Origin of the sequence: Iodidimonas muriae, assembly GCF_014647255.1 — a bacterium.
In the GTDB taxonomy this organism is placed as follows: Bacteria; Pseudomonadota; Alphaproteobacteria; order Sphingomonadales; family Rhodothalassiaceae; genus Iodidimonas; species Iodidimonas muriae.
Genome location: NZ_BMOV01000005.1, coordinates 170,807 through 226,766 on the forward strand (window position 1 = coordinate 170,807; position 55,960 = coordinate 226,766).

Below are 55,960 nucleotides of genomic sequence, written 5' to 3' on the forward strand. Positions count from 1 at the left end.
TAAAGGAGAGCCATGACTGGCTGTTGTCCCAAGGGCTTATCCGCCGTTGAAAAGGCTTTCAGCGCCCCTTTGAGCAAGGAAATATTAAAGTTAATGCCTTAGGAATTGGGGCATATCCTTTGATAATGCCTTGTGGGGACCGCGGAGTCTTATGACCGAATATTACAATGATGACTCTCTTGCTTCTTCCCGAGAGGGAGGGGCAGATGCGGGGCAGGCCCCTTCGGTGGGGTTGGGCCGTGTGCGCGCCGTCAACGCATCGAAGGTGGAAATCCTTTTGGAGCAGGGGGTGGACCCATCGGCACTTGGCAATATCGGCGGATTGTTAAAGATCGCCATTGCGCCGGGATGTTGGGTGTTCGGATCCATTCACGGCATTGATGAGAGTGCCCAAGGCGTTGTGTTGCATGTGGATTTCGTCGGGGAAACCACGCGGGATGGCGGTCCCATCAATCGAGGCGTTTCCAGCTATCCGTTGCCGGGGGATCATGTCTATCCCCTTGATAATGACGAGATGGACTTGCTGTTTGCCCCCAGTGAAGGGCTTTCCGTGCGTATCGGCACCGTTTATCCCGGTGATGTTCCCGCTGTGATCCATCCCGATAATCTGCTGTCCAAACATTTCGCTGTTCTGGGCAGCACAGGGACGGGGAAGTCCAGCGCACTGGCCTTGATGATCCACCGCATTGTGGAGCAGCTTCCCCAGGCGCATATTTTGATTCTTGATCCCCATAATGAATATGCCGCCGCCTTTAGCGATATTGGGGTGCATTATGATCCTACCACGCTGTCCTTGCCTTATTGGCTGATGAATTTTGAAGAACATATCGAAGTGTTCATTGGCCAGCGCGAAGCCAGCCGCGAAGTGGAAGTGGATATTTTGAAGCGATCCTTGTTGGCGGCGCGCAAGAAAAGCGCCCGGCATGCCACATCGCGGATCACGGTGGATACGCCCGTTCCTTACAAGATGACGGATCTGTTAAGCGATCTGGATACCCAGATGGGGCGGTTGGAAAAGCCCGAAACGCTGCTGCCGTTTTTGCGATTGAAGCATAAGATCGAAGAATTGCGGAGCGATGAACGCTTTGGCTTCATGTTTTCCGGCATGCTGATCAACGACACCTTCCCCGATATCGTGGCGCGGCTTTTGCGGATGCCGTCCGATGGGCGGCCGGTTTCGACGCTGGACCTTTCGGGTGTGCCGTCGGATATCGTTGATGTGGTGGTGTCGTTATTGTGCCGCATGGTGTTCGATTTCGCTCTTTGGTCGCGCAAAGGGGCCAGCGCGCGCCCCTTGCTTCTGGTGTGTGAAGAGGCCCATCGCTATGTGCCGCGCACCCAAAAACCGCGCTTCGATTCCGCCCGCCGCGTGATCGAACGGATCGCCAAGGAAGGCCGGAAATACGGGGTGTCTTTGGGGCTGGTGTCGCAAAGGCCATCGGATGTATCGGAATCGGTTTTGTCCCAATGCGGTACCATCCTTTCCATGCGCATGAACAATGAACGGGATGCGGCTTTTGTCGCCAGCGCCATGCCTGAAGGCAGCGAAACGTTCCTGAATTCCATTTCATCGCTGCGCAATCGGGAATGTATTTTATGTGGTGAAGGGGTGGCGGTGCCCATGCGGGTCCGGCTGGATTATTTGGCCGATAATCTGCGCCCCTCCAGCGCCGATCCGGCTTTTTCGGAAAACTGGGCGGATGGCAGTGAAGATGTGTCGTTCGTGCGGACCGTGATCGAACGCTGGCGCAGCGGCGGGGCACGTTAAGGCTATGTGGCCCACACGGCGCGGTCAGAATACCCATTATGAACTGCATGGCCAGACCGGTTCACGCTGGACGGTATTGGAAGTTTTCGACGATCAGAAGGAAGCGGCAGCCGAAGCCGAAAAAGTATTTCGCAGCGGCAATTATCGGGCTGTCCGTGTGCTGCGGGAACGGTTTGATCGGGACAGCAGCGAGTTCAATTCGTTGGAAGTTCTGTTCTTCGGCCGCAAGTCGAAACCATCGAAATATGATGATGATGAACTCGCGGTGTTTTGCCGAAAGCCTGCCGATCTTTACAGCGCCGAAAGCAGGCGGGTAATTGCCCGGCTTTTGGCGCCTGTTTTGGAAAGCTGGCACAGCACACCGGTCGAGCTGCTTCATGATCCCGATCTTTATAATCGGCTGCAAGGGGCCGGGTCCAATTTGCTTAGCGCGGTTCAACGGCTGGCCATTGCCCAGGTGCGCCAAACCGGAGAGTCGGTAACAGAACGGATGCGCGGCAATTTCGCCTTGATCGATAAAGCCGCCACCGAATTGCGACAGGTGCATGCCAATGGCCTTCCGGTGATTGGCAATCTGCGCTTTGTGGATGTGATCGAAACCCTTGCAGAGGCTAAAAACAGATCCTTCCTGCTGGCCTGTGCCTTGGCGGTGGATTTGCGCCAATATCCGGATGGTGTGGCCAAGGTGGAGCGATTGATCAGCTTGATCCGTCTGGATCATCCGCAGTGGGTTTTGAAAAGTCTGGATTTGTTTTTATCGGAACAACTGACCCATCGTCGCCTGTTGCGTCATTTGATACCCGATGAAGATCTTGTGACACTGCTGGAGCATGTGGCAGCACTTAGCCGCGGCATGTTGGGCGATGCGGCTTCGTCTACGGCTGTGTCTATGCTGGATGCGTTTTTGCGGGCCCGATTGTTACCGGCCACGCGCCATATGCTGGTTGGTCATATTCGCCATGAATTAACGGTGAGCCAGCGCCTGACCGGAGATGATTTGCAAAAAGAATTTGCGGCTCTGGCCCGTTTGGGAAGCGGTATTGGCGATCTTTTGGATGTGGATCTGCCCGACAGGCCATTGGTCGATCTTCTGGAAGGACGGATGCGGCGGTTGTTGAACCCGCAAACCCTTGGGGAATATATCGTCGAGGGGCGTAATCCGGCCGATAAATTGCAGCGCTTGATCGCTTTGGAACAGTATTGTCTGGGAGATGCCAATCGGCGTTTGATTGCCAATTATATGTCGCCCTTGATCCATGACGGGGCCAATGAAGCCTTTTGGCTGGAGCCTTTGGGGGCGGGCTATGCAGGCCGCATGAAACTCTTGGTCCGATTGCAAAAACGCCTGCTCGCTTCGAATATGCAAGCCTTGCACAAATCAAAGCTGACAGGGCAGTTGGATAGCCTTTGTGTGCGGTTGATGGCCGATAGCGGGGTTTTGAAAAGGGTGGCGCACTCTCAGGGGGCACCCTTTGACAAGGCCTGTCGGCTTTTGCGGATGATCGTTGACGGTCATTTCACCGAAGGGGAGGCGCATCAATTGGCTGAAGCTGATATCCGCCGCTATATGGCCGATCCGGATTTTCTTGCGCCCATTCTTTCAAAGCCAAAAGGCCCGCAGCGCGACGAGGCCATTGGGCGCTTGAAAACCTTGCTTTCTGAAGCCGGATTGGCCGCGGCTGATGCCTTTTGACGGCCTTTTGGTGCGTGCGCACCCTTGTTTTCCCGTTCATCTGTGGCCACAATACGGGCACCCTTTTGTATTGAGAGTTCAATGAAACCCAGACGAGCTGGCAGCGATTTCGGATTTCCCCGTTGGGGTGGCTATGGCCGCGATACCGATGCAGTGCATGTGCGCATGTGCGATTTTCACGACTGTAATGAGGCGGGGGAGCATCCGGCTCCGAAATCGCCACATAATAACGAGCGTTGGTATTTTTGCGAACGCCATGCCGCCGATTATAACCGGAACTGGAATTTCTTTGCGGGAATGAATGAAGAGGCGGTGCGCGATTTCATGCGCAAGGAAGCCGAGGCAGAAGCCGCCACAGGATTTCGTCAAAGCAATGCGTTTAGCTGGGGCGGCGCCACCGATGCCGATGGCCTGACCCGCGCGGAACGCGATGCTTATGATGCGCTTGATCTGGAGCCAACGGCCAGCGGGGCAGAGATCAAGGCGCGATTTCGAAGCCTTGCCAAGCAATATCACCCTGATCGAAACCCCGGCGATAAAGAAGCTGCGCGCCTGTTTCATGGGGTGCGCACCGCTTATGATGTGCTGAAGGCGAAGGCGGGGTGATATAATTGTCCTCTGACAAGATAAGTACTTTCTATTGTTTTTTAAAAACACTTTTGTCCTTATCTTTCAGAAGGCGACTATGTTATTTGCCGCCTCCCTTCGTTTTGTTCATGAGTGGCGCCTTGAGCGCTACGGCTATTATGGGTCAATCCGGCTATGAATTCTGGCAAGAGCCGGATTTCTGACGCCGCTCAGATACGTGCAGCAAATGTCCTTATCGTCGGAACGGACGCTTAGTGTCGATTGAATTGGCCTGTTTCTGGCAAGGCTGTCTAGATAAATCTGGAAATCAGTTCTTTCATGATTTCAGAGGTGCCGCCGTAAATGCGCTGAACACGGGCATCCACATAATGTTGGGCGATATCATATTCCATCATATAGCCATAGCCGCCATGAAGCTGGACGCATTGATCCACCACGCGGCCTTGCATTTCCGATAGCCATAGCTTTGCCATAGCCCCGCCTTGCGCATCCAGCTTGCCTTCCAGATGCCGTCTTGTGCATTGGTCCACAAAGGCCCAGCCCACTTCAATTTCGGTTTTCATCTCTGCCAGTTTGAAGCGGGTGTTTTGAAAGCTGGCGATAGGACGGCCAAAGGCTTTGCGGCCTTTTACATAGTCCACCGTTATATCGAAGGCATGTTGGGCGGCGGCTGCAGCGGCAACGGCAATGACGAGCCGTTCTTGCGGCAATTCCTGCATCAGATAGACAAAGCCCATGCCTTCGTCGCCAATGCAGTTTGTAATGGGCACCCGCACAGAGTCGAAGAACAGTTCCGACGTGTCGGCGGCTTTCTGGCCCATTTTTTCCAGATTGCGGCCGCGTGAGACTCCTTCCCTATCCGCCTCCACAAGAATGAGGCTGGTGCCTTTTGCGCCTGCATCCGGATCTGTTTTCGCCACAACAATGATGATGTCGGCGTGTTGTCCGTTGGAAATGAAAGTCTTTTGGCCATTGATCACATAATGATTGCCGTCGCGTTTGGCGGTGGTCTTGATGCCTTGTAGATCGGACCCGGTGCCCGGCTCTGTCATGGCGATGGCAGCCACTGCTTCACCACTTGCCATTTTGGGCAGCCAGGTTTTTTTCATCTCCTCGGACCCATAGTGCAACAGATAAGAGGCGCAGATATCGGAATGAACTGAGAAGCCTGCCGCGGTGCCGCCATAGCCCAGCTCTTCATCGACGATGGCGTTAAAGCGGAAATCGCCGCCCGCACCGCCATATTCTTCCGGGATCGAGGGGCACAAAAGGCCTGCCTCGCCTGCCTTGGTCCAGAATTCGCGCGGGATGATACCGTCTTTGCGCCATTGTTCTTTATGGGGGTGCATGTGGCGGGCGAAGAAGGTTCGCACGCTGTCGCGGAACATGTCATGATCGGAGTCATAAATCTCGCGGTGTTTGAGCATGGCATTATCCTCCCAAAAGCGCTCTTCTTCCGTCCACTGTTTGCGGTGGGGCACGGGATGTCAACGCGGGCCGCGCCATGCCCCACCGGCATCGGCGGGGTGAGCCGGGCAGACAATCGGTTATGGGCGCGATTAATGCGAAAGCGAGCGCATCAGGGCGATGGCCGGTGCCACCATATCCACCTTTAGCGATGCCTTGATACTGCCGCTGGCGGTGATCGGGGCGAGCATGATGGTATCGGCTTCGCGGGTGGGAAATAATTTGCCGAAATGGCGGCGGCCCGTTTCGTCCTTCACAAGGCAGTCGCAGCCTGCTGCCCTGTGCAGGGTTTCTTGTGTCAGCTGTTCACAGACCACCACATCGCCGCTGCGATATTGCCCCATATTTTCTAAAAAGCGCACGGCAACGGGGTTTTTCATGGTGGGGCGCAGGGGCAAAAGCCCTTCTTCCTGATCGAGAACCGAGCCGGAGGCGGTAACCGCGCCATCGATCAAAATATCGCCCGCATGGGGAAAGGCGAACAGGTCTGCCGGTTCCACATCCAAGGCATCGGCGATTTTATCAATCCAATCAATCGTAAGCGTGCGCACGCCGGTTTCCAGCCGTCCGATGGTTTGGGCCGTGGTTCCATTGGGTTTGACCCGGTCGGCCACATCTTGAAGCGTCAGCCCCTTGGACTTGCGGATCTCTCTCAGGCGCGCATGAAGCATGGCGAACTCCGGTTGATTTTTTCAGTCTTTCCTTGGCCATTTATAACCCAGTACGAGAATTTGGCAAACGATATTTACCGGAACGGCACATTATGATATAACCAGATTGGAACATTTTGGAGAAAGCGTTTATGGCAGAATTACGAAAAGCATCGACGGGATCGAAGCAACGTGATGGGGCTTTGGACCTGAACTTGTCAGGTTTCAGCTTGGCGGTTCTGAAAGGCATTTGTGAGCACTCTTCGGTGCGATTTTTGTCCGATGGCAGTCTTTTGCTTGAGCGCCGTCCGGTGCCGTTGGCTGTGGTGGCGCGGTTGCTGCGACTGGATTTTATTGAAAAGGTGGAAGGGGGCGTGAAGGCCACAGAGGCGGGACGTAGTTTTGTCCGCCGCCATATGTCTTCTAAGTTGCATGCAGGGTCTGGCGTGTCTTCCGCGGCGCAGGCTGGACCAAGGGGTAAAGCAAAGGGAAGGCGTCAAGGGGGTGATGAAGATCTTGGCATTGATCCTTATCGTTCCCAGCATATGCAGCTTGCGACCGATGACAGGATTTTGCCTGATGGCACCCGCGGGCGGGTGCGGGTGAACGGGGCGGAATCGCCTTTGGGGTGGTTGGTGCGCCGGCGGGGGCGGGATGGCCGCCCTATGCTTTCTCAATGCCAATTTGATGCGGGGGAGCGGTTGCGAGAGGATTTCGAGCGCGCCTCCATGGGGGCGCGGATTACTTCTAGGCTTGATGCGGTGCCCGCATCGCGGCAGCGAAAAGGCCCCGCTGATGGGCAATTTGTCAGTGATATGCAGCTTGATGCCCGGCGGCGTGTAAGGGCTGCAATGGAGGCTGTGGGGAGCGGGCTTTCGGATGTGCTGATCCGGGTCTGTTGTCATTTGGAAGGATTGGAAGAGGCGGAGAAAGTGTTGGGGTGGCCTGCCAGATCCGGAAAGTTGGTGCTTGGGATCGCGCTGGATCGCTTGGCGGCTCATTATGGCATGGAGAATCGTGATATGAAGGGAGCGGATGGCTGCAAAAAATAGCCAAAATGTTCCAATTTGGTTATTTTTGATTGACAATCGTCACGCTCTCTGATAGGGTCTTCTTCATGCTCAACATTTGGGCGAACCAAACGGCTGCCGACCATCGGCGGCCGTTTTTTTGTGACTTTCAAATGGGAAGGCAAAGATGGCGGCAAAGGGTCTTTCGACACGCAGGCGACGGGTTTTTCTCGATGCGTTACGTGCAAGCGCCAATGTCAGTGCCTCGGCCCGCGCGGCCGGTCTTTCCCGAAGCGAGATATACCGGTTGCGCGCCAAAAATGCGGAGTTCCGTGAGGACTGGGATCATGCCTTGGAAGAGGCGCTGGATGATCTGGAATGTGAATTGCGCCGCCGCGCGGTGGAAGGTGTTGAAAAGCCGGTGTTTTATGCGGGAAAGCCCTGCGGTTCCGTAGTGAACTATTCCGATAGCTTGGGCATGTTTCTTCTGAAAAGCCGTCGTCCGCATGTTTTTGCCTCTGATAGCAAGGCCGCATCGCCGGACGGGTCTGACGAGCCGGGCGAAACGGCCCATGGGCGATTGGAATCTTTGTTGGCGCGGCTTGGGACGGGAGATGAAGGCGAGCAGGCATCCGACGATGGAACCGTGAATGAGGGGGCGAAAGAGTGAGTGCTGCGCCGAGCATGAAAAGCCGGGCCGAACGCACTGTTGGTCATTTAAGCTCTCAGTCCGTGGCGCGGTGGGTTGCGGGTTTGAGCCATGAAGAGGCGCAGGCGTTGATCTATGATTGGTCGTTCTGGGCGCGCCCCAATCAGCTTGCCCCGCCAGGCGATTGGTTTTGTTGGCTGGTTTTGGCTGGGCGCGGCTTTGGAAAAACCCGGATGGGCGCGGAATGGGTGCGCTTGCTGGTGGAAGGCCCCACGCCCTTGACCGCAGGCTCTGGCGCACCGGCGCGCCTGGCGCTGGTGGGGGATAGTTTTGCGGATATTCGGGATGTGATGGTGGATGGGGAAAGTGGCATTTTAGCCTGCAGCCCGCCAAGCCATAGGCCGGTATTCGAGCCATCGCGGCGCAGGCTGGTTTGGCCCAATGGGGCAGTGGCTTATCTTTATTCCGCCAATGACCCCGATCAGTTGCGCGGCCCGCAGCATCATGCGGCCTGGGCCGATGAAATTGCCAAATGGCATGAAGGTGAGCGGGCGTGGTCCAATCTTGTGCTGGGCTTGCGTTTGGGGGCCAATCCGCGCGTTGTGGCCACAACCACGCCGCGTCCTGTCGGTTGGCTGAAGCGATTGATGGCAGAGCCGTCCACCGTGACAGTGAGTGGATCGACGCTGGACAATAAGGCGCATTTGGCGCCGCAATTCCTGAAAGAAGTGGAGCGGCTCTATTCGGGAACCCGCTTGGGGGCGCAAGAGCTGGACGGGCGGCTGATCGATGAAATTGCAGGCGCTTTATGGACCAGAGATCTGATCGAAGCCTCCCGCGTACAAAAAGCACCGGGTCTTCATCGCATTGTTGTCGCGGTGGACCCACCCGCCAGCCATGGAGAAAATGCCGATGCGTGCGGCATCGTGGTGGCGGGGATTGATGACGCCGGGATCGTGTATCTTCTGGATGATGCCAGTTGTCAGGGGTTGCGGCCTTATAAATGGGCGGCACGGGTGGCCGAGCGCTATGCAGCCTTTGACGCTGACCGGGTATTGGGCGAGGCCAATAATGGCGGCGATATGGTGGAGGCGGTGTTGCGCCAGGCCGCCCCGGATTTGAGCTATCGCGCGGTAAGGGCCAGCCGGGGGAAAATCGCCCGCGCAGAGCCGGTGGCCGCCCTTTATGAGCGGGGATTGGTACGGCATGTGGGGCGGTTCGATGCGTTGGAGGATGAAATGTGCAGCTATACGGGCAGCACCGGCCAGCACAGCCCGGACCGGCTGGATGCCATGGTCTGGGCGGTGACGGAATTGGCGCTGGGCCGTCCGTCTTCACCGCATTTGCGCCGTTTATAAAAAGACGTGGCGTTGGGGCTTAGCTGTTGCTGTCGGTGTTTACTTTATTGAATTCGCGGATGGCTTCATTCATCTGGCGCTGCACCTCGACCCGGCGTTCATGCACTTTGTTGAGGTCTTCTTCCCAGCGGGTGCGTTGTTCTTCGGACATCCACTGAAACACCTCGACGCTGCGGCGATCCTTGCAGGTAAGCCATGTATCCACAGCACCACTATATGCTTTTACGGCATTCACACCGGCCAGCATGGACTCGCGGGTGGCTTTGCTCGCTTGGGGAATGGCCGGTTCGTTCAGGGGAGGATCCCCGCAATCCGGTGCGGCAAAGGCCGTGCCGGACAGCAGAAAGGCGGCGACCAGTGTCAGGGATGCGGCGCTGAGCCGGTTTTTGCGGGGCGTGTTCATGACTTCGTCTCTCACTCTCTTGGATGGGCGACACTAACCAAGGACCGCAGCCTTGCCAAGGGCGGTCGTCAACAAACGGGAATCTCATGTCATTTATCAGCAGAATGCGGCACAGGCTGGGCGGTGAGCAAAAGGAAAGCGCCGTTTCCGGCCTGGGCTATGCGAAGGGGCGGTATCCGGGGGCAGCGCTTTTGTCTATGGGGAGCGCCAATTGGAGCGCTCGCAGCTATCAGGCTTTGGTGCAAAATGGCTTTCGCGACAATGTGGTGGCCAATCGTGCGGTGCGGTTGGTGGCGGAATGTGCGGCCTCTGTGCCGATCCATGTGATGCGCGCCGATCATCGTGTGGCTGCGCATCCTTTGCTTGATGTGCTGGCTTCTCCCAATCCCATGCAGGATGGTGCCAGCTTTTTAGAGCAGGTTTATGCCTGGTTGTTGCTGGCGGGCAATGCCTATATCGAGCGCGTGGAGGCTTCTTCGGGGCGTGTGGCAGAGCTTTATGCCTTGCGCCCGGAACGGATGACGGTGGTTCCCGGTGCGCGTGGGTGGCCCGAAGCCTATGACTATCGGTTGGGTGGCCATGTGCATCGCTTCAAGGTGCATCAGCCCAGTGGCCGTTCGCCTATCCTGCATCTGAAGAATTTTCATCCCGCGGATGATCATTATGGCCTGTCGGCGCTGGAGGCGGCGGCAAAGTCTATGGATGTGCACAATGCGGCATCAAGCTGGAACAAGGCTCTTTTGGACAATGCGGCGCGGCCTTCGGGGGCTTTGGTGTTTGAGCCGGGGGACGGTGTTCCGGGCAATTTGACAGACGAGCAGGTGAGCCGTCTCAAGTCCGAGATGGAGGCGCAGTTCCAAGGGGCCGCCAATGCCGGCCGGCCTCTTTTGCTGGAAGGCGGCTTGAAATGGCAGCAGATGGCCTTTTCGCCGGCGGATATGGATTTCATCAACACCAAGAATGTGGCGGCCCGCGAGATTGCGCTGGCCTTCGGGGTGCCGCCGATGCTGCTGGGCATTCCCGGCGACAATACCTATGCCAATTATCAGGAAGCCAATCGGGCCTTGTGGCGGTTGACCCTGCTGCCTTTGGTGGATCGGGTGTTGTTGGGCCTATCGCGCTTTTTGTCGAAAGAAGGGGATGCGGTGCGGCTGGTGGCGGACCGCGATGCGCTGCCTGCTTTGGCCGTTGAACGTGAAGCCCTGTGGGCGCGTGTGGGGGCGGCGGCCTTCCTGACCGTGAATGAGCAGCGCGCGGCGGTGGGTCTGGAGCCGGTTGCGGGAGGCGATGCGCTGTCGGTGGACCGGGGGGAGGATCCGCGCCCTTTTGATTTTGGCGGCCAGGCCAGCATTGGTCGCCAGATGAAGGGACAGGCGGTGGTTGCAACCCGTGCGGCGCGCTTTGCGGATCTGAAGCGGGATTTTGAGGCGGCGAAGGCGGACGGCAAGCCCCACAAAATCTGGCGCACCCGCAAGGATGGCGATGTGCGTTCCAGCCATGCGGCGATGGACGGTGTCGAGGTGGGCATCGATGCGCGTTTTGATGTGCATGGCGAGCAGTTGTTGCTGCCATCGGACCCCGCTGGCTCCTTCGAGCAGACGGCAAATTGCCGCTGCTTTGTGGACTATGTGGACGAGGGGGAGGGCGAAGTGGGGGAGGTTTCCCGTGTTGATGGTCGGCTTGCGGAATTTCAGGGTGATCGGAAATTTATTGAAGCCAGGGAAGGCGGTTTGCGCGCCGATGGCAACATTCCCATTGATAAAAATGGCGAGCCTATCGACCAGAGCGGCGTGACTATCGGTGCAGGTGTGGATTTGGGGCAGCAAACTCGCGCCGGCCTTGCGGCCTTGGGGGTGGATGAGCAGATATTAGAGCGTTTGACGCCTTATCTTGGCAAAAGACGGGAGGTGGCCCAGCGCGTGCTGCGAGAGCAGCCCTTGTATTTATCCGTGGAAGAAGCGCGCGATCTGACAAATAAGGTGCATGATGGTATTTTCGTGAGATTGGTGGCGGCTTATGATCGGGAAAGCACACAGCGCTTCTTCGATCTGGCGTCCGAGGCTCAGACGGTGATTGCCAGCGTATCCTTGCAATATGGTCCAAATTTTGGACCAAAGGGAAATAACAAGGCGCCAAAATTCTGGGGGTTTGTCACCCAAGGGGACTGGCAAAGCGCGCTGGAGGAATTGCGCGATTTTGGGGACGGGTTCGGGCCTCGTCGTAATAAAGAAGCTCAAAAACTGCTTGAGGCATTTCCCAATCTCAACGATCCCGGCAAACTCCCGGACCGTAAAAAACCATGAGCGCCGCTAAGGTGCCATGATCGTTCAAGGCTGAGAGTCCGGCGTGCCCGCTAATAGGATGATTTCAGGGTCACTTGTCTTTCTGAGCTCGTCCGATGTGTCGGACAGGCCATAGCTCTCTTTCTGCCAGTTATTATAGTCGGTCGTGACCATCTCATACCATGCGATCAGATGATCGGCGGCTTCCTGAAAGCGGTCATCTCTTTTTCTGGTCAGGATCGTCAGCATCGGGTCGTCTGTGTAACTACGGGAAACATCGAAATGAAGCACCCCGATAGCGACGATCTCACCATCGGTGGTGAGGACGACCGCGCCCTTCTCATCGCAGGAGTGTGGGCGGCAGGCGGAAAAGCGGACGAGATTATCTGAGAAATAGACCGGCTCATCGGGAGGTCCACCAAGGACGGTATTGACTTGCCCCAACATGGTTCCGTTTTCATAGAGCCACCCTGCGGGCCGGTCTCCGATGAATGCCTCCCTCGCTTCACGGAAGGCTGGATCCCACATGAGTCGATTGGTGTTGCGGCATTCCGAGAGTGTGTGGATTGTGCAATCCCCGGCTCGACCCGTTGCCGGGATGAACGACAAGATACAGGCGGTAAGGAGCAGGGGAAGCGCGTGCCGTGTCATTTTGACTTTGGCTCCAATTCCGACTGGATGAATTAGTGACAGGAGATATGGCCGGTAAGAATACAACCTGCGCGCAATGGCGTCCATAGTTTCATCTATCTATAGAATGCTACTGGACAATGCGGCGAGGCTATCCCCGCGCTCGCGCGGGAGCGCGAAGCTCTGTGGGCGCGGGTGGGAGCGGCTGCTTTCCTGATCGTGCCGTAATCCGGCACGATGCTGTTCCTGATTGTCACCGGAAAGCTTTTACCGCCAGCCGCAACGGATGTGGGCGATCGCCCAAAAGAGTGCGCGGACCTGTGGGGTGCCGCCGATGCTTTTGGGCATTCCCGGCGGCGATGCCTCTGTCGATTATCAGGAATTCAATCGGGCTTTGTGGTTGAGGGAGGGTCGAGCTGATTCAGAAAGAAAATTTGGATATTGATGAAGATTTTTTGGACCAAAGGGAGGGGTTTTTACGTCAAGCCTATATATTGGACGAGGGCGGTAAAACGATTGATGACAGCGGTGTGACGGTTGGAGGCGGCCTTGCGGTGGCGCGGAATTTTAACCGTCATAGCCGTTATCTTCGCTTTCAGGATTTGCCACCTGCAGCACAGACGGTCATCGCCAGCGTGGCGACGCAATATGGGCCGAATTTGCATCTTTCGTCAAAAGAGGGCGGCACGCCGAGATTTTGGGGGTTCGTGACCCGGGGCGAATGGCAGAAAGCTTTGGAAGAGCTCCGCTTCTTTGGATGGGGGCCATCTGTCCCGCCGCGACAAAGAGGCCAACAAGCTGTTGGAGGCGTTTCCATATCTCAAAGACCCCGGCAAACGCTCAAAACGTCAAGAAGCCATGAGCGTTGCCGCCATGGCAGACAGCACGATCAGGGGTTAGGGATTTTCTGTTCCTGATTGTTACCGGGCTTTGTCCGGTGAAGAGCTGCATCAATGGGCCTTGTAGCGTTTTCAGCGTCATATCATTCAGCATATTTCGGATCAAAGGAAGTGGCCATTGTGACCGATCAAATTGAGCCGGCCATCCTCACGGCGCTTGTGGAACAGGCCCAGGCGCAGGGGGCCAACAGCCCCACCTTGCGGGCATTGGTGGAAGAAGCCAGCGAACGTGGAGCGATGCGGGTATTGCGCCATGTGGGGTTGGAAGACGAGCAAGCGCTTCGGGATGTGCGCGAATTGCGTGATCTTTTGGGGGCTTGGCGCGTCGCGCGCCGCACCGCCTGGCACACGATTGTGCGCTGGGTGATAACGGGTTTGATGCTTGCCATTGTTGCAGGGCTGACCCTGAAATTGAAACTCTGGCCGCCTGCCGGCTGAATTCGGGAAATCCACGATGGAGCAAAATACGGTGCATGCCGCTTTCAATGTGAAGGCGGCAAACGGAGAAGGTGCGTTTGAAGGCTATGCGTCGGTTTTTGATCTGTTGGATGATGGCGACGACATCATGCAGCGGGGCGCTTTTGAAGCATCCTTGAAGGCGCGTCCGGCAGCACAGGTCAAGCTGTTATGGCAGCATGATCCCACCCAGCCCTTGGGAGTGATCGAGGCGCTTCATGAAGATTCGCGCGGCTTGTTCGTGAAGGGCCGTTTGCTGATGGATGTGGAAAAAGCGCGCGAAGCCCATGCCTTGATGCGGATGGGCGCTTTGGATGGGCTTTCTATAGGATATCGTGTCGTCAAAGCGCGTCAGGATGCGAAAACCGGGGCGCGCCTGCTGGATCAGGTGGATTTGTGGGAGGTGTCTTTGGTGACCTTTCCCATGCAGTCCGCGGCGCGGGTCCATGCCTTTAAGGCGGGAAACAAGACAACCATCCGGGATTTCGAAACCTTTCTGCGAGAGGCAGGCGGGTTTTCACGCCGCGAAGCCAAAGCGCTTGCGGCGCATGGCTTCAAGGGGCTTGGCCATCGGGAAGATGATGCGGGCTGGCTTGAGGCGATGGACAGCATTCACCGAATGACGGCTGTCCTTGAACAGGCAAATTTGAACAATGAAGGAACGCTTTTATGAGCCAGTCAACCACCGCCCTGCAAGTGAAAGCCGCTGTTGAGCGGCTTGGGCAGACCTTTGAGGCCTTTAAGGCCAATAATGATGCTGCAGAGATCGAACGGCGGACAAAAGGCTATGCGGATCACCTGATTGAAGAAAAATTGGGCCGCTTGAGCGAGGAAATGAAACGCCTTGAGGCGCAGATCGATGGTGTGTCGGTGGCGGCGAACCGTCCGTCTTTATCGGGAGATACGGGGTCTGGCCGGGTTGTGGACGCGCATAAATCCGCTTTTGTGAATGGCTATGTCCGCAAGGGGCTAGAGCGCGATGTGGCGCGTTTGGAAGAAAAATCCCTTAATATCGCAACGCCGTCGGAAGGGGGCTATGCGGTGCCGATGGAAATCGATCATTTGATCGAGCAGCGTTTGAAAGACTTGTCTCCTATCCGCTCTATTGCATCGGTTACGCAGATTGGGTCGGCCAATTACCGCAAGCTGGTAGCCACCACCGGCCCCGCTTCCGGCTGGGTTGGGGAAAGCGATGCCCGCGCCGAAACCGCAAGCCCGGATTTTGCCGAAATCGCGCCGCCCATGGGCGAGATTTTTGCCAATCCGGCAGCCACACAAACCATGCTGGATGATGCCTTTTTCGATGTGGAAAGCTGGCTCGCTGGCGAATTGGCTTTGGAATTTGCGCAAAAAGAAGGGGCCGCGTTCATTTCTGGCGATGGCATCAACAAGCCGAAGGGATTTCTTGCCAGTGTGACCAGCGCCGCCAATGATGCAACGCGGGCTTTTGGCGCCATTCAGCATGTGAGCACAGGAGTTGCGGGAGATTTTTCGGCCAGCGATCCGGCAGACCATCTGTTTGATCTGGTGCATAGCCTGAAGGCGGGCTATCGGGCCGGGGCGCAGTTTGTGATGAATTCCGCCACCTTGAATATGATCCGCAAGTTCAAGGATGCCGATGGCGATTATCTTTGGCGGCCCGGCCTTCAGCAGGGGCAGGCCAGCACTTTGTTGGGGTTCCCGGTGGTGGAAGCCGAAGATATGCCGGATGTGGAGGCCGATAGCCTGTCGGTGGCTTTTGGCAATTTCCAGCGCGGTTATCTGATTGCCGACCGCATGGGAACGCGGGTGTTGCGCGATCCTTATTCCAACAAGCCATTCGTGCATTTCTACACCACTCGGCGGGTTGGCGGCAGTGTCGTGAATTCCGACGCCATCAAATTGCTGAAATTCTCGGCGGCCTGATCATAGGCGTGATGCCCGGTTGAGGCACAGGGGGCGGGGGCAGAGGATGCGTCCGCCCTTTTTCGTGCAAGGCCGGTTTTTGATACAGCACCGGAATTTATCTAGACGGACAGGAAAGCCTTATGATCACCCTGCTGCAACCCCCGCCGGTGGAACCGCTGGAACTGGCCGAAATCAAAGCCCATCTGCGGATCGACCATATGGATGAGGACAGTCTTCTTCAAAGCTATTTGCAAGCGGCGCGGCGGACTGTGGAAGACTTTCTTGGCCGGGCGCTGATCATGCAGCGCTGGCAGTTGGTGCGGGATCAATGGCCCGAAAATGGGCCGGTGTGCCTGCCCAAACCGCCGCTATTGTCGGTGGAGGCGGTACGCTTGATCCACAGGGCTGGCGAAACCCAAATCCTGGACCCACTGCTTTACCGCGTGGAAAGCCGTGCAGAGCCGGGCTTTCTTGTGGCGACATCTGTGGGCGGTTTTCCAAAAGCCGGCCAAAGACATGGCGGCATCGAGATTGATTTCTCTGCTGGATATGGCCCCGCAGCACAAGATATTCCCGCGCCCATCCGGCACGCCATTTTGTTGGTGGTTGCATCGCTTTATCAGCAGCGCGGCGGAACGGGCCATATATTGGCGCAATCGGTACGCAGCCTGCTTGGCCCATACCGGATGGTGCGCTTATGAGCGGGGAATTGGATGCAGGTCAGCTTGACCAGAGAGTGGAGCATCAACGCCCGCATTGGCTGACAGATGAAACCGGTGCCCCCGTTGAGAGTTGGGAGGGATTGGGCCGCCTTTGGGCGACCGTGGAGCCATTGGGTGCGGACGATCCTTTGTCGGCGGATCGCCCGCATAACCGTGTGCGCTATCGTTTGATTATTCGGGCCTTGGCCGATATGCGCCCCGGTGACCGGGTTTTATGGCGCGGGCGGGCGCTGGATATTCGCTCCATTGCCCCACATGCGGCAGATACGACATTTTTAACTCTTGGCTGTGAGGAGCGTCTTCCATGATCGAGATGCGCCTTGATGGCAAGGAGGCCGTGGAACGGGGGTTGGAAAAAGCCGTTTCCCGCGCCGAGCAAGCCTTGCGCAAACAGCTTGAAGAGGCGGCCAATGATCTGGCCGATCTGGCCCGTGCGCAGATTTTGACACAAAGGCAGGCAGGTCGCGTCACACCAAGCGTTTTGGCGGAAAGCCTGTCTGTTGCGCCGCTTGAGACCGGATTTTCGGTTCAAGCCAGCGCGCCTCATGCGGTGTTTGTGGAACTGGGAACAGCGCGGATGGCGGCGGAGCCTTTCTTGCAACCGGCCTTTGATGAGGTGGTGACAGGACTGCGCACCGCCCTGAGCAAAGGAGATACCGCATGAGCCTTTCCGGATTTTTAAGCCTGCAACGGGCCGTCATTGATCATCTGACAAGCGATAGTGCGCTTATGGCGCAAATTTCCGGTGTCTTCGATGAGCCGCACCATCGCACGGCTTTGCCTTTTGTGTTGGTAGGGCCGCTTCAGGCAAGCGATTGGTCGGCGCAGGGGCTGAACGGCAAGCGTTGGCGGCTGACTATACGGGTGTTTTCGGACAAGCCCGGTGATCATCACCTGCTTGCTTTGGCCGATAGGGTACATGACCGGTTAATGTCTGTGCCCTTGGCTATTGAAGGCGGCCATGTGGCGGCGTTCAGCTTTGAAAGTTTGCAAACTTTGCGTGATCCCGATGGGGTGCGGCAGGGACAGCTGCGCTTTTCGGCACTTATTCAAACTCTTTGATCCATGGAATGGAGATGGCCATGACAGCAGAAAAAGGGCGCGGGTTTCTTGTGAAACTTGGCGATGGGGCAAATCCGGAAATTTTCTCGACCATCGGGGGGATGCGCTCCACGTCCTTGAATATCAACAGCACACCCGTGGATATAACCCATAAGGACTCAGGCGGGTGGCGTTCTCTTTTGAGCGGGGCCGGTGTGCGCCGTTTGTCCGTTTCCGGCTCTGGCATCTTTACCAATAGTGCGGCGGAAACCGCACTGCGGGCGCAGGCCTTGGCGGGATCAATCGCAAATTTTCAAATCTTGTTCGAGAATGGCGATCTGTTCAGTGGGCCTTTTCAGGTGACGACACTGGATTATTCCGGCGAACATGATGGGGCGCGGACCTATACCATGTCGCTGGAAAGTGCCGGCGTGATCGATCTTTCGGTGGCCCCATGAGCGGGCCGGTGAAAGAGCGTGGCGATGTGGTGTTTGCCCTTGATGGGGAGGCGTTTTTTTTACGCCCGACGTTTGCGGCCCTGTCGCGGATTGAGCAAAATCACACGCCGATCCTGAGCCTGGTTCAAAAAGCAGGCGATGGCCATGTGCAGGTGCAGGATATGGCGGTGGTGTTTCATCATTGCCATAAAGCCGGGGCCGGGGAAGCAACGCCAAGCATCGAGGCCATTGGCGACCGCATTGTCGCTACGGGATTGCTGGAGCCGTTGCGGGCTTATCGGGCGCTTTTGGCAGGAATTCTGGGTCAACCCGATGCAGGCGATTGACTTCCCGTCTTTGGCGGGGCTGGCCATGCGGCGGCTGGGCTGGTCGCCGGACATTTTCTGGGCGGCAACGCCTGCGGATATGAGAATGGCCATGGGAACCGGTGCGTCGCAGCTGCGCGCGGCTTTGAAACCGGATGAATTGGAAGCCCTGATGCGACGTTTTCCAGATCACCCGGTTGACGATAAAGGCCCGGCAACGCCATAAATGGTCTATGGCGCATCATCCGAGACGAAAACCTTTGAGAGAACGCGTGGCAGCCCGAAAAGCTGGGCTGTCTGAATATGAAGGCGCAGCTGCGCCCAAGCCTTGGCGCAAATGGTTGCGTTACGGGGGGATGGGGATGCAGCTTGTGTCTTTCGTTCTTCTGGTGGTTGAGGTTTTCCGGATGATCGAGACAGATTTTCATGGTGTCGATCAAAGCCGGATCATCACATATCTCGTTGTGTTTTTCACCGGCCGCGTGCTGCAAATGATCGCGGGTTTCACGCGCCACTGACAAAAAGACAGATTTCATGACAGTTGAACTGGACGCGCTAGTCGTGAGCCTGCGTGCGGACTCACGCCGGTTTCGCAGTGATATGGCACAGGCCCAGGCGGCTTTGGGCGATTTTGAAGCCATGGCTGCACTGCCGCAAGATGCCCTTGACCAAAGCCTGACCGGCGCTGCCGAACTGGGGCAGGCCATCGGGCAATCGGCCCGCGGGACGTTTTCCGAACTGGAATCGGTCTTGCAGCGCTTTACCCAAAGTGGAGAACTTTCTTTTGGCAGCCTGAAATCGGTCGCCGTTTCCGCTCTTGGGGATATTGCGTCCGCAGCATTGGATGCTTTTTTCCCCCAATTCGGGGGATTGGGCGGCGGCGGGATTTTTTCAAAGGCATTGGGCGGTTTGCTTGGCTTGCCGGGGCGGGCCACAGGTGGGCCTGTTGCCCCCGGCCAACCCTATATCGTGGGTGAACAAGGGCCGGAAGTGTTCGTGCCGCGTGGGGCCGGACAAATTCAGCCCAATCGCCCCGGCATAGGAGGCGGGAGCGATCGCCCGATTTCCATCACTATTAATGTAAGCGGTGAGAACGGCCTTGGCGATCGGCGGCAAAGCGCCACGCAAATTGCTTTATCCGTGCGACGGGCGCTGGCACAGGCACAAAGGTTCGATTGAGCATGTTGTGGTTATCGCAAAAGGCGGACCGCTTTGAAGAGCAGTCCATCACCCGCTTCGACCCGCGATTCTGGACGGTGAATTTTCCGCGTCCGATGATGGCTGCTGTCACCAATCCCGGCGGCGAAGCCTTGGACGTGTCTTTGGTTTTTTACCAGCGAAGCGATCTGGCCGGATTGATCTGGGAAAGCGAGGATTTATTCGATCATCCTTTGTTGTCTTATGAAGCCCGGCGCGATTATCGCCATGTGGTGCTTACATTTCGCTGGCAAAGCGTGGGGATCAAAACGCTGGCCGATGGCTTTGGCCCAACCCTGACCATTGAAGGGCGCGATGCTTCGGGAGTGTCGCGCACATGGTTCGTGCGCCTGTGGAACTATGCGTCCGGCACAGCGAGCAATGCTGTGATCACTCTGGATTTCAATCATCTGGATGGCGGGTTTTTCCTGCCTGCGGAAGCGGACCCGGTTTATGCGGGCGATATCGATCGCATGTTCATTTCCATGGTTCCCGATGATTATGATCCCGAAGATGATAGCCCGCTGACCGGCGGGGCTGTGGAAGGGCGCGTCAGCATGAGCGATATCCGCGTCACCGGCGGCAATGCGGATCTGGCGATAGGCGATGATTATGTGAAGCCCCACACTATTCGCATGGCCAATGGCTATGATGACAGCTTCAACATCACGCCCGCGCGGTTGATGCGCAATGTGCTGCAATTGGGCTATCGGGAATGGTTCACCCATTATGTGGGGATGAGCCATTATTACACCATGGCATGGGATGCCCAGGCTTTGCGCTGGGTGGTTGATCCTGCTGCTCCGGCGCTCAATGCGGCAACGCTGGCATGGCATACAGATCTGTTTTCTCGCCTCGCCCGCTTTCGGATGACCCTGGTTTTATCCTTGTCCTTCGAGATTTTAGACCAAAATGCACCCGATGCGTGGGCGCAAAGGGCCCATGATGGCAGCCGCGCCCTGACCGGCTGGGAGCCGCCATCCACCTTGATCGCGCCCACGAACGGGGAGGCCTTGGGCTGGTTGGAACGGGTCTTTTCGGCTTTTGGCGATCTGATGGATGCCGCGGGGCTGCCGCCTGTGTTTCAAATTGGCGAGCCATGGTGGTGGGTTTCTTTGGGTGAGGGGCGCATACCGCATTTTTATGATCCCCAAACCCTTGCCGCATATCCTTTGGAAACAGGACATCCGGTGCCGGCGATGCATCAAAGTGCCACCGAGAGTCCATCCGCCGAGCAACAGCTTTTTCTGGATTGGCTGGGCGAGAAACTGGGGGCCGCAACGCACCGGCTGCGCGATCATGTGAAAAACCGGTATCCCGGCGCGCATGTGGCGCTGTTGTTTTTCACCCCGCAAGTTCTGGATGATAGCGCACCAATGCTACGCAGTGTCAATTTTCCAGTGAGCCATTGGGCGTCTCCCGCTTATGACCTGATGCAGATCGAAGATTATGACCATGTGATCGACGGCAATTGGGCAGATCATGCGCGTGGGGTCGATAGCGTGGTTTCGGAATTGGGATATCCACTTGAAAAGACACAGTTCTTCAGCGGTTTTGTGCTCTTAGAAGAAGACCGCCATATCTGGCGCAATATTGAATTCGCCTTGGAAGATGCCGAACGGCGGGGTTTCTCCGAACGGGTGATCTGGGCCTATACGCAGGTGGTGCGAGATGGCGTGGTGATGTTCGATCTGGATCAAAAGGAGCAGGATTTGGCTGGATTTCATGATGTGCGGCTGCCCGATACGGTCAGTTTCGGATCGACAGGTGGTCCGCGCTTTTCAACCCGTGTGGTGGCCACGGCTTCGGGCCATGAACGGCGCAACCGTGATTGGGATCAGGCGCGGGCGGATTATGATATTTCGAGCGGTCTGCGTTCGGTGGATGATCTTGCGCAACTGATGGCCTTTTTCCGGGCGCGCGCGGGCCGGGCTTATGGCTTTCGCTTTCGTGATTGGGCCGATCACAGGTCGTCTTTGGATCGCAGTCCGCCCGCCCCTACAGATCAGGAGATTGGTGTTGGTGATGGCAGCAATCAGGAGTTCCAGTTAATCAAACGCTATGGCGATGGCGATATGGCGCATATCCGGCGTATTACGCGACCGGTGGATGGATCTGTGCGTATTGCCCTGGATGGGGTGGAGCGAACCACAGGATGGAGTGTTGATCCGCATAGCGGTTTGGTGCGCTTTGATGTGGCTCCGCTGGAGGGCGCGGTTGTAAGCGCCGGATTTTTGTTCGATGTGCCGGTGCGTTTTGCCGATGATGCATTGTCTTTATCATTGGAGGCGTTCGATGCAGGGGCCGCCCCCGCCATCCGCCTTCTTGAAATCAAGGAATAGGCCATGCGGCAGATTACTCCGCAGCTTCAAACGCATCTGGCGCAACAGGTTACCAGTCTTGCTACCTGTTGGCGGCTTCAAAGGCGCGATGGGGTGCTGGTGGCGCTTACCTCCCATGACCGCGATCTGATGGTGGGGGGTGTTCGCTATCATGCAGATGGCGGGCTATCGGCAACAGCCGCGCGGGATACCGCTGATCTGGCCGCCGATAATCTGGAGATCGAAGGGGTTTTAAAAAGCACAAATCTGGTGCCGGACGATCTGTCCAGCGGCCGTTTCGATGGGGCACGGGTGACGGTGTTCATGGTGGATTGGAACAATCCCGATGCCGGTCAGTTGCTTGCAAAGCAAGGAACGCTGGGCCGGATCACCCGCATCGATGGAGGCTTTCGTGCGGAAGTGCGGGGCCTTACGCATGCGCTGTCACAAAGCATCACCGAACAATATTCCCCCGGGTGCCGGGCGGAACTTGGAGACCGGCGGTGCAAAAAGTCCTTGAATGCCTTTCGGCGCACGGCATCGGTTCAGGCGGTGATCGACGAGACCGTTTTCGTGGTGGATTTCAGCGGCGATCCCGATGGATGGTATGATTTTGGGAAGCTGCGCTGGCATTTGGGGGGGAATGGTGGCCTGGTTAGTGAAGTACGGCGCTTTGAAATGGGCCGCCTGACCTTGTTTCAGGCCCCACCAAGGCCCATTGCTGTGGGGGATGTGTTCACCTTGACAGCGGGCTGCGACAAGACATTGGCGGAATGCCGCGAAAAATTCGACAATGTGCCAAATTTTCGCGGCGATCCTTTCGTTCCCGGAATTGATGCTTTGCTGGATTATCCGGGATTCCAATAAAGCCGGTTTTATGCGTCGCTTTTGGCTTTGCTGGCTTTGGCTTTTGGCTTCGCTGTAGATTTTGCAGCCGGTTTAGCGGCGGCTTTTGGCTTTGCCGCGGCTTTGGGTTTGGCGGCCGCTTTTGGCTTGGCTTCGGCTTTTGCCGGAGCTTCTGCCTTGGCGGATTCTTGTTCGGCAGAATCCTTTGGCTCTTCTGCCGCGGTAGCCGCTGCATCGGATATCGGTTCGATTTCCGAAGCAGATTTGGGAGCCGCTTGGGGCGGGCTGTCGTTATTGGCTGGCTCTTCGGCGCGGCCTTCGCCTTCGGCGGCTTTAACCTGATCCATGATCTGCTTCATCAGGATTTCCGTGCGGCGGCCGATTTCCTCGATAGCCTTGGAAAGATTGACCATATTATAGCCAAGCCCACGAAATACGAACACATGGCTGGTCGTATCATAAAGCCGGTAAACGCAATCTTCCTTCAGGCCCGGAAGGTCGATGGTTTTCGGGTCACCGACGAAATCAAACAGGACCCGCTGACCTTTGGTGTTTTTGATCCACTCGTCGAGCTTTTCATCGGCATGTTCCCATAGTTCCACAAACCGGCGATCCCCTAAGGCATGGCTATCGGGAAGCTGAAGTTTTTCCCGGAGCACTTCGCCGCGTCGGCGCGCGCGGGCGCGGGATGGCCACAAAATGGCACCAACCTGCGAGGCGGCATTCAGTGCGGCTTGCCCCGAGAACAAGACCCCGGTCTGGCTTTTCTTCTCAAGGGACTGATTGAAAATGCTTAGCGCTGAGTGGGTGTAAAGGCACTGATTGCGCAGCTCATGCAGATAGATGATGAAAGAATTGGCGTCCATGATTCCTCACTATTTCGATAAGGCGGGCATTGATTGCGATCCGCGTGCCGCCCCTTCAATACCGAGCGATAGCACAAGCGGGGATGCAAATAGAAGAGTGGTTTCACCCGATTTGATTGTCGAGACAGCCAGAACGGCTTTGGGGACGCCTTTTCGTCATCAAGGGCGACAGGTGGGGCGGGGGTTTGATTGCGCTGGACTGATTTTATGGGTGGGGTGGCAATTGGGGGTCACTTGTTATGACCAGACCGGTTATCCGCGCAGTTTTTCTGACAACCGATTGCTTCTTGCCGCTGAAGATGCCGGGTTTTGCAAGATCAAGACTCCGGGGAGGGGCGATGTGGCGTGCTTGCAGATCGGTGGCGCCTTGCAACATTTGGCAATTCATACAGGGGACGGGCTGATTCATGCCTGTGAGCGGGCCGGACGGGTGGTTGAGCATCGGCTCGATGCCCATTGGCGCCGATCCATCTTATGCGGCTTTCACTATCCGGGGAATGTGCAATGACGACTTTGGTGTTGCAGGCGGCAAGCGTGGCGGGCTTTGTGGTCGCGGGGCCTGCCGGGGGGCTTGTGGGGGCCGCGATTGGCAGCGTGATCGATCGGTCCGTTTTTCTGGGCGGGGGGAGTGTCCGGGAAGGGCCGCGCTTGTCGGATCTGTCCGTTCAAAGTTCGGCTCTTGGCGAGACGATCCCCTTGGTGTTCGGCACGGCAAGGGTGTCGGGCAATGTTCTTTGGTCCAGCGGCCTGATCGAAAAAAGAAGCGAAGAAAAGCAATCGGGCGGGAAGGGTCGCAAATCGACCTCGACGGTGACTTTTAGCTATTCCGTGTCTTTGGCCGTGGGCTTGGGGGCGCGGCCCATTCAGGGAGTGCGCCGGATTTGGGCCGATGGGAAATTGTTGCGCGACGAGGCGGGGCGGTGGCTGTCACCGGCCACTTTGCGGGTTTATCAAGGGACAGAAACGCAAAATCCCGATGTCTTGATCGAAGCCCACGAAGGGATTGCCAATGCACCGGCCTTTCGGGGCATGGCTTATGCGGTTCTTGAAGGGCTGGAACTGGCTGAATTTGCCAATCGCGTGCCCAATTTAAGCTTTGAAGTGATTGCCGATGATGCCGTGTCGGCAGGCGATCTTCTGGTGGAAATCGCTACCCGGTCCGGGGTTGAGACAGCGCAGGCGACGGGCCTTGATCAATCCATTGAAGGGTTGGCGCTGGCAAGGGACGTGCCATCGCGGTCCGCCATTGAAGGGGTTATGGGGCTTTTTCCGGCCAGCGTTTCGGAAGGGGGCGGGGTGCTGTCGTTCCGGTCTCTTGATGCGGGGGACGAACGAACGGTTTTCGAGACAGATATGGGAACCGGTGGACGGACCGATGAAGATCGCTGGGCCGTGCATATCACCAGAGAACAAGGGGCGGATCTTTTACAGGAACTGAGCGTGCGGTATGGCGATCCGCAACGGGATTATCAGCCAGCGCTACAAAGGGCGCGCCGACAGCAAGGATATGTAGGCAATCGGGGCATCATCGACAGTCCGCTCTTTTTAAGTGGCGACAGAGCCAAACGGCAAGCCGAGCAGATGCTTGCCCTTTCATGGATGAAGCAAGAAACGCATCAGCTTCGCTTGCCGGTGGATTTTGCGTCTCTGGAGGCGGGAGATCGGTTGTCCTATCAGTTGGATAAAACGACGATTCGGTTGCTGATCGAGGAAATGGACATCGCACCGGACGGGGTTCTGGTATCGGGCTATCCCATCAGCACCTTGCCCAATCTGGATTTCAATAGTTCGGCAACGGGCAATTTTACCACGCCGGTGGTGGAACTTGTGGGGTCTACGGAGTTTCAGGCCCTGGATCTTCCCGGGCTTGGCACATCGCGGGAGCCTTCACAGGTTCTTGCCGCTCTGGCCGGTGGATCGCCGGGCTGGCGCGGTGGTTCTGCCTATTTGTCCCGCGATGGGGGCGAAACCTATGACATTTTGGTCAGCAGCCGGGTCGCCGCTATCATGGGAGAGGTTTTGACCTTTCTGCCCCAAGGCCCCAGCGCCTATTGGGACGAGCAAAACGAGATCCGTGTGCGATTGATGCGGCCGGATATGCAATTGGAAAGCAGAACCTCTCTTGCTGTTCTGAACGGGGCAAACCGGATCGTTGCGGGCAACGAGATCATTCAGTTCCGCGATGCGTTTCTGGATGCCGATGGAAGCTATCGGTTGCGGGGCTTGTTGCGTGGGCGCAATGGCACGGAGTGGGCCATGAACGACCATCAACCCGGTGAGCGGTTTGTGCTGCTTGATGGCGGCGGGCTGGTGGAGATGACAGTGCCGGAGTCCTTGTTGGGGCAATCCATGCTGATAAAGGCGGTGTCGGTGAATAATCGCCTGGATGATGTAAATCCCGAAACCTTGTCATATCAGGGGCGATCCTTGATGCCCTTGGCTCCGGTTCATGTGAAGGCCAGCCGTGAAGGTCAGGATTTGGTGGTTCGCTGGGTCCGTCGAACCCGGCAATCCGGGGATTGGGTCGATGGCCGCGATGTTCCTTTGGGCGAGGAACGTGAACTGTATGAACTGGACATTCTGGATGCGGGGCAGGTGGTGCGCACGATTTCTGCATCTCGACCGGAACTCGTTTATCCAGAGGCGGATCAGGTGGCCGATTTCGGAGCGCCGCGCGCTGAAATCGAGGGGGCTCTTTATCAAGTGAGCGCTCTTGTCGGGCGTGGATTTTCTTGGACCGGTCTGCTTTAAGCGCTGTCCTTTGCCACGGCACTTATAAAGTCATGCAATATTTTGGAGAGTATTATGAGCCTGTCTCCACGACACGCTTTCCCCTTTATCTTGACCAATCAATCCCAAAAGGAAGTGACCCATAATGAAGCGCTTTCGCGCATTGATCTGCTTTTGCATCTGCATATCGAAAGCGCGACGCAGACGGACCCTCCGGAAAATGCCAGCGAAGGCGCTGCGTGGATTGTTGGGGCCGGCGCTTTAGGGGCCTGGGCTGGACATGACAATGAAATCGCCCAATGGCTGGATGGGGGATGGCGGTTTATTGCTCCTGTGCAGGGAATGCGCGCGTGGCTTGCGGATCGCCAATTTGATGCGATTTATACAGGCACTCTCTGGCGCAGTGGAAATGTGTGGGCCGACAGCTATTCTATTTGGGGGCAGCAGGTTGTGGGGCCGCGGCAAGGGCCAGTTCCGGACCCTGTGGGCGGTGCCATTGTGGATCAAGAAGCGCGCGACAGCTTGAGTGCGCTTCTTGCGACGCTCCGTAATCATGGCCTGATTGCAACTTAGCAACCTGATGGCGATTTAAGTGCGTTTTTCAACATGTTTTCGACAAAATTGTACAGCATCCCATAGGGGAGTATGATTTAACGCGTTGCTCTTGGCTTCATTGGGATAGGCTGAGAGGACATGAAGGGGAACGTCATGAAAAAGAACTTATTGCTTCTCGCATCCACCAGCTTTTTATGTTTAGGCACCGCAGCCGGTGCGCAAGAACAGGATGGAAATTTTTACGGTGCCATTCGCGCGGGCATCAACTGGGCTCATGACGAAGCTCTTGAAGGGAATTTTGCCTCGAAAGACGAGCGCGATCTGGGTTTGGTGCTGGGCGGCGCCATTGGCTATGATTTCAAGCCCATGCGGCTGGAATTGGAATTTATGCAGCGCCGCAATGATCTGGACGGTTTGACCGTGCGATCCGATGGCGGTGCAGGGGCCGCTTTGGGGCTTGGACCATTGTCCGGTCCAACGGCGTTGGTTGATACCAATGTCAATGCCTCGACCATTATGGCCAATTTCATCTATGATGTGCCGGTTGTGAAGGGGTTCCAGCCTTATCTTGGGGCGGGGATCGGCGTGGCGATTGTCGATTTGGATTATCGTTTGGCTGGTGGGCAGGACTTGCTTCGTTCCAATGATGCAGAGCCGGCTTTTCAGGCGCTTGCTGGTTTTAGTTCGCAATTAAGCGACCACTGGACTGCGGAAGTGGGCTATCGCTTTTTGACCACGGCCCAAAGCAGACTGCTTGTGGCTGATGCCATTGATGCGCAGGCAAAATATAAGTCTCATTCCGTTTTGGTGGGGCTGCGTTATGCTTTCGGTGGTCCGAAGAAAGCGCAAGCAGCTCCGGCTCCTGTGGCCGCACCGGCTCCGCCGCCTAATCGTGCGCCGCGTGCTGAAAATGATCGGGCGCGGGTGGAAGCCGGGAATAGTGTGATGATCGATGTGTTGGCCAATGATCGGGACCCGGAAGGGCGTTTGGCCGGTATCGCGACCATAGGGGAAGCCCAATATGGTAAGGTTTCCCGCGATCCGAGTGGTGCTGTGCGCTATACGGCCGATCCCAAATATGTGGGACGTGACCGCTTTACCTATACTGTGCAGGATCAGGATGGTTCGGTGGCAACCGCAACGGTCGATGTGGATGTGTTGTCTCCGGAAATCGGCCCGTTCATCGTGTTCTTCGATTTCGATAGCGCCACATTGGCTCCCGAAGCAGAAAAAATTGTGCGTGATGCCGCCGATGCCTTTAAGAAATATGGTGTCGCCCGTATCGAAGTGGTGGGCCATACCGACCGCTCCGGCGCTGCAAAATACAATCAAGGTCTTTCGCAACGGCGGGCAGCTTCGGTTGAAAAGGCCCTTGCAGGGCTAGGCGTTCCAAGCGATTCGGTTCTGAGTGCCGCGCGCGGCGAGTCTGATCCGCTTGTGCAAACCGATGATGGTGTGCGCGAGCCGCAAAACCGTCGCGTCGAGATCTTGTTTCCCAAACCCGGCAGCTAAGACCGGATCGCGTGGATAAACGAATAAAAGGCGGACCAATATCGGGTCCGCCTTTTTTATAAATGCTGTGTAGCTTTGCCGCGATAGGCAGCAGAGTGTTCGATATTATTGGGTATTCGGAGACGGGGAAGACTTGCTGTCGGCGAGGCAGGTTCCAAGGGTGTTGTCGATTTTCATCGGCAGGCCCACGCGGATATGTGTGTCGTTGGGCGTTTGGCTTATGCGTGCGCCGATCTGGGCGATTTTCGTGCAAAAATCCGGGGTTGTACGAACTGCCGAGGACACGGCATTGGCAAGGCTGGTGACATGCTTATCCAGCATGACTTTATAGTTTTGGCCATAACTACGCTCAAAATACCCGACCAATGCATTGCCATGGCGGGCCAGATCATCGCGATGGCTGCGGATGAATTCATTATAATACGCACGTTGACCAAGATCTTTGCGGCCACGGCATTGCAGGGCTCCCACCATCAGTTGCGTTTGCAAAAGCCGCATATCATGGGCCGCACGTTCTTTGGCGTCCATGCATTGTGCATAGGCCGTTTGGCTGCATAGGCCGCTGATCATGATCGCGGCAAGCGATGCTGTTTTCCATGTGGCCTTCATGAGATCCTCTTCCCAAGGTGATGGATGGCACCTTGAGTGTCGAAGCTAAGGCTTAATGAAGAATTAACCAAACAATTCGTTTCAAATGCTCAGTTGTTCGGCGCGATGGCCGCCAACCAGCGCGTGATGCGCTTCTTGTTCGCACCAAGATCAGAATGTCCGTAAACGGAGCGGCTGTAAATTGCCAATGTCGAGCCGCCCTCATCGGTGGGATAAATGCGCACGGTAATGATGTCGGGGAACCGCATCATCGGTGTGCGTTCCACAAATTCAAATTGCTGGTTTTCCAAATCAAGCCGATGGGTGCGAATATCGGGGGATCGGTCTACATATTCCAGCAACCGGGCACGCAGGTCATTGCTGCTCAAATCAAAGACTGGCGCACTGTCATCGGGAGATGCTTGCGGGCAGCGATCCGCAGGGCAGAGAAGATAGCTGTTGGGCTTGTCTGTTCTGGTCAGAGTCGCAAACTCAATGACGGGCAGTTCTTTTTCGTTGAAAAGCCCTTCTAATTGGCTAGGCGACATGAACAAAAGGGCCATTCCCGCAATGATGACAAGAATAGAAACGGCAATGGCCGCGTAGCGAATGGCATCAATAACAGACATATAGGGGCCTTTCAGGCGCGAAGAAGAAGTTTGGCCATGATGTTTCTTTGCACTTCATTGGTTCCCCCATAAATGGTCGCAGCGCGGGAGTAAAGGAAGTGTCCCATCCCTGCAGCGGCACCCATGGGGCCAATATCTGGCTCATTGCGCCCGCGACCCTCTTTCTGGTCTGGATAGGGAAGGGCATAATAGCCCAAGGCTTCGACATATAATTCTGATAGGGCTTGTTGTAATTCTGTGCCGCGAACCTTGAGAATGGATGGTTCGATGCCACGTTCTTCGCCGCGCAATTGAGCATCCAGAAAACGCAATTCCGTATATTCAAGTCCGGAAATCTGAATATCCAGATCGGCTATTTTCCTTGAAAAATCAGGGTCTTGTGCAAGCGGCCGGCCATTGGCCGTCACGTCATGTGTCAACTTGCGCAGGCGCTTGATCATCCGTTTTTTCGCACCCAGATCGGTGATGGCCTGGCGTTCATTGGCAAGCAGGAATTTGGCGCAGGTCCAGCCTTTTCCTTCTTCGCCTACGCGGTTCTCGACGGGGACGCGCACATCTTCAAAGGTGACTTGATTGACATGATGCTCGCCATCAATGGTGATGACCGGATCGATCTGAATGCCCGGCGTGCGCATATCCACCAGAATGAAGGAGATACCTTTTTGCGGTTTGTCTTCTTTGGATGTGCGGGCCAAACAGAAAATCCAGTCGGCCCAGTGGGCCATGGTGGTCCACAGCTTGGTGCCATTCAGAATATAAGTATCGCCGTCACGGACAGCGGTCATGCGCAGAGAGGCAAGGTCGGACCCGGCTCCCGGTTCGGAATAGCCCTGTGCCCACCAGATATCGCTGCTCAGGATGGATGGCAAATGGCGGGATTTTTGATCCTCGGTGCCGAAGGTGTAAATCACCGGCCCCACCATATTCAGGCCGAAAGGGATAGGCTTTGGGGCGCCGGATAAGCCCAATTCCAGATTGAAGATATATTGTTGCGTGGCATTCCAGCCACATCCGCCCACTTCAGTTGGCCAGTTCGGGGCTATCCAGCCTTTGTCGAACAGGATTTTTTGCCAAGTCACATAGTCGCTTTTCAAAAGCGTCGTCCCATGATCGAGCTTTTCGCGCAATTCCTTTGGAATGGCATGGGCGAAGAAATCTTTCACATCTTCATGAAAGGCCCGATCTTCTTTTGTGAATGACAGGTCCATTATCCCTCTCCGGCCTATGGTGTTCCGGGGCAGAAAGGCACCGGGACCGCCACTTTATAACCGCTTGCGGGTAAAAAGCAGACGGGCCCCGGCACGCAGAAAACGCTGATTAAAGAGCGCCAGCCAATTGCATTGCGGCTCCCATATCGCCATCCACTTTCAGCTTGCCCATCATGAAGGCCATCTGGGCATTTTGGCTGCCATCAAGGATTTCGCGGAAATCGCTTTCTTCAACTTTGATCGTGCAATCGGCATCTGCATCGTCATTATCGACATTGGGCGGAGTTTGGCTGCCATCAATGCGGATCACCCCAAGATCGCCGAGATCGAACTTGATGACGCTGGAAATGCCAGACCCGGATACTTTCGTGCGAACGGTTTCAGTCAGTTCGGCAAGGCTCATGAAAAAGACTCCTTTTTTACATGGTTAACAGATTGTCGACGGTTTCTGGTCGATTCTGTCGCGCACGCTAGCATGGTGTTTCGCCGGGGGACAGCCCCCGGCTATGGGAGCTTTTTCTCAAGGACGGTTTCCATCCTTGTCCTTATCCCCGTCGTCTGTTTTCTTCTTTTTGAGCAGACCGCCAAGGCCGGATTTCAGCGCTTCATCGGCCTTTTCAGAGAGCCCGCCGGGCAGGTCAGAGGTTTTTTCTTTCAGGCGGTCTTTCAAATCGGATTTGACATCATCAAGCCTTTCCCGCGCTTTGTCTTCCAGATTATCCAGTTTCCCGCGAGCATCACTTAATAATTGCTTGCCCATTTCACTGGCTAACGCTTTTTTCACCTGAGGCATCAAGGCATCGAAGACAATCTGTGCCGCTTGTGACGGGGCGATGCCTTCCGTTCCGCCGATATTTTGCAAGTGGATATCGGCCAATTCCAGTTTCTGATCGGAAAAGCCAATCTTGCCGCCGCCAATGGTGATCATTGCATCATTGAGCTGGAAATCCCCAATGCGTATGTCGGCCACATCCTCTTCCTCTGTCGGCGCAGGGCCAATGAAGTCTTCGATGTTTTTTTGGATGCTTTGCAAATTGGTGCTGTTGGGGCCCGGCTCGATCCGTAGCTCCGGCGCATCAATCCGTATGGTTTTGATATCGATCAGATCGGTCAAAACGGATTGGGGCTTGAGCTTGACCATGAAGGAGCCAAGGCGCACGGCATCGGCATCGGGATATCCGTCTGGATTACCAATGCGAACGCCGGTTATTTCAGCCTGTCCCGTAAAGGGAGAAAAAGAAATTTTCTCTACAGCAACGGGCGCGCCTAAAATTGGTGGCGCATGGCGCTCTATACCGGCCCGCAAAGCCTCTTCACCTTCCAGATAGACCCATAAGGCTCCGGCTCCAATCACCAGAACCAGCAGTACCAATAGTGAGATTAAAACTTTACGCATCATGTTCCCCTTTGTCCCGTGTCATCATTCTTAAGTGTAACCGTCTGTTCGGCAATTGACGACAGTTAATAATATCTTAATGAATGGCTTGATCCGCGAATACGAATAGGCGATGGTCTTAAAAGAAGCAGTGATTTTTCTTTGGAATCCGGCCACTTGGGGCGTTTCCAGTGTTAATGGATGCGGAAAATTGAGGGGTTTATGGATGGAAGTGTGAGGAAAAGCAGTAGTAGTTTTGCGCCTCTGGACTTCCCGATGCTTGGCTTGCGGGATGGAAATCCCGGTCTGTTTGACGCTGTTTTTGAAGAATGTGAGGCGGGCCTTCTGATCTTGGATCTTGATCTTGCACGTCTGGATGTGCGGATTTCTGATGTCAATCCTGCTTTATGTTCGTGGCTGGGGCGGTCTCGGCAATCTTTGTGTGGCATGCAATTATTTACTTTGCTGAGTGATCAGACCCGTCAGGGGGATATCGTCCGTTTGCACAGGGCTATGGCGCGTCATAGCCCTGTTTGCGTAGATGTCATGTTGCGTCCATTTGATGACGGGATGTCGCCTATCCCTGTTACCATGACAGTGCGCCCGGTGGGAATGGCAGGGCGCGCGCCGCGGATGGTGGCGGTGTTGCGGCATCAAGAGGGAGAACTGCATCAAGCCTTGATACAGGCGCAACGGGACCGCGATGCCGCTTTGCAGGCGCGGGAGCGGATGCTGGCGCGGATCAGCCATGATTTGCGGACTCCCCTGAATGGGATTTTGGGATTTTCCCAGATTATGGCAGGGATCGGGCGTGAACCGGATGCTCCGACCCTGAATTATGCTGATGATATTGTAACATTGGGCCGAGAGCTGCTCACCCGCATTGAAGATCTTTTGGCCGTGGCCGAGGACAGGGTGTCTACGGTGCCGCGCACGCTGCAAGATGTGGATTTGGGCGCTTTTGTTGAATCGTCTCTCGATGGGTTCCGGGAGCGATTTACGCGGGCCGGCCTTACTTTAAGCCGGCGCATTGAAGCCGCTTTGCCAAAGCTGCGTGCTGTATCTGCGGATATATTGGGGCTTTTGTCGGCCTTGATGGAAAATGCCTTATTATGTGCCCCCCGCCATAGCCGGGTCGTGTTTTCGGTGTTTCTCGATGAAGCGGGTCGTCTGACACTCCATATGTCGGATCTTGGGCCGTCTTTGTCTTTGGATGAAATCAATGCCGCGGCTGCGGCCTTTGATGAAGAGACGGACGTTTATGCCTCACCACACCGGCGGAAAACTGCCGGATTGCCGATGGCAAAGGTTTTGGCGGAGCGAAATGGCGGGATCATGTCCGTTTCCGGGAAAGAAGGCGGAGAAGGATTCTCCTGCTGTATTCACTTTCCCGTCCATCACTTATGTTTCCAAAACTAGGCCAAACCGATATTTATGCGTTTACGGCCCAAGCGCCCCTTTTCAGCCGGCGGTCTGTGGTTTAGGCTCCAGATGAATGCGGGCAAATATTGGGCGGAAATGACTGTTTTCTTTCCTATTTTATATTTCTTATTTCTTTTGGCGCTGTCCATTGTTGTGACGCTGATCGTGCCGGACTATGCCGGCTGGCCACAGTCTGTGGTGGCTTTGGCTTCCTTTTCGATCTTCCTTTTGGCTGTTCTTTTGTTCGTTCTGTCATCGAAACGGGGCATTGATCGACGTTTTCGGGGAATTGAACGGTCCGTGGCACGGATCGCTAGGGAAACAGACAAATTGGGTCTGGATGTATCGGCCTTGCGCCAAATAGAGGGGAATGCCAGCGGCTCCACCGAGGATATGATCCGTGAAATGCGGGTGTTGCAGACATTGCTTGGGCAGATCATTGGACGATCCGGGACGGGATTGCGCAAAGACGATGTGAATGTTGAGGGGCTTTTGCAGGGCGTTGCGGTGACGCAAGCCGCACGTGCCGAGCTGTCCCCCGATATAGAAGCGGATATTCTTTCGGTCGTGCAAGGGGCGCTGTCTGAAAATCGGGTGGATTTGTATTTGCAACCCACTGTTGCTTTGCCGTCGCGTCGGCCACAGCATTATGAATGTTTTTCGCGGGTGCGCGGCTTGCATGATGAAGTGATTTATCCACAGCAATATCTGCCTGTTGCGGAAAGCTCCGGCCTTGTGGGGACGCTGGATAATTTACTGTTGTTCCGCTGTATCCAGCTGGTTCGGAAATTGGGCCCCCGGCGCCCTGATGTGCACTTTTTTTGCAATATTTCCGCAGCCTCTGTTCTTGATGAAGAGTTCTTTCCGCAATTCATTGATTTTATGGCGGCAAATAAGGAATTGGCGGACCGGTTGGTGTTCGAGTTTCCTCAAGCCGATTTGCTGTCCATGGATGAACGGACGCGTAACCGTTTAAGTGCTTTAGGAGAAAGCGGCTACAGCTTCGGGTTGGACCATGTGGATGATTTGCGCTTGGACGCCGCCTTTCTAAAATCGCTTTATGTGCGCTTTGTGAAGGTGGACGCTGATATATTGCTGGGAGAGCAGGTGGACCTTCATCCCGGTGATGTGCGCCGTGCGTTAAAGCGTCAGGGTATTGATTTGATCGCTTCGAAGATCGAGGAAGAAAGTCAGGTTCTCGAATTGCTGGATCTGGATATTTCCCTGGCGCAGGGCTATTTGTTTGGAAAACCGCGTCTTAATCGTGAAGATGGTGGTGGCGAGAGCGGATGATTTGACGCATATCGTTTTCTCGTTACCCTTTTGCGCTTCTTGTATCCTCTTGATTATGGCTTGATCCTATGCCCGTTCCGGTCCTTTCCGGCTTGTCTTCGCTTGTTTCCAGACATCCTTTTATTCTGTGTGATATTTGGGGGGTGGTGCATGATGGCGCTTGTGCTTTTTTGCCCGCCGTTGATGCACTAAGCCGTGCGCGCCGAGGAGGCGTTTCTGTGGCCCTTGTGTCGAATTCACCCCGTCGCGCGTTTCAGGTGCGGGAACAGCTTCAGGCTTTGGGGGTGGGAGAGGACGCCTATGATACGGTGATCACCTCTGGCGAGTTGACCCGCAGCCATCTGGAGCGGGATTTTCAGGGGCAGAAATTCTATCATCTGGGGCCACAGGAAGACCGCGCAACCGTTGAGCAGATGGACCTGTTCGAGGTGGATCATGCGGATGAGGCCGATGTGATCGTTGCCACGGGGCTGGTTGGCCGGGATGTGGACGCGCATATGCCATTGCTTGCCAAAGCGGCGCAGAACCGGCGGCCGCTTTTATGTGCCAATCCTGATCGGGTGGTACGCCATGAAGGGAAGATGTTTATTTGCGCCGGGGCCGTGGCGGACCGCTATGAAGCCATGGGCGGGCCGGTTGTTTGGCTAGGCAAGCCCGCACCGCCCCCTTATGCGGCCAGCCGGCATTTTTTTGCAGAGCATGCCGGACGAGAGGTTTCCGCATCAGAGCAATTGATTATTGGCGATGGTCTTGCCACCGATATTGCCGGTGCAGCCCGTGAGGGAATCGCCAGTATATTGATCGAGCATGGTGTGCATCATGCAGATTTTCTGGCCCAAGGGATCGAACCTTTGATGAAGCAACATCGGGCGGTTCCGGCTTACCGGATGGAATTTCTGCAATGGTAAGTCTTTGAGAGAGGGCAGCATTGGGGATGACGTTTTGTCGCCATCCCTGATCGCGGCGATACGGTTTTCAGTTATCCAAACAAAGCGTCGATATCATCTTGACTGCTGGAGCCGGATGAGGCGGGTGGATCTTCTGCTTTTGGCTTCGCCGCTTTTGCTGCGGGCTTGGCTGCAGGCTTTGGCGCAGGCGCTTTCTTTTGTGGCGCTGCTTTTTTTGTATTTGCTGCAGGCGTGGGACTTTTCGGTTCGGCTTTGGGGCTTTTAGCAGGTTCTGTCTTGGGGCTTCCCCCCATCAAGGCATCGACAGCATCCTGATCGATGCCTTCCCCTTCCAGGGACGGACCACGAAGCAAAGCTCGATCCTCGTCCACTGCTTCTTCTACTTCATCGTCTGCTGCAGCGGAAATTTCATCATCGGTAATGCCCAAAAGGCTACGCAATTCGTGAATACGCCCTTCCACATAGGTGAGCGTTTGCACAACTTTTGAAATGCGCTGGCCGGTGATGTCCTGAAACGAGCAGGCTTCAAATATCTGCATGATATTGTCCTGCACGATTTGCTGGAACGTTTCCACATCCTGCGGGTCCGCCCCCATGATGGCTTCAGCCGATTCCATAATGGTATTGGTCGCCGTTTCTGTTTGCTGGACGATGGCATCCAGCTCCATGCCCGCACGGGGAATACGGTCCGTTTCCAGATCTCTTGGCTGAAGCGCCGCGATTTCCTTGCGCGCATTGCCTATATAGTCGCTCAATGTCCGACATTCGCGGTAGATCTTTGTGTCGATTGAGCGGAAATAGGTGCGCATCGTTCCGATGAGCACTTCCGTTACCGAGGCAACATCGGTCAAAGAAAGAGTCTCGTCCCGCTTCTCCCGAAGGCGATCGACCAAGGCTTCGATCTTTTCCGGGAGTTCTTCGGCACCCATCAGAATTCCCCAAGCACAGCCGACAGCTTTTGTTTGAGCGTCGCAGCGTTGAAGGGCTTCACAATATAGTTGTTTACGCCGGCCTTTTTGGCTGCGATCACATTGTCCGTTTTGGATTCCGCCGTGACCATGATGAATGGCAGCGCTTTAAGCTGCGCATCGGCACGCACTTCTTTTAAAAGTTCGTACCCTGTCATTGGCTCCATATTCCAATCGGAAATGACCAGGCCGTAATTTTTGCTGCGCAGTTTCTCCAGCGCCTGTGAACCATCGGTTGCTTCATCCACATTGTCGAACCCAAGCTGTTTGAGCAAGTTGCGAACGATTCGAAGCATCGTCTTATAATCATCGACGATAAGGATGGGCATCGCCTTATCTACGGCCATAGTTGTCCAAACCCCTGAAAATTGGCTGAATTCAGACGGAGCGATCCTCCGTCGGTTAAGAGAGAAGCACCATAATACCCCGCCTCTAAAAAACTGGTTAATGCCTTTCGACTGACTGTTTAAATTTTATATCGGTACAAAAAGCCGCTTTTATGTGCGCCTTGCCCGGTGTTTCCTCCTCCGGCTATAGTGCCGTCTCTTTGGTCTCGCAGAAATATCTGTAGGGATGCACCTCAAGCCCAGTCTGTCAGGAGCCAATCCACCCGTGGAGATTCTTCGCCACCCATTGTCCTTGCCGCCTTCCCTAAGGGGATCTGTTGCGGCCTTGGGAAATTTCGATGGTTTCCACCGCGGCCATCAGGTGGTGGTGGGAGAGGCGGGCCGGTTGGCGCGGGACATGGGAGTACCTTTGGCTGTTGTCACCACAGAGCCGCATCCGCGCAGCTTCTTCCGTCCCAATGACCCGCCTTTCCGCCTGACCCCCTTTCGGGAGCGGGCATGGCTTTTGGAGCAGTTTGGTGTGGATTTGCTGGTGAGCTTACCATTTGATGCCACGCTGTCGCATTTTCCCCCGCAGCAATTCGTGACGGAAATTTTATGCGAGAAACTGGGCGTTTTGCATTTGCTGGCGGGTTATGATTACCGGTTTGGGGCAAAGCGTGCCGGTGGGTCGGATCTGCTGGCCTGGATGGGCAAAATGGAAGGCTTTGGCCTCAGTGTGGTGGAGCCTGTGACCTTCGGTATCGAAGGCGCGGCGGGGCAGATTTATTCTTCCAGCCTTGTGCGCGATACCTTGCGTGAAGGTCGGGCGCGCCGGGCCGCGTCCTTGCTTGGCCATTGGTGGACTTTGTCCGGACATGTTCAGGAAGGTGACAAGCGCGGGCGAACCATCGGCTTCCCCACGGCCAATCTGGCTTTGGAAGATGTGCTTCATCCCAAATTCGGCGTTTATGCCGTTCGGGTAACGGTGGAAGGCGACGATGCAATTTATGGCGGCGTTGCCAATCTGGGATGCCGCCCCACCTTTGATAAACAGGATGTCACCCTTGAAACCTTTTTGTTCGATTTCGAGGGGGATTTATATGGTCGGCATATTCGGGTCGAATTTGTGGGATTTGTGCGTGCGGAGCAGAAATTTTCTGGCATAGAGGAACTGAAAGCCCAGATCGCACAAGATTGTCAAACCGCCCGAACGCTGTTGTCCGATCCCGAAAATGCGCGTGATCACCTTCCGCCGCCCCGCCTGGATCGTTATCTCGCCGACCATCCCGTTGCTTTGGCAAAACCGCGATAAAGCGGGTATTCCGCGGTGGAAGGGGCGAACAGTCTCTTGCCCGCTTGTTATGGCATTGCTAAAAGATTTCCTATGTTGAGTGGCGCATATATCACCGGTGTGGAGAGGCGAATTATTGGCCCGGCCTTTGTTTGAAGGCCGGGGCCATGTGCAACTTAACAATTCCTGCCTTATTCAATGACGTGAGGACTGTCCATGTCCGGTGACTTACCCACCAAGCGCGATTATCGTGCAACGATCTTCCTTCCCCAAACCGATCTTCCCATGCGTGCCGGATTGCCGCAAAAAGAGCCGGAATGGCTGGCTTATTGGGAAAAAAGCGATCTTTATCAAAGCCTGCGCGATGCGGGCCGTGATCGCCCACGCTTTACCCTGCATGATGGGCCGCCCTATGCCAATGGGGATATCCATATCGGCCATGCGATGAACAAGATCCTGAAGGATGTGATCGTTCGCGCCTATCAGATGACCGGCCATGATGCCCCTTATGTGCCCGGCTGGGATTGCCATGGTCTGCCCATCGAGTGGAAAGTGGAAGAAGCCTACCGTAAAAAGGGCAAAAACAAAGACGAGGTGGACCCGGTTGAATTCCGCAAGGAATGTCGGGCTTTCGCCGCCAAGTGGATTGACCGCCAGCGTGCACAGTTCAAGCGTCTGGGGATCCTTGGTAATTGGGACAATCCCTATACCACCATGGCCTATGAGGCCGAGGCCAAAATCGTTCAGGAATTGCTGAAATTCGCCATGTCGGGCGCGTTGTATCGCGGCTCGAAGCCTGTGATGTGGTCGCCGGTGGAAAAAACCGCGCTGGCCGAGGCCGAGGTGGAATATCACGACCATAGTTCCACCCAGATCGATGTGGCGTTCCCCATTATCAAAACCGACATCGAAGCCCTGTCCACCGCCAAGGTGGTGATCTGGACCACCACGCCGTGGACCATTCCGGCCAACCGCGCCATCTGCTTCGGGCCGGATATCGATTATGTGCTGGTAGATGCCGATGAGCTGTCCGACGGCGCCTTGATCAAACGCGGGACACGCTTTTTGGTGGCTGAAGCCTTGCTCAGTGCCTTTGCGCAACGGGCGTCCATCACTGTTCATGGGGTGGTGGAACGCTATCGCGGCGCCGATCTGGCCAATACGGTTTGTGCCCATCCGTGGCGTGGGCGGGGATATGAGTTCGATGTGCCCTTGCTGCCCGGTGATCATGTTACGGTGGATGCGGGGACCGGCTTTGTGCACACGGCCCCTAGCCATGGTGAAGACGATTTCATCGTCGGCCAGAAATTCGGCATCGAAGTGCCGATGACCGTGGGCGGTGATGGCCGCTATTATGATCATATGCCGCTGGTGGCGGGCGATCATGTGTATAAGGTGGGCGACAAGATCTGCGATCTTCTGGCCGAAAATGATGCCTTGTGGGGCAAAAGCACCTTCGTACACAGCTATCCCCATAGCTGGCGTTCCAAAGCCCCGCTGATTTTCCGCAACACGCCGCAATGGTTCATTTCCATGGAAACGAACGGCCTGCGCGAAAAAGCCTTGGCAGGGATCGAACAGGTGCGCTGGATTCCGGCGCGCGGCAAGAATCGTATCCGCGGCATGGTTTCGGATCGCCCCGATTGGGTGATCAGTCGCCAGCGTGCCTGGGGCGTGCCCATTACGGTCTTTGCCAATCCCGTCACGGGCGAGGTGTTGCAAGATGATGCGGTCAATGCGCGTATCGTGGCTGCGGTGCGGGAAGAAGGGGCCGATGCGTGGTTTGCCGGAGATCCCAAGCGTTTCCTCGGTTCGGACCATAATCCCGATGACTGGGAAGCCATCACCGATATTCTGGATGTGTGGTTTGATTCCGGCTCTACACATTCTTTTGTTTTGGAAGAACGCGAAGAGCTGAATTGGCCGGCATCCTTGTATCTGGAAGGGTCGGATCAGCATCGCGGCTGGTTCCAGTCCAGCCTATTGGAAGCCTGCGGCACACGCGGCCGCCCGCCCTATGAGGCGGTTTTGACCCATGGCTTCACATTGGATGCCGATGGCCGCAAAATGTCCAAATCTGCGGGCACCGGCTTGTCGCCGCAGGATATTGTCGACCAGTATGGGGCCGATATTCTGCGCCTGTGGGTGGTATCGACCGACTATTTCGAAGATGTGCGGATCGGCAAGGAAATCATCAAAGGGCAGGTGGATGCTTATCGCAAGATTCGCAATACCCTGCGCTTCTTGCTGGGCAATTTGGCAGGCTTTGAAGAAAGCGAACGGCTACCCATCGACCAGATGCCAGAGCTGGAACAATGGGTGTTGCACCGCATGGCCGAGCTTGATGCGCTGGTGCGTGACAAGATCAACGGCTTTGATTTCAACCCTTATTTCCAGGCGCTTTACCAGTTTTGCATTGTCGAGCTTTCGGCGCTGTATTTCGATATCCGCAAGGATGCGCTTTATTGCGATGCCAAAGACAGTATCCGCCGCCGCGCCGCGCGCACGGTTCTGGATTTGTTGTTCTATCGCCTGACAAGCTGGCTGGCGCCGATATTGGTATTTACCACGGAAGAGGTCTGGCAGGCGCGATTCGGTGTGGACGCACAAAGCGTGCATCGACAGCAATTCCCGGAAACATCTGACAGCTGGCGCAATCCGGTCTTGGAGGAAAAATGGACGAAGATCCGGGCTATCCGGCGCGTGGTTACCGGCGCGCTAGAGGTGGAGCGCCGCGAAAAGCGTATTGGCTCGTCTTTGCAGGCGGCCCCCAAACTTTATATCGACGATCCTGAGTTGATGGCAGCGCTTGATGGCCTTGATCTGGCAGAGATTTGCATCACGTCTTCCGTTGAGGTGATTGTGGGAAGCGGGCCGGATGAGGCATGGCGGCTTGAAGATGTGCCGCATGTGGCTGTTCTGGTGGAGCAGGCCTCTGGTGAAAAATGCCAGCGTTGCTGGGTGGTCAGCGATGAGGTCGGGGCCGATGCCGCTAATCCCGATATTTGCAAGCGTTGTGCAAAAACGGTGCAGGCACCGGGATGTGGTGCGGCGTGAAGCCTCTTTTCGCCCACTCATTGCGCACCCAAAAAGCCGCACGGCGCATTGGCTGGCTGGTGGTTTTGCTGGTGCTTTTAACAGACCGGCTCAGCAAGCTCTGGATTCTGGATGGCCTGGCAATGCAGGTGGGGGATACACGCCTCCTCCTGCCTTTTTTCAGCCTGACCTTCGTTTGGAATGAAGGGGTAAGCCTTGGGCTGTTCCAGCAAGGCACAATGGGGGGGCGCGTTTTTCTGATCGGCCTCACATCTCTGATCTCGGTGCTGCTGGCCATTTGGTTGCAGCGCACCCGCTTGCGCCTGCCTGCTTTGGCTCTTGGGCTGATTCTGGGCGGGGCCATTGGCAATATATGGGATCGGGTGCTTTATGGAGCGGTGGTGGATTTTGCCCATGTTCATGTGGGGAACTGGTCTTTTTACATCTTCAATGTGGCGGATGCGGCGATCAGCGTGGGTGTTGTGCTGTTGTTGATTGACAGTTTCGTACATCCGCAACGACAATCCGCTTGAGAGGCGAAGCGGCACGCTTGCTGTCAGCCTTAAAATTCCGTACAAAGACCATATGATTTGTTGAAAATAACCGATAGTTGCGAGGAAAATCCTTGACCATTTCTTTCGGATATCGCGGCCTTGTCCGTTTTGCCGTCTCTGCTGTGGCCTTTGTCGGCCTTGGTGGATGCGTTTGGGTTGGTGATCTGATCGGGTCTGGCAAAAGCCCGCCCGATGAATTTGTGGTGGTTGATAAACGCCCTTTGGTGGTGCCGCCTGATTTCCAGTTGCGCCCCCCACGCCCCGGCGTGCCTAGCCCGCAAAATATCCAACCCGCCGCCCAGGTGGTGGATGCGCTTTTCCCCGGCCATACGACTGTTCCACCAAAACCATCCGCTGCGGAAATGGCGCTTCTGGATAATTTCCCCCAGGCCGATGCGGATATCCGTTCCACTGTGGGAGATGATACGGCATTGGTGAACAAAGGGCCGATGTTGTCCGAAATCCTGGCGATGGAGCCGCGCTCGATGGAAAGCGATGGGGCCAGTATTCAACGGCTTACATCCGATCCGCGCTGACCTGCGCATCAGCGCTTTGTTTCCTTCAGAATTTTGAGCGGTCGTCCTTCATCAAGGGCGGCCGTTTTGCTATGCTGATATCGGCAATGGCGATCATGAAAAGCGGGTACTTATGGACGATGGGAAAAGCGGGCGTATCCATCTTTTGGATGAACAGACGGTCAATCAGATCGCCGCAGGTGAAGTGGTGGAACGCCCCGCCAGTGCCGTTAAGGAATTGGTGGAAAATGCGCTGGATGCGGGGGCGCATCATATTGATGTGGTGCTGCGCGAAGGTGGAAAGGCGCTTATTTCTGTAACGGATGATGGCATTGGCATGTCGCCCGAAGAATTGGGGATGGCCGTTGAGCGCCATGCCACCTCGAAACTACGCAGCGCTGAAGACTTGAATGCCATTGGCACCCTCGGGTTTCGTGGGGAAGCCTTGCCGTCTATTGGTTCTGTCAGTCGGCTATCCATCACCAGCCGGGCCAAAGGCGCGGATGAGGCCTGGGCGCTAAAGGTGGATGCCGGGGCGAAAACCGGCCCTCTTCCTGCGGCTTTATCGGCGGGCACGCGGATAGAGGTGCGGGATCTGTTTTATGCGACCCCTGCGCGGTTGAAATTCCTGAAAGCCGATCGCACCGAACAATCCAATGCACTGGATATTATAAAGCGGCTGGCGATGGCCCATCCCCATGTGGCCTTCAGCCTCAGCGATGGGGATCGGGTGTTGTTCCGCGCCGAACGGGCGCTTTCCACAGGAGACGACGCGCAAAAGGCACGTCTGGGTGACATTCTGGGGCGGGCCTTTACCGATAATGCGGTGGCAGTGGATGCGGTGCGCGATGATTTGCGGCTGAAGGGATTTGCCGGTCTTCCCACCTATTCCCGGGGCAATGCCCAGCAGCAATATTTGTTCGTCAATGGCCGTCCGGTAAAAGACCGGTTGCTGGTAGGGGCGGTGCGTGGAGCCTATGCGGATTTCCTTGCCCGTGACCGGCATCCGGTTTTGGTGTTGTTTTTGGAACTGGACCCGCATGCGGTGGATGTGAATGTGCATCCCGCGAAAGCCGAAGTGCGCTTCCGCGATCAGGGGCTGGTGCGTGGTCTGATTGTTTCCGGTTTGCGTCATGCTTTGGGGGCGGCAGGGCATCGGGCCTCCACCAGTGTCAGCCAGGCGGCTTTGGGGGCGGCACGTCCGGCCACTTCCCCCGTAACGCGCCCTGCTTATGGGGAGAAATCTGCCTTGGGTGGCGGCTTTCATGATGCGGCCCGTTCATGGCAGGCACCGACCTCCCCTATGCCGGAACAAAGTCGTTTCGACCCCGAAACGATACCTGTATCTGCCCGGCACGAACCCGTCACACAAGAGCAAGAGCAGGCAGCGCAGAGAGAGGATTATCCCCTTGGCACGGCCCGCGGGCAGCTCCATGAAACCTATATCATGGCGCAAAATGCCGATGGCATCGTGATTGTGGATCAACATGCGGCCCATGAGCGCTTGGTTTATGAGCGCATGAAAGCATCGCTTGAGAAAAGCGGTGTGGCGCGTCAGATGTTGTTGCTTCCCGATGTGGTGGAATTGGACCCGGATGCCGCCAGCCGTGTTCTGGCCCGTGCGGAAGAATTTGCCGAATTGGGGCTGGTGCTGGAGCCATTTGGCGATGGCGCTGTGGTGGTCCGCGAAGTACCCGCCTTGTTGGGCAAGGTGGACAGTGTGCGCTTGGTGCGCGATCTGGCCGATGATCTGGCGGAATTGGATCAGGGCCTGACCCTGAAGGAACGGCTGGAAGAGGTGTGCGCCACCATGGCTTGTCATGGCAGCGTGCGAGCGGGCAGGCGATTAACTCTGGATGAAATGAATGCCTTGCTGCGCGAGATGGAGGCCACCCCCCATTCGGGCCAGTGCAATCATGGGCGCCCCACCTATGTGGAGCTGAAACTCCGGGATGTGGAGCGGCTGTTTGGTCGCCGTTAAAATCGTCGGCAGCACTAGCCCAAGGGGGTGAAACGCAAAAACCAGAGGCGGCTGTCGGCCATCTGGCGCTGGTCGAACAGACCAAATCCTTCCGATAAGGAAAGCGTTTCATCCCGCGCCGTTTCCGCCACCACAAGGGCATTGGGGGCCAGCCAGCCTTTGTCGCGCAAGGATGAAAGCGCCAGGTCCGCCAATCCTTTGTGATAGGGCGGGTCGAGAAATGCGATCTCGACGGGGCCGTGTTCCAAAGCCGGTGCGGGCAGTTTTGTGGCGTCTTTTGCCAGCACTATTGCCTTGTCTTCGGCTTTCATTGTGGCGAGATTGCTTTTCAAAAGGCTCAGGCTTTTCGGGGCTTTTTCAACAAAAGTTACATGGCGGGCCCCCCGCGATAAAGCCTCGATCCCCACAGCCCCTGTGCCAGCGAACAGGTCGACCATATGCGCCCCCACAAGGGACGGCTGCTGGCTATGGCTCAGGATATTGAACAAGGTTTCGCGCAATCGGTCGCTGGTGGGGCGGACCGCCCGATCATCGGGGGCACGCAAGCGGCGTCCACGAAACTGTCCGGCGATCACCCGCATCAGCGTTTCTCTTTGGGGCCGTTTGGGGTGCGCAGGGCGCTTCTTTTGGGGCGGAATTTGGTTTTCGGTTTGGCTTTTGCCCATTTGGAGGGATTGGGAGCCTTTTTTGTCTGGGCTGCAATGGAGGCGCTTTCCAAGGCCCCCAGATGGGCCCCACAGGCGGAATAAAGGGCTTTTGACGAAATTTCCCCCACAGCACCGCGTTGCAATGTTCCCAAAGTGAAGGGGCCATAGGCGGTGCGAATCAGGCGGTTCACATCCAGCCCGATCGAGGCCAGAACCCGGCGTACTTCGCGGTTTTTCCCTTCGCGCAGTGCCACATTCAGCCATGCATTGCTGCCTGAAACCTTTTCAACGGTGGCTTCAATGGGCTCATAAACGATGCCGTCCACCACTGCGCCTTGTGCAAGGGCCTTGAGCTTGGCTTCATCCGCCGTGCCGTGGGCGCGCACTTTATAGCGCCGTATCCAGCCGGTTTTCGGCATTTCCATCCAGCGGGCCAGTGCGCCATCATTGGTCAGCAGCAACAGCCCTTCGGAATTGAGATCCAGCCGTCCCACCGAAATGACGCGCGGCAAATGCGATGGCAAATGATCGAACACCGTTGAGCGCCCTTCCGGGTCGCGATGCGTCGTGACCAATCCACGCGGCTTGTGATAGCGCCACAGCCTTGCACTTTCCGCTTGCTCGACGGGCTTTCCATTAACGGTGATGCCTTCAAGGCTGGTGATCAGGCAGGCCGGGGTTTTCAGCCGTTTCCCATTGATAGAAACGCGTCCAAGCTCGATCAGCCGTTCCACCTCACGCCGTGAGCCGATGCCCGCGCGCGCAAGTGCTTTTGCGATTCGTTCCGGCGCAGGGTCCGCCGCACTGTTTTTGTCTTTGTCTTGTGTCATGGCGGCGACCATAAGCCGCCCAGTGCTGTTGGGCAATCAAGGATCGCACTTGACCGCACGCCTGCAGCTTTTCATCTTCGCATCATGACAGAAAAAACTCTCTCCCCCATGGAAATCGCTTTTTTAGAGGCAGAACAAGCCGCTGCCGGTGGCGAAGTGCCGGTGGGGGCGGTGATTGCCGATTCGTCGGGCGCGGTGATATCAAGGGCGGGAAACCGGGTCTTGACGCTGAAAGACCCCACCGCCCATGCGGAAATGCTGGCGATTCGGGATGCGGCGCGGATTTTGGGATCGGAACGCCTGATCGGCTGCGATCTTTATGTGACATTAGAGCCATGCGCCATGTGCGCTCAGGCCATCAGTTTTGCACGGATTCGCAGGCTTTATTATGGGGCCGAGGATATAAAAGGCGGCGGCGTGCGGTATGGCGCGCGGGTATTTTCCCATGCCACCTGCCATCACAAGCCCGATATTTATGCCGGATTTTCCGAGCAACGCGCATCACGGCTTTTGAAAGACTTCTTCAAATCAAGACGCTAGGCCGTGAAAGCATAGATCATGCCTCTTCACGTTTATGGGTTTCCGGCCTAGGATAGATCTTATGGAGCAAGAGCTTTCCTCTTTCGATCATTTGCGTGACCTGCTCGATCAGGTGCTGATCTGGCTGGGAAGCGATTTATTTGCCTATGCCAGCCTTGCGCAATTCGCGGTGATTGCCCTGTCCCTTGGCTTGTCCTGGTTGCTGGCAGGCGCTTTGCGGAAATTGCTTGGCGGGGTGCATCTTGAAGTGCCGATTTTGGCCCGTATTGCACCGTTTTTCTCTCCGCTGACGGTGCCGGCCTTTGCCTTGCTGTTGATCGCAACGGCGGGTGTGGTGGCCGAAGAATTCACCCTTCCAACCTATTTATTCGATATTGCCACCAGCCTTTTGACTGCATGGCTGGTTATTCGCTTTGCCGTTAATTTCATCCGCTCCCAGGCTTTGCGACGGCTTGTGGCCAGTGTGGCGTGGTTGATTGCGGCTTTGAATATTGTGGGATTGCTGGACCCGATCACCCGCACCCTTGGGGCGGCGCGCTTTTCCGTCGGGGATGTGTCGATTTCCCTATTGTCGATCATCAATGGGTTGCTGGCGTTTTTTCTGCTGATTTGGCTGGCTTTGGCGGCGTCTCGCTTGCTGGAAAACCGGGTGGATGCGTTAAGCGATGTGAACCCGTCGGCCCGGGAATTGGTGAAAAAACTGGCGCGTATTGCGCTGGTCATTCTGGCGGTGATGATTGCGTTCAATGCCACGGGCGTTGATTTGACGGCACTGGCGGTCTTTTCCGGTGCCTTGGGTGTGGGGCTTGGGTTTGGCCTTCAAAAAGTGGTGGCGAATTTTGTATCCGGCGTGATCTTGTTGATGGATCGGTCCATCAAGCCCGGCGATGTGATCGAAACGCAGGGCACCTATGGGTGGATCAATCATTTAGGGGCGCGTTATACCTCGATCATCACCCGCGACGGGACGGAATTTCTGGTCCCCAATGAGGATATGATCACGCAATCAGTGATCAATTGGTCCTTCTCTGACAGGCGTGTACGCCGGAAAATCCCCATTTCTGTGAGCTATGAATGTGATTTGCGCAAGGCCATGTCTTTGATGGAAGAAGCCGCGCACGATATTCATCGGGTTCTGAAATCCCCCCCGCCCGCTGCCCGTTTAATGGGCTTTGGCGATAATGGCGTGGATTTGGAATTGCGCTTGTGGATTGAAGATCCGCAGTCCGGCGTGGTGAATGTGGCCAGCGAAGTGATGCTGGCCATTTGGGACGCTTTCCATAAAGAAGGGATCGATTTTCCCTTCCCGCAACGGGTGGTGCATTTTGCCAATGCCACGCCCCCTAAAGAATCAGTAGCTCCGTCTAATGAAGAACAAGACCCCGGTTCGGATGCGGGAAAAAAATCCTAAAGCCGTTTGGCAAGGTCCAGAAAGTCGATAATCATCGCATTGACCTGACGGGGCATGACCCGGTGGTTGAAATGCCCGGTGCCAATAGTGCGGCCCCAAAAACAATAGGGGGCATGGGCGCGAATATCTTCTTCGCGGTTTTGCGGGCGGTCGGCATTGATGAAGGCCAATGGGCGCTGTACCCGCTCCAATGCCTTGGTGGCATCATAGGCGATAATTCCATCCCACGTTTTAAGGGCGGCTTCATCATCTGTACGCCGCGCAATGTCTTGCACTTCTTGTGACAGATTTTCCGGATCGGTTTTGCGAAAAAATACCTTATTGCTCAAAATCGCCTGCGCCGCTTCGCGCCCCATATCGTGCATCATCTTGCGGGTACGGGTGAGGGATTTCAGAAGCGCCGGGGTTTTTATCATCGGCGCGGGGTCGATCAAAAGAGCGCAGGGATGGCGGCTTTCGTTATCTGCCAACAGTTCCAAAGCCAGTAATCCGCCCAAGCTGTGCCCGATCAGCGCTGCCTTTTCGATCTTCAGGGCGGAGATAAATGCACGCAGGCGATCACGATAAAAATCGACGCTGTAATCGGCGTTGGGGACCGCTTCGCTGTCGCCATGGCCGGGCAGGTCAAGGGCGATACAGCGGTGGGTTTTTGAAAGCTCCATGATCTGGTAGCGAAAGGTGCTGCGGTCCGATGTCCAGCCATGCAGGAACAAAATCGGCTCGGCATCTTTGGGCCCTATGGCCTCATAAGCGATAATGGCCCCTTCGATGGATCGTTTCGACGGCCTTGCCATGCTCAGGCACTTTCCTTGATCTGGTTCCAGGCCAGTTCTGCCAAGGGTTCGCACATCTGGCCTTGGGCGGCGGCATGCTTGCTGGCGGCCGTGCCGCGTTTCACCCGACCCAAAATGCCATGTAAAATGGCGGCCAAGCGGAACATATTGAAGGCCACATAGAAATTCATGTGTCCGTCGGGGATCATGTCGCGGCCCGTTCGGGCGCAATAGCGGGCGATATAGTCTTGCTCGGACGGGATATTGAGTGCCTTGAGATCGGCCCCCAAAAGTCCGGTGAACCCTTGGGGGGGCATGCGGTACATCATCAGATGATAGGAAAAATCGGCCAGCGGATGGCCCAGGGTAGAGAGCTCCCAATCCAGAATGGCCCGCACTTTCGGTTCTTCCTTGTCGAAGATCAGATTGTCGATGCGGAAATCGCCATGCACGATGGCGGTATCATCGCCGGGGGGGATATTGTCGGGCAGCCATTGTACCAACCGGTCCATGGCGTCGAAGCGTCCCGCTTCTTCATCCTGTTCATATTGTCCGGACCAGCGGGCAATCTGGCGGGCGAAATAATTTCCCGGCTTGCCATAATCGCCAAGGCCGATGGCTGCGGGGTCCACCATGTGCAATGTGGCAATCGTCTCGTTCATGGCGTCGAACAAGGCGGCGCGTTCGGTGTTTCCCACTTGCGGGATTGCGGCATCCCAGAAAATCCGCCCCTCCACACAATCCATGATGTAAAACCATGTGCCGATTATGGACTCATCGGTACAAAGCGCGTAGGTGCGTGCAACAGGAACGTCGCTATGCTGGCCAAGGGCGGTGATAACGCGATATTCCCGATCCACCGCATGGGCGGATTTCAGCAATTTCCCCGGCGGTTTGCGGCGCAGCACATAGCGCTTTCCCGCGCCATCGGTCAAAAGATAGGTGGGGTTGGATTGCCCGCCTTTGAACTGGTCCACCTTCAAGCCTTTGGTGAAGCCGGCAACATGCCCGATCATATAACGCTCAAGCGCTGCCTCATCAAAGCGGTGGCGCTCCCGCACCTCCATGGTCCCTGAAAACTGCTCTTGGCGGCTGGTCATGGTCGGGATCTCCGCATTGATTGAGGGTGCCTGTTGTTTAGCATGATTGTCCGTATGAAAAGCCTGCCGGTTTTTGGAAGGCCGCAGGTTTTGAAGATGATCTATTTTAGTGCCCGCCAGCCGATGTCGGATCGACAAAAGCCTTGCGGCCACTGGATTTGGTCAATGGCGGCATAGGCCCGCTCTTTTGCCTCGGCCACGGTTTTTCCCGAAGCGGTAATATTGAGCACTCGTCCGCCAATGGCCACAATCTCTCCATTTCGGGATCGTTGTGTTCCGGCATGGAAAATCTCCACATCCGGCATTTGAGACGCTGCATCCAATCCTTTGATCACCGAGCCTTTTTCATATGTGCCGGGATAGCCTTTTGTGGCCATCACCACGGTAAGCACGGCCTCCTCGCGCCATTGAAGCGCCATGTCTGCCACACCACCATCAATGCAAGCCATCAAAGCGGGGACGATGTCCGATGCCAGACGCATCATCAGAACCTGACATTCCGGATCGCCAAAGCGGGCATTATATTCGATGAGTTTCGGCCCTTCTTCGGTGATCATCAGCCCGGCATATAAAACCCCTTTATAGGGGCAGCCTTCGGCCTTCATGGCGGCAAGGGTGGGGCGAATGATATCCGCCATCACACGGTCTTGCATGTCTGCATCAAGCACGGAGGCGGGGGAATAGGCTCCCATACCGCCGGTATTGGGGCCGGTATCCCCGTCTCCGACACGCTTATGATCTTGTGCCCCCGCCAAAGGAAGGGCCGTATTACCATCCACAAGGGCAAAAAAGCTGGCTTCTTCGCCGTGCATGAACTCTTCAATGACCAGATCCGCGCCCGCCTCACCAAACTGCCCGCCCAGAATATCATCGATGGCAGTTTCTGCTTCATGCCGGCTTTCGGCGATGATGACACCTTTTCCCGCAGCCAGACCATCGGCCTTTATCACCAGCGGCAAGGCTTGTTTTACGGCATAGGCTTTGGCATCGGCGGCCTTTTGAAAGCGGCCATAACGGGCTGTGGGGATTTGGTATTTGGCACATAGATCTTTGGTGAAGCCCTTGGACCCTTCCAGACGTGCCGCCTTTGCCGAAGGGCCAAAGGCTTTGATGCCAAGGGCGCTTAGATGATCCACCAAGCCTGCCACCAGGGGGGCTTCGGGGCCAATAACCACAAGGCCGATTTTTTTGGCGAAGCAAAAGTCTGCCACGGCGTCATGGTCTAAGGCATCCAGCGTGACACATTGAGCGATGGCTTCGATTCCCCCATTGCCGGGGGCGCAATAAAGCTGTTGGCATAAGGGAGATTTTAAAAGGGCCCAGCAAAGGGCATGTTCCCGCCCGCCCGATCCGATAACGAGGATATTCACCCAGATCGTCTCCTTGATCATCACAGCGATTGATGCATGTTATCTTTGGCACCGGACCCTATCGACCCCGGCCATGGCTGACAAGCGCCGACCATTTTTTAACGATCCTTGATTGATGCCAAGGTCCAATAGGTCTTAAACAAGTGGCATGACAAACGCGCGAGAAAATATTCACGAATATACGGTATCCGAACTGTCCGGTGCTTTAAAGCGCACGGTGGAAGACAGCTTTGGCCATGTGCGGGTGCGCGCCGAGCTTTCCGGCGTGAAATTGCATAGCTCGGGGCATCTTTATCTTAGTCTCAAGGACGACAGTGCCACCATGGATGGTGTGTGCTGGCGCGGCAATGTTTCAAGATTGAGCTTTCGGCCCGAAGACGGGTTGGAAGTCATTGCCACAGGTAAACTCACCACCTATGCGGCGCGCTCCAAATATCAGCTTGTGATCGACCATATGGAACCGGCGGGCGCGGGCGCTTTGATGGCGCTTTTGGAAGAGCGCAAAAAAAAGCTGGCCGCCGAAGGGTTGTTTGATGCGGAGCGCAAAAAGCCGCTCCCCTATTTGCCGCAGGTGATCGCCGTTGTCACATCGCCCACGGGGGCGGTGATTCGGGATATTTTGCACCGCTTGGCAGATCGCTTTCCCCGCCATGTGATTGTGTGGCCCGTGCCCGTTCAGGGGGAGGGGGCGGCGCAAAAGGTGGCCGATGCGGTGCGCGGCTTTAACGCTTTGGCGCAAAAGGGTGCAATTCCCAAACCCGATATGATGATTGTGGCGCGGGGCGGTGGCTCTGTTGAAGATTTATGGGCCTTCAATGAAGAAGTGGTGGTGCGGGCTGTGGCCGAAAGCATCATTCCGGTGATTTCCGCCGTGGGCCATGAAACCGACACCACATTGATAGATTTTGTTTCTGACAAACGCGCCCCAACGCCCACGGCAGCGGCGGAAATCGCTGTGCCGGTGCGCGCGGATCTGATGGCGCATGTGGCCCAATTGGATAGCCGCCTGACTGGCGCCCGGATGCGATATTTTGAACGCATGAACGAGCGGATTGCGGGGCTTGCGCGTGGTTTGCCAAAGCCTGCGGATATGCTGGGGGCTTTGCGTCAACGCCTTGATGATCTGGTCGATCGCTTGCCAAGGGCCTTGCGGCATGTGGCTCTTGATCAAAGAGCGAAATTGGGACGGCTGGAGGGCAGCTTGCGCCCAAACGGCTTGCGCCAGATGGTGGCCTATAAACGACAGGAAGCGCAGGCAATTTCCCGCCGTCTTGACCCGGCCCTTGAGCGCAGCCTGTCCGATGGACGGCAGCGCCTGTCCGCAGCCGCGCGGTTATTGGAAACACTAAGCTATCAAGGTGTTCTGGCCCGCGGCTATGCGGTGCTGCGGGATGCAAAGGGGGTGCCTGTGCAGCATAGCGGTGCCTTGCTGCCGGGCATGGGTGTGGAAGCGGTACTGCAAGATGGCCGCGCCTGGTTGATGGTTCAAGAGGCCGCTGCATCAAAAGCACCGGGCCCCAAGGCCAAATCGAAGTCTAAGCCAAAACCAAAACCAAAACCGAAGCCGGAAGGCGTGGTGCCCAAGCAAGGCACGTTGCTTTAAGGTCCGTTTCCAAGGACCACGCACAAAAATGATTTGACCGATCCTTTTTCCCGTGACCATAGGCGGGAAGCCATATCCCCATAAGCCCGCTTTCGGTAGAATCGGGAGGGCGGATGGGGCGGCATCATTAACAGTCGAGAACGTTTGTGGGCAGCATCAAATATCAAAGCGACGATCAAGGACGCGACTGGTTGCAAGCCAGATTGAAGCGCCATTTAAGCGAGCTTATACGCTTGGCCGCGCCGTCCATGACATCGCGGCTGGGGATGCTGGCCCTTGGCTTTGTCGATACGGTGATGGTGGGGCGCTATGCCACCCGTGAACTTGCTTGGCTATCTTTGGCCAACCGGTCGGTGATTTCCTTCCTGCTGGTGGTGGGCATCGGGCTGCTGATGGGCGTGGTGGTCTATACGGCATCTGCTTTCGGCAGGGATGACGAGCGGGAATGTGGCCGGATCTGGCGGCGGTCCATGCCTTATGCCTTATGGATTGGCGGAGGCATGCTGGCCTTGTCTTTGCCCGCGCATATCTGGATGGATTGGTTGGCCAGCGATCCGGTGATCGCCGAAGAATCCGCCAAGCTGGTGGTTATCCTGGGGCTTGGATTGCCCGCGCATTTGATCTTTTTTTGTTGCACAGGATTTCTGGAAGGTATTCGCAGGCCAATGATCCCCATGGTGGCGCTGATTGTGGGCAATGGGGTGAATGTGATTTTGAATTATAGCCTTGTTTATGGCCATTTCGGTGCGCCGGAAATGGGGGCTGCCGGGTCGGCGCTCACCAGTACCTTGGTCCGCTGGATTTTGGCGGCGTTGCTGCTGGCCTATCTTTGGTATTCCCCAACCATGGAGCGCTTTGGGCTGCGCATATCCCATGGGCAAAGCTGGAAGGAGTGGGCGCGGCAGCGCACCATCGGATATGCCTCGGCGGTAAGCATCGGGGCGGAAGTGGGGGCCTTTGCGGGCTTGGCGGTGATCGCCGAGAAACTGGGGGCCTTTATCTTGGCGGGGCAGGAAATCGTGTTCAATGTCATGACGGTGCCGTTCATGATCTCGGTGGGAATCGGGTCGGCAACGGCCGTGCGCGTCGGCATCAGCCATGGGCGTGGCGATCCTGCGGACACCGGCCTTGCAGGATGGACGGGCTTGGGGGCTTCCGTCATTTTCCTCAGTTTTTCTGCGGTGTTTGTTTTCCTGTTTCCCGAATGGCTTTTTGCCCTTCATTCCGATGATATGCGCCTTGCGGCCATCACGGTTCCGGCAATCATGTTTATCGCCTATGTCACGGTGTTTGACGGCGGTCAGTCTGTGGTTTCCATGGCCCTGCGTGGCCTTGGCGAAACATGGTGGCCCACAGCCATTCAGGCGGTGGCCTATTTGATGCTAATGCTTCCCCTGTCCTGGTATCTGGCTGTGGATATGGATCGTGGGCTGATCGGGTTGTTGGAAGCCACATTGATCGCCAGTATTTTCTCGGTGGTCGCCCAGTCTGTGCGTTTCTGGTGGCTGACAGGGCGGGAAAAAGCCTTTGAAAACAAGGCCCCCCAAAAAGACGAGGCATAATCTTTTCGCAGGTTCACATATTTCAATTGACAGTCGGTTTTTGATCCTTAGTTTCTCAGGTGGGCCACGCCTCCCCAACGAGGCGCGCGCTCTCTGTAAGGAGAGGATATATATGAAACCGACCATCCGTCCTGCGCGGCCCCTGTTTTCATCAGGGCCATGCGCAAAGCGTCCGGGCTGGACACCCGCCGTTCTCAAAGACGCGCCTATCGGGCGTTCGCATCGCTCGAAACCGGGCAAGGCGAAGCTCTCCCAAGCCATTGAAAAAACCCGTGCGATCCTGGGCGTTCCCAAGGATTATCATATCGGCATTGTTCCCGCTTCCGATACCGGTGCTGTGGAATTGGCGCTGTGGAATTTTCTGGGCGCCCGCCCGGTGGATATGTTGGCATGGGAAAGTTTTGGCAGTGGCTGGATCACCGATGTGGTGAAACAGTTGAAGCTCGCCAATGCCCGTGTGATGACCGCAGATTATGGCGATATTGTTGATCTGGCGCAGGTGAACCCCGACCATGATGTGGTGTTCACATGGAATGGCACCACATCGGGCGTCAGGGTTCCCCATGGAGACTGGATCGCTAAAGACCGTGCAGGGCTGACCATATGCGATGCCACATCGGCGGTCTTTGCGCAGGATCTTCCTTGGGACAAGCTGGATGTGACCACCTTTTCCTGGCAAAAAGTGCTGGGGGGAGAGGCCGCCCACGGGGTGCTGATTCTATCGCCGCGTGCGGTGGAGCGGCTGGAAAGCTACAGCCCGCCTTGGCCGCTTCCGAAGATTTTCCGCATCAAGAAAGACGGGCGGTTGAACGCCGGGATTTTCCGGGGCGAGACAATCAACACGCCCTCCATGTTGTGCGTGGAAGATTATCTCGATGCGCTTGGCTGGGCGGACGGGCTTGGCGGTCTGGATGCCCTGATAGGCCGTGCCGATGCCAATCTGGCGGTGCTGACGGCGTGGATCGCCGAGCGCGACTGGGTGGATTTTCTGGCGAATGATGCGGCGATCCGGTCCAATACATCGGTGTGCCTGAAGATCGTCGATCCATGGTTCACATCCCTTGATGCGGAGGCGCAGGCCCGGATCGCGAAAGCCATTGCCGGCCTTCTGGATGGCGAAGGGGTGGCTTTCGATATTGGCGGCTACCGCGATGCACCACCGGGTTTGCGTATCTGGTGCGGGGCCACTGTGGAGCGTGCGGATATTGCAGCTCTTGTGCCATGGCTCGATTGGGCTTTTGCCAAAGTCAAGGCCGACCACGCCCAGGCTGCCTGAACCGCGTTTTTTGCGCGTTTCTCCCTTCGTATTTTGATGATCCGAGGCGCTTGAAGCAGCCCGATCCAAAGGACAAATTCATGCCTAAAGTTCTGATTTCCGACAAGATGAGCCCCCGCGCTGCCGAAATTTTCCGGGAACGCGGGATCGAGGTGGATGAAAAACCCGGCCTCGATAAAGACGACCTGGCCGCCATCATCGGTGATTATGATGGCCTTGCCGTGCGTTCATCCACCAAAGCCACCGCAAAACTTTTGGAGGCCGCCACCAATTTGAAGGTGATCGGCCGGGCCGGCATCGGCATTGATAATATTGATCTGGCTGCCGCCACCAATCATGGGGTGGTGGTGATGAACACCCCCTTTGGCAATTCCATCACCACGGCGGAACATGCCATCGCCATGTTGTTTGCACTGGCCCGGCAAATTCCCGCCGCCGATGTATCCACGCAGGCGGGA

Annotated in this window: 58 protein-coding genes and 1 pseudogene (2 of these 59 cut by a window edge); 42 read left to right on the top strand and 17 right to left on the bottom strand. The window is 56.1% G+C overall.

The genetic code is table 11. The features are described 5' to 3' along the window. The 4 genes from IEX96_RS08685 to IEX96_RS08700 all read left to right on the top strand — a co-directional run. A protein-coding gene (locus IEX96_RS08685; protein ID WP_188873788.1) for an NAD-dependent epimerase/dehydratase family protein crosses the window boundary here: on the top strand, nt 1-50 show its final stretch. Its footprint begins 934 nt before the window's first position; 50 of the gene's 984 nt are visible here — the last part of the coding sequence; its start codon lies beyond the left edge, outside the window; it ends in the stop codon at nt 48-50. Between the two features lie 101 nt (nt 51-151). After that, complete coding sequence (locus IEX96_RS08690; RefSeq protein ID WP_150005968.1) at nt 152-1,768, top strand: ATP-binding protein; 1,617 nt, start codon at nt 152-154, stop codon at nt 1,766-1,768. A 4-nt stretch (nt 1,769-1,772) separates the two neighbouring features. Beyond that, nucleotides 1,773-3,461 carry a hypothetical protein gene (locus tag IEX96_RS08695; protein WP_150005969.1) on the top strand — a complete coding sequence of 563 codons (1,689 nt, stop codon included), beginning with the start codon at nt 1,773-1,775 and terminating at the stop codon, nt 3,459-3,461. Between the two features lie 81 nt (nt 3,462-3,542). Next, entirely contained in the window at nt 3,543-4,067 is a 525-nt protein-coding gene (locus tag IEX96_RS08700) for a J domain-containing protein (RefSeq protein WP_149999626.1), read from the top strand. A gap of 272 nt (nt 4,068-4,339) precedes the next feature. On the opposite strand, the gene IEX96_RS08705 is transcribed toward IEX96_RS08700, so the two are convergent. Then, nucleotides 4,340-5,476, bottom strand: a complete 1,137-nt coding sequence (locus IEX96_RS08705) for an acyl-CoA dehydrogenase family protein (RefSeq protein ID WP_150006033.1) — start codon at nt 5,474-5,476, stop codon at nt 4,340-4,342. A gap of 132 nt (nt 5,477-5,608) precedes the next feature. Next, the gene (locus IEX96_RS08710) at nt 5,609-6,187 is read right to left on the bottom strand and encodes a helix-turn-helix domain-containing protein (RefSeq protein WP_150005970.1); all 579 of its coding nucleotides are present in this window, start codon (nt 6,185-6,187) and stop codon (nt 5,609-5,611) included. A gap of 131 nt (nt 6,188-6,318) precedes the next feature. Here IEX96_RS08710 and IEX96_RS08715 point away from each other — a divergent pair, with 131 nt between their 5' ends. The 3 genes from IEX96_RS08715 to IEX96_RS08725 all read left to right on the top strand — a co-directional run bounded on the left by IEX96_RS08715 (nt 6,319) and on the right by IEX96_RS08725 (nt 9,183). After that, on the top strand, nt 6,319-7,218 hold the full coding sequence (locus IEX96_RS08715; protein ID WP_150005971.1) for a DUF6456 domain-containing protein: 900 nt from the start codon (nt 6,319-6,321) through the stop codon (nt 7,216-7,218). Between the two features lie 145 nt (nt 7,219-7,363). Continuing rightward, entirely contained in the window at nt 7,364-7,846 is a 483-nt protein-coding gene (locus tag IEX96_RS08720; protein WP_150005972.1) for a hypothetical protein, read from the top strand. Next, nucleotides 7,843-9,183, top strand: coding sequence for a DNA-packaging protein (locus IEX96_RS08725; protein ID WP_229773627.1), 1,341 nt, complete (start codon nt 7,843-7,845; stop codon nt 9,181-9,183). Before IEX96_RS08720 ends, IEX96_RS08725 begins: the two co-directional genes overlap by 4 nt. Nucleotides 9,184-9,202: 19 nt before the next feature. Here IEX96_RS08725 and IEX96_RS08730 read toward each other — a convergent pair whose 3' ends face one another. Continuing rightward, nucleotides 9,203-9,586, bottom strand: a complete 384-nt coding sequence (locus tag IEX96_RS08730) for a hypothetical protein (protein WP_150005973.1) — start codon at nt 9,584-9,586, stop codon at nt 9,203-9,205. Nucleotides 9,587-9,672: 86 nt separating this feature from the next. On the opposite strand from IEX96_RS08730, the pseudogene IEX96_RS14310 reads away from it, so the two are divergent. Both IEX96_RS14310 and IEX96_RS14315 read left to right on the top strand, forming a co-directional pair. Then, nucleotides 9,673-10,872, top strand: a pseudogene (locus IEX96_RS14310) (phage portal protein); the annotation flags it as partial. Nucleotides 10,873-11,091: 219 nt separating this feature from the next. Further along, nucleotides 11,092-11,889, top strand: a complete 798-nt coding sequence (locus IEX96_RS14315) for a pesticin C-terminus-like muramidase (RefSeq protein WP_373293762.1) — start codon at nt 11,092-11,094, stop codon at nt 11,887-11,889. A 24-nt stretch (nt 11,890-11,913) separates the two neighbouring features. On the opposite strand, the gene IEX96_RS08740 is transcribed toward IEX96_RS14315, so the two are convergent. Beyond that, complete coding sequence (locus IEX96_RS08740; protein ID WP_150005976.1) at nt 11,914-12,606, bottom strand: hypothetical protein; 693 nt, start codon at nt 12,604-12,606, stop codon at nt 11,914-11,916. A gap of 446 nt (nt 12,607-13,052) precedes the next feature. Between IEX96_RS08740 and IEX96_RS14320 the strand changes: the two genes are divergently transcribed. The 15 genes from IEX96_RS14320 to IEX96_RS08815 all read left to right on the top strand — a co-directional run bounded on the left by IEX96_RS14320 (nt 13,053) and on the right by IEX96_RS08815 (nt 22,651). Further along, nucleotides 13,053-13,415, top strand: coding sequence for a pesticin C-terminus-like muramidase (locus IEX96_RS14320; protein ID WP_373293763.1), 363 nt, complete (start codon nt 13,053-13,055; stop codon nt 13,413-13,415). Between the two features lie 102 nt (nt 13,416-13,517). After that, complete coding sequence (locus IEX96_RS08750) at nt 13,518-13,835, top strand: DUF6127 family protein (protein ID WP_229773628.1); 318 nt, start codon at nt 13,518-13,520, stop codon at nt 13,833-13,835. Between the two features lie 16 nt (nt 13,836-13,851). Next, nucleotides 13,852-14,526 carry an HK97 family phage prohead protease gene (locus IEX96_RS08755; protein ID WP_150005978.1) on the top strand — a complete coding sequence of 225 codons (675 nt, stop codon included), beginning with the start codon at nt 13,852-13,854 and terminating at the stop codon, nt 14,524-14,526. Further along, entirely contained in the window at nt 14,523-15,758 is a 1,236-nt protein-coding gene (locus IEX96_RS08760; protein ID WP_150005979.1) for a phage major capsid protein, read from the top strand. Before IEX96_RS08755 ends, IEX96_RS08760 begins: the two co-directional genes overlap by 4 nt. A 122-nt stretch (nt 15,759-15,880) precedes the next feature. Further along, a complete protein-coding gene (locus tag IEX96_RS08765) occupies nt 15,881-16,441 on the top strand; it encodes a head-tail connector protein (protein WP_150005980.1) in 561 nt (186 codons plus the stop codon). Beyond that, a complete protein-coding gene (locus tag IEX96_RS08770; protein WP_150005981.1) occupies nt 16,438-16,770 on the top strand; it encodes a phage head closure protein in 333 nt (110 codons plus the stop codon). The genes IEX96_RS08765 and IEX96_RS08770 overlap by 4 nt, the downstream gene beginning before the upstream one ends. Continuing rightward, on the top strand, nt 16,767-17,126 hold the full coding sequence (locus IEX96_RS08775) for an HK97-gp10 family putative phage morphogenesis protein (protein WP_150005982.1): 360 nt from the start codon (nt 16,767-16,769) through the stop codon (nt 17,124-17,126). Before IEX96_RS08770 ends, IEX96_RS08775 begins: the two co-directional genes overlap by 4 nt. Beyond that, on the top strand, nt 17,123-17,524 hold the full coding sequence (locus tag IEX96_RS08780; protein ID WP_150005983.1) for a DUF3168 domain-containing protein: 402 nt from the start codon (nt 17,123-17,125) through the stop codon (nt 17,522-17,524). Before IEX96_RS08775 ends, IEX96_RS08780 begins: the two co-directional genes overlap by 4 nt. A gap of 20 nt (nt 17,525-17,544) precedes the next feature. Next, a complete protein-coding gene (locus IEX96_RS08785) occupies nt 17,545-17,961 on the top strand; it encodes a phage major tail protein, TP901-1 family (protein WP_150005984.1) in 417 nt (138 codons plus the stop codon). Then, complete coding sequence (locus IEX96_RS08790; RefSeq protein ID WP_150005985.1) at nt 17,958-18,287, top strand: GTA-gp10 family protein; 330 nt, start codon at nt 17,958-17,960, stop codon at nt 18,285-18,287. Before IEX96_RS08785 ends, IEX96_RS08790 begins: the two co-directional genes overlap by 4 nt. Next, the gene (locus IEX96_RS08795; RefSeq protein ID WP_188873791.1) at nt 18,274-18,492 is read left to right on the top strand and encodes a phage tail assembly chaperone; all 219 of its coding nucleotides are present in this window, start codon (nt 18,274-18,276) and stop codon (nt 18,490-18,492) included. The genes IEX96_RS08790 and IEX96_RS08795 overlap by 14 nt, the downstream gene beginning before the upstream one ends. Before the next feature lie 46 nt (nt 18,493-18,538). Next, nucleotides 18,539-18,784, top strand: a complete 246-nt coding sequence (locus tag IEX96_RS08800; protein ID WP_149999645.1) for a hypothetical protein — start codon at nt 18,539-18,541, stop codon at nt 18,782-18,784. Nucleotides 18,785-18,800: 16 nt separating this feature from the next. Beyond that, nucleotides 18,801-19,445 (top strand): tail tape measure protein, encoded by a 645-nt coding sequence (locus tag IEX96_RS08805; RefSeq protein WP_150005987.1) that lies wholly within the window; start codon nt 18,801-18,803, stop codon nt 19,443-19,445. Between the two features lie 2 nt (nt 19,446-19,447). After that, complete coding sequence (locus tag IEX96_RS08810; RefSeq protein WP_150005988.1) at nt 19,448-21,805, top strand: DUF2460 domain-containing protein; 2,358 nt, start codon at nt 19,448-19,450, stop codon at nt 21,803-21,805. A 3-nt stretch (nt 21,806-21,808) separates the two neighbouring features. Continuing rightward, nucleotides 21,809-22,651 carry a phage/gene transfer agent baseplate hub protein gene (locus IEX96_RS08815; protein WP_188873792.1) on the top strand — a complete coding sequence of 281 codons (843 nt, stop codon included), beginning with the start codon at nt 21,809-21,811 and terminating at the stop codon, nt 22,649-22,651. A gap of 8 nt (nt 22,652-22,659) precedes the next feature. On the opposite strand, the gene IEX96_RS08820 is transcribed toward IEX96_RS08815, so the two are convergent. Continuing rightward, nucleotides 22,660-23,496 carry a hypothetical protein gene (locus IEX96_RS08820; protein WP_188873793.1) on the bottom strand — a complete coding sequence of 279 codons (837 nt, stop codon included), beginning with the start codon at nt 23,494-23,496 and terminating at the stop codon, nt 22,660-22,662. Here IEX96_RS08820 and IEX96_RS08825 point away from each other — a divergent pair. The 4 genes from IEX96_RS08825 (at nt 23,495) to IEX96_RS08840 (ending at nt 28,293) form a co-directional block, all read left to right on the top strand. Then, nucleotides 23,495-24,004: an NlpC/P60 family protein gene (locus IEX96_RS08825; protein WP_188873794.1), complete on the top strand. Its 510-nt coding sequence runs from the start codon at nt 23,495-23,497 to the stop codon at nt 24,002-24,004. The genes IEX96_RS08820 and IEX96_RS08825 overlap by 2 nt on opposite strands. Then, nucleotides 24,001-26,247 carry a phage tail protein gene (locus IEX96_RS08830; protein WP_188873795.1) on the top strand — a complete coding sequence of 749 codons (2,247 nt, stop codon included), beginning with the start codon at nt 24,001-24,003 and terminating at the stop codon, nt 26,245-26,247. The genes IEX96_RS08825 and IEX96_RS08830 overlap by 4 nt, the downstream gene beginning before the upstream one ends. Before the next feature lie 54 nt (nt 26,248-26,301). After that, nucleotides 26,302-26,799 (top strand): DUF2793 domain-containing protein, encoded by a 498-nt coding sequence (locus tag IEX96_RS08835; RefSeq protein WP_150005995.1) that lies wholly within the window; start codon nt 26,302-26,304, stop codon nt 26,797-26,799. A gap of 135 nt (nt 26,800-26,934) precedes the next feature. Next, nucleotides 26,935-28,293: an Ig-like domain-containing protein gene (locus IEX96_RS08840; RefSeq protein WP_188873796.1), complete on the top strand. Its 1,359-nt coding sequence runs from the start codon at nt 26,935-26,937 to the stop codon at nt 28,291-28,293. Between the two features lie 105 nt (nt 28,294-28,398). On the opposite strand, the gene IEX96_RS08845 is transcribed toward IEX96_RS08840, so the two are convergent. From IEX96_RS08845 to IEX96_RS08865, 5 genes are all read right to left on the bottom strand, one after another. Then, nucleotides 28,399-28,902, bottom strand: coding sequence for a hypothetical protein (locus IEX96_RS08845; RefSeq protein ID WP_150005998.1), 504 nt, complete (start codon nt 28,900-28,902; stop codon nt 28,399-28,401). Between the two features lie 89 nt (nt 28,903-28,991). Next, a complete protein-coding gene (locus tag IEX96_RS08850) occupies nt 28,992-29,510 on the bottom strand; it encodes a DUF1499 domain-containing protein (RefSeq protein ID WP_150005999.1) in 519 nt (172 codons plus the stop codon). Between the two features lie 11 nt (nt 29,511-29,521). Next, complete coding sequence (locus IEX96_RS08855) at nt 29,522-30,718, bottom strand: acyl-CoA dehydrogenase family protein (RefSeq protein ID WP_188873797.1); 1,197 nt, start codon at nt 30,716-30,718, stop codon at nt 29,522-29,524. 109 nt (nt 30,719-30,827) lie between these two features. After that, complete coding sequence (locus IEX96_RS08860; RefSeq protein WP_149999656.1) at nt 30,828-31,121, bottom strand: SCP2 sterol-binding domain-containing protein; 294 nt, start codon at nt 31,119-31,121, stop codon at nt 30,828-30,830. Nucleotides 31,122-31,238: 117 nt separating this feature from the next. Then, nucleotides 31,239-32,114, bottom strand: coding sequence for a DUF748 domain-containing protein (locus tag IEX96_RS08865; protein ID WP_150006000.1), 876 nt, complete (start codon nt 32,112-32,114; stop codon nt 31,239-31,241). A 213-nt stretch (nt 32,115-32,327) separates the two neighbouring features. Here IEX96_RS08865 and IEX96_RS08870 point away from each other — a divergent pair, with 213 nt between their 5' ends. The 3 genes from IEX96_RS08870 to IEX96_RS08880 all read left to right on the top strand — a co-directional run bounded on the left by IEX96_RS08870 (nt 32,328) and on the right by IEX96_RS08880 (nt 35,716). Beyond that, complete coding sequence (locus tag IEX96_RS08870) at nt 32,328-33,512, top strand: sensor histidine kinase (protein WP_188873798.1); 1,185 nt, start codon at nt 32,328-32,330, stop codon at nt 33,510-33,512. Nucleotides 33,513-33,611: 99 nt separating this feature from the next. After that, on the top strand, nt 33,612-34,808 hold the full coding sequence (locus tag IEX96_RS08875) for an EAL domain-containing protein (RefSeq protein WP_188873799.1): 1,197 nt from the start codon (nt 33,612-33,614) through the stop codon (nt 34,806-34,808). A gap of 68 nt (nt 34,809-34,876) precedes the next feature. Then, nucleotides 34,877-35,716 carry a TIGR01459 family HAD-type hydrolase gene (locus IEX96_RS08880; protein WP_150006005.1) on the top strand — a complete coding sequence of 280 codons (840 nt, stop codon included), beginning with the start codon at nt 34,877-34,879 and terminating at the stop codon, nt 35,714-35,716. A 71-nt stretch (nt 35,717-35,787) separates the two neighbouring features. On the opposite strand, the gene IEX96_RS08885 is transcribed toward IEX96_RS08880, so the two are convergent. Further along, entirely contained in the window at nt 35,788-36,645 is an 858-nt protein-coding gene (locus tag IEX96_RS08885; protein WP_188873800.1) for a protein phosphatase CheZ, read from the bottom strand. Beyond that, nucleotides 36,645-37,031, bottom strand: coding sequence for a response regulator (locus IEX96_RS08890; protein ID WP_149999664.1), 387 nt, complete (start codon nt 37,029-37,031; stop codon nt 36,645-36,647). The genes IEX96_RS08885 and IEX96_RS08890 overlap by 1 nt, the downstream gene beginning before the upstream one ends. A gap of 265 nt (nt 37,032-37,296) precedes the next feature. Here IEX96_RS08890 and IEX96_RS08895 point away from each other — a divergent pair, with 265 nt between their 5' ends. From IEX96_RS08895 to mutL, 5 genes are all read left to right on the top strand, one after another. Beyond that, entirely contained in the window at nt 37,297-38,325 is a 1,029-nt protein-coding gene (locus tag IEX96_RS08895; RefSeq protein WP_229773629.1) for a bifunctional riboflavin kinase/FAD synthetase, read from the top strand. Nucleotides 38,326-38,520: 195 nt separating this feature from the next. Beyond that, the gene (gene ileS, locus IEX96_RS08900; RefSeq protein WP_150006008.1) at nt 38,521-41,361 is read left to right on the top strand and encodes an isoleucine--tRNA ligase; all 2,841 of its coding nucleotides are present in this window, start codon (nt 38,521-38,523) and stop codon (nt 41,359-41,361) included. Further along, nucleotides 41,358-41,873 carry a signal peptidase II gene (gene lspA, locus IEX96_RS08905; RefSeq protein WP_229773630.1) on the top strand — a complete coding sequence of 172 codons (516 nt, stop codon included), beginning with the start codon at nt 41,358-41,360 and terminating at the stop codon, nt 41,871-41,873. The genes ileS and lspA overlap by 4 nt, the downstream gene beginning before the upstream one ends. A 92-nt stretch (nt 41,874-41,965) precedes the next feature. Next, nucleotides 41,966-42,430 (top strand): DUF3035 domain-containing protein, encoded by a 465-nt coding sequence (locus tag IEX96_RS08910; RefSeq protein WP_188873801.1) that lies wholly within the window; start codon nt 41,966-41,968, stop codon nt 42,428-42,430. Nucleotides 42,431-42,542: 112 nt separating this feature from the next. Next, nucleotides 42,543-44,390 carry a DNA mismatch repair endonuclease MutL gene (mutL, locus tag IEX96_RS08915; protein ID WP_150006011.1) on the top strand — a complete coding sequence of 616 codons (1,848 nt, stop codon included), beginning with the start codon at nt 42,543-42,545 and terminating at the stop codon, nt 44,388-44,390. Nucleotides 44,391-44,404: 14 nt separating this feature from the next. Here the strand turns inward: mutL and rsmD are convergent, their stop codons facing one another. Continuing rightward, entirely contained in the window at nt 44,405-44,971 is a 567-nt protein-coding gene (gene rsmD / locus IEX96_RS08920; protein WP_188873802.1) for a 16S rRNA (guanine(966)-N(2))-methyltransferase RsmD, read from the bottom strand. After that, entirely contained in the window at nt 44,971-45,867 is an 897-nt protein-coding gene (locus IEX96_RS08925) for a pseudouridine synthase (RefSeq protein WP_150006013.1), read from the bottom strand. Before IEX96_RS08925 ends, rsmD begins: the two co-directional genes overlap by 1 nt. Nucleotides 45,868-45,951: 84 nt before the next feature. On the opposite strand from IEX96_RS08925, the gene IEX96_RS08930 reads away from it, so the two are divergent. Further along, on the top strand, nt 45,952-46,407 hold the full coding sequence (locus IEX96_RS08930) for a nucleoside deaminase (RefSeq protein ID WP_150006014.1): 456 nt from the start codon (nt 45,952-45,954) through the stop codon (nt 46,405-46,407). A gap of 61 nt (nt 46,408-46,468) precedes the next feature. Continuing rightward, entirely contained in the window at nt 46,469-47,818 is a 1,350-nt protein-coding gene (locus IEX96_RS08935) for a mechanosensitive ion channel family protein (protein ID WP_188873803.1), read from the top strand. On the opposite strand, the gene IEX96_RS08940 is transcribed toward IEX96_RS08935, so the two are convergent. From IEX96_RS08940 to purD, 3 genes are all read right to left on the bottom strand, one after another. Then, nucleotides 47,815-48,612 carry an alpha/beta fold hydrolase gene (locus IEX96_RS08940; RefSeq protein ID WP_150006016.1) on the bottom strand — a complete coding sequence of 266 codons (798 nt, stop codon included), beginning with the start codon at nt 48,610-48,612 and terminating at the stop codon, nt 47,815-47,817. The genes IEX96_RS08935 and IEX96_RS08940 overlap by 4 nt on opposite strands. 2 nt (nt 48,613-48,614) lie before the next feature. Beyond that, nucleotides 48,615-49,691 carry a phosphotransferase gene (locus IEX96_RS08945; protein WP_150006017.1) on the bottom strand — a complete coding sequence of 359 codons (1,077 nt, stop codon included), beginning with the start codon at nt 49,689-49,691 and terminating at the stop codon, nt 48,615-48,617. A 101-nt stretch (nt 49,692-49,792) separates the two neighbouring features. Next, nucleotides 49,793-51,061, bottom strand: a complete 1,269-nt coding sequence (purD, locus tag IEX96_RS08950) for a phosphoribosylamine--glycine ligase (protein ID WP_150006018.1) — start codon at nt 51,059-51,061, stop codon at nt 49,793-49,795. Between the two features lie 148 nt (nt 51,062-51,209). Here purD and xseA point away from each other — a divergent pair, with 148 nt between their 5' ends. The 4 genes from xseA to serA all read left to right on the top strand — a co-directional run. Beyond that, nucleotides 51,210-52,664 carry an exodeoxyribonuclease VII large subunit gene (xseA, locus tag IEX96_RS08955; protein WP_150006019.1) on the top strand — a complete coding sequence of 485 codons (1,455 nt, stop codon included), beginning with the start codon at nt 51,210-51,212 and terminating at the stop codon, nt 52,662-52,664. A 146-nt stretch (nt 52,665-52,810) separates the two neighbouring features. Next, entirely contained in the window at nt 52,811-54,226 is a 1,416-nt protein-coding gene (locus IEX96_RS08960) for an MATE family efflux transporter (RefSeq protein WP_150006020.1), read from the top strand. A gap of 112 nt (nt 54,227-54,338) precedes the next feature. Continuing rightward, nucleotides 54,339-55,502, top strand: coding sequence for a phosphoserine transaminase (locus tag IEX96_RS08965; RefSeq protein WP_150006021.1), 1,164 nt, complete (start codon nt 54,339-54,341; stop codon nt 55,500-55,502). Nucleotides 55,503-55,582: 80 nt separating this feature from the next. Next, nucleotides 55,583-55,960 carry the 5' end (the start) of a phosphoglycerate dehydrogenase gene (serA, locus tag IEX96_RS08970; protein ID WP_150006022.1) on the top strand. Its footprint extends 1,200 nt past the window's final position, so 378 of the gene's 1,578 nt are visible here — the first part of the coding sequence; it begins with the start codon at nt 55,583-55,585; its stop codon lies beyond the right edge, outside the window.

Coding starts and splice junctions, on each gene's coding strand:
- IEX96_RS08690 (WP_150005968.1), top strand. CDS start 152: ATGACCGAATATTACAATGATGACTCTCTTGCTTCTTCCCGAGAGGGA.
- IEX96_RS08695 (WP_150005969.1), top strand. CDS start 1,773: ATGTGGCCCACACGGCGCGGTCAGAATACCCATTATGAACTGCATGGC.
- IEX96_RS08700 (WP_149999626.1), top strand. CDS start 3,543: ATGAAACCCAGACGAGCTGGCAGCGATTTCGGATTTCCCCGTTGGGGT.
- IEX96_RS08705 (WP_150006033.1), bottom strand. CDS start 5,476: ATGCTCAAACACCGCGAGATTTATGACTCCGATCATGACATGTTCCGC.
- IEX96_RS08710 (WP_150005970.1), bottom strand. CDS start 6,187: ATGCTTCATGCGCGCCTGAGAGAGATCCGCAAGTCCAAGGGGCTGACG.
- IEX96_RS08715 (WP_150005971.1), top strand. CDS start 6,319: ATGGCAGAATTACGAAAAGCATCGACGGGATCGAAGCAACGTGATGGG.
- IEX96_RS08720 (WP_150005972.1), top strand. CDS start 7,364: ATGGCGGCAAAGGGTCTTTCGACACGCAGGCGACGGGTTTTTCTCGAT.
- IEX96_RS08730 (WP_150005973.1), bottom strand. CDS start 9,586: ATGAACACGCCCCGCAAAAACCGGCTCAGCGCCGCATCCCTGACACTG.
- IEX96_RS14315 (WP_373293762.1), top strand. CDS start 11,092: ATGGACGGTGTCGAGGTGGGCATCGATGCGCGTTTTGATGTGCATGGC.
- IEX96_RS08740 (WP_150005976.1), bottom strand. CDS start 12,606: ATGGACGCCATTGCGCGCAGGTTGTATTCTTACCGGCCATATCTCCTG.
- IEX96_RS08755 (WP_150005978.1), top strand. CDS start 13,852: ATGGAGCAAAATACGGTGCATGCCGCTTTCAATGTGAAGGCGGCAAAC.
- IEX96_RS08760 (WP_150005979.1), top strand. CDS start 14,523: ATGAGCCAGTCAACCACCGCCCTGCAAGTGAAAGCCGCTGTTGAGCGG.
- IEX96_RS08765 (WP_150005980.1), top strand. CDS start 15,881: ATGATCACCCTGCTGCAACCCCCGCCGGTGGAACCGCTGGAACTGGCC.
- IEX96_RS08770 (WP_150005981.1), top strand. CDS start 16,438: ATGAGCGGGGAATTGGATGCAGGTCAGCTTGACCAGAGAGTGGAGCAT.
- IEX96_RS08775 (WP_150005982.1), top strand. CDS start 16,767: ATGATCGAGATGCGCCTTGATGGCAAGGAGGCCGTGGAACGGGGGTTG.
- IEX96_RS08780 (WP_150005983.1), top strand. CDS start 17,123: ATGAGCCTTTCCGGATTTTTAAGCCTGCAACGGGCCGTCATTGATCAT.
- IEX96_RS08785 (WP_150005984.1), top strand. CDS start 17,545: ATGACAGCAGAAAAAGGGCGCGGGTTTCTTGTGAAACTTGGCGATGGG.
- IEX96_RS08790 (WP_150005985.1), top strand. CDS start 17,958: ATGAGCGGGCCGGTGAAAGAGCGTGGCGATGTGGTGTTTGCCCTTGAT.
- IEX96_RS08795 (WP_188873791.1), top strand. CDS start 18,274: ATGCAGGCGATTGACTTCCCGTCTTTGGCGGGGCTGGCCATGCGGCGG.
- IEX96_RS08805 (WP_150005987.1), top strand. CDS start 18,801: ATGACAGTTGAACTGGACGCGCTAGTCGTGAGCCTGCGTGCGGACTCA.
- IEX96_RS08810 (WP_150005988.1), top strand. CDS start 19,448: ATGTTGTGGTTATCGCAAAAGGCGGACCGCTTTGAAGAGCAGTCCATC.
- IEX96_RS08815 (WP_188873792.1), top strand. CDS start 21,809: ATGCGGCAGATTACTCCGCAGCTTCAAACGCATCTGGCGCAACAGGTT.
- IEX96_RS08825 (WP_188873794.1), top strand. CDS start 23,495: ATGATTCCTCACTATTTCGATAAGGCGGGCATTGATTGCGATCCGCGT.
- IEX96_RS08820 (WP_188873793.1), bottom strand. CDS start 23,496: ATGGACGCCAATTCTTTCATCATCTATCTGCATGAGCTGCGCAATCAG.
- IEX96_RS08830 (WP_188873795.1), top strand. CDS start 24,001: ATGACGACTTTGGTGTTGCAGGCGGCAAGCGTGGCGGGCTTTGTGGTC.
- IEX96_RS08835 (WP_150005995.1), top strand. CDS start 26,302: ATGAGCCTGTCTCCACGACACGCTTTCCCCTTTATCTTGACCAATCAA.
- IEX96_RS08840 (WP_188873796.1), top strand. CDS start 26,935: ATGAAAAAGAACTTATTGCTTCTCGCATCCACCAGCTTTTTATGTTTA.
- IEX96_RS08845 (WP_150005998.1), bottom strand. CDS start 28,902: ATGAAGGCCACATGGAAAACAGCATCGCTTGCCGCGATCATGATCAGC.
- IEX96_RS08850 (WP_150005999.1), bottom strand. CDS start 29,510: ATGTCTGTTATTGATGCCATTCGCTACGCGGCCATTGCCGTTTCTATT.
- IEX96_RS08855 (WP_188873797.1), bottom strand. CDS start 30,718: ATGGACCTGTCATTCACAAAAGAAGATCGGGCCTTTCATGAAGATGTG.
- IEX96_RS08860 (WP_149999656.1), bottom strand. CDS start 31,121: ATGAGCCTTGCCGAACTGACTGAAACCGTTCGCACGAAAGTATCCGGG.
- IEX96_RS08865 (WP_150006000.1), bottom strand. CDS start 32,114: ATGCGTAAAGTTTTAATCTCACTATTGGTACTGCTGGTTCTGGTGATT.
- IEX96_RS08875 (WP_188873799.1), top strand. CDS start 33,612: ATGACTGTTTTCTTTCCTATTTTATATTTCTTATTTCTTTTGGCGCTG.
- IEX96_RS08880 (WP_150006005.1), top strand. CDS start 34,877: ATGCCCGTTCCGGTCCTTTCCGGCTTGTCTTCGCTTGTTTCCAGACAT.
- IEX96_RS08885 (WP_188873800.1), bottom strand. CDS start 36,645: ATGGGTGCCGAAGAACTCCCGGAAAAGATCGAAGCCTTGGTCGATCGC.
- IEX96_RS08890 (WP_149999664.1), bottom strand. CDS start 37,031: ATGGCCGTAGATAAGGCGATGCCCATCCTTATCGTCGATGATTATAAG.
- ileS (WP_150006008.1), top strand. CDS start 38,521: ATGTCCGGTGACTTACCCACCAAGCGCGATTATCGTGCAACGATCTTC.
- mutL (WP_150006011.1), top strand. CDS start 42,543: ATGGACGATGGGAAAAGCGGGCGTATCCATCTTTTGGATGAACAGACG.
- rsmD (WP_188873802.1), bottom strand. CDS start 44,971: ATGCGGGTGATCGCCGGACAGTTTCGTGGACGCCGCTTGCGTGCCCCC.
- IEX96_RS08925 (WP_150006013.1), bottom strand. CDS start 45,867: ATGACACAAGACAAAGACAAAAACAGTGCGGCGGACCCTGCGCCGGAA.
- IEX96_RS08930 (WP_150006014.1), top strand. CDS start 45,952: ATGACAGAAAAAACTCTCTCCCCCATGGAAATCGCTTTTTTAGAGGCA.
- IEX96_RS08935 (WP_188873803.1), top strand. CDS start 46,469: ATGGAGCAAGAGCTTTCCTCTTTCGATCATTTGCGTGACCTGCTCGAT.
- IEX96_RS08940 (WP_150006016.1), bottom strand. CDS start 48,612: ATGGCAAGGCCGTCGAAACGATCCATCGAAGGGGCCATTATCGCTTAT.
- IEX96_RS08945 (WP_150006017.1), bottom strand. CDS start 49,691: ATGACCAGCCGCCAAGAGCAGTTTTCAGGGACCATGGAGGTGCGGGAG.
- xseA (WP_150006019.1), top strand. CDS start 51,210: ATGACAAACGCGCGAGAAAATATTCACGAATATACGGTATCCGAACTG.
- IEX96_RS08965 (WP_150006021.1), top strand. CDS start 54,339: ATGAAACCGACCATCCGTCCTGCGCGGCCCCTGTTTTCATCAGGGCCA.